We start from the raw sequence: 57,671 nt of genomic DNA, 5'->3' as shown, positions 1-57,671 counted from the left end.
GGTCTTAACGGAGCAGTTTCTACAAAAGAAAAAGTGCCAACTTTTGACATGAATTTAGGCTTTAATCAAGTTGATATTGCACAGACATTTACGCAGTTGGACATGATGAAAAAAATTGCACCAATTGCTGGAATCATTAACGGAAAACTGAATTCAACTATCAAACTGAATGGTAATTTGGACGCAAAAGAATTGACTCCAGATCTTAAATCGATTTCTGGAGATTTAATCGGACAATTACTGTCTACTACAGTAAACTCGAAAAACTCCACTTTACTTACTGCATTAAGTTCGAATGTGAAGTTTGTTGATTTAAATAAAGTGAATCTGAATGACATTAAAGCGGCTTTAACTTTTGATAACGGAAAAGTAAATGTTAAACCTTTTGATATTAAATACCAAGATATTAAAGTAACTGTTGGAGGAACTCATGGTTTTGATCAAACTATGAATTATACTCTAAAATTTGATGTTCCTGCCAAATATTTAGGAACTGAAGCCAATAATTTAATTTCAAAAATGTCCCCTGCTGATGCTGCTAAACTGGATAATATTCCAATCAATGCTTCTTTGACTGGTAATTTTTCAAATCCTAAAATCAGTACAGATATGAAAGCTGCTGTGAGCAATTTAACCACACAATTGGTAAATCAGCAGAAAGAAAAACTGACTCAAAAAGGAACTTCAGCGCTTACCGATTTGATCAACAAAAATACTAAGGCAAAAGATACGACTCAGGCTGCTAAAACTGAAAAAGAGCAGAAAACTCAAGAAGTAACCAAAAAAGCAAGTGATTTATTGAATGGTCTTTTCAAGAAAAAGAATCCATAAAAAGGTGCTGAGATGCTAAGGTTCTAAGGCACTAAGCTTTTCTAAAGCTAAAAAAAACTTAAAACCTCAGCACCTTAGAGCCTTAGCATCTTAAAAAACAAAAAATCCTGTTCATTCGAACAGGATTTTTTGTTTTTATATTGCTTTTGAATAACTATTTAATCTTCCATTATTCAAAATTGTATTTATCGTTTTTATGTATTGTTTTTTCGTGTAGAGATTTACGTCTATACCGATACTGCAATTATCATAAGGTTCGTATTTTTTTAGATTAGAAACAGAAAACAGTCCGATAGTTGGTGTATGTACAGCGCTTGACAAATGCATGATTCCACTATCTGCACCAATAAATAACTCAGCATTTGCAATAACTGATCCTATCTCGCGAATATCTTTGCTATAAAATGTTGGTGCTTTAAATCCGATTTGAGACACATTTTCTACAGGCAGAATTTCAATAATATTATAATCTTTATATTCTGAAATAAGCTGAGAATAAAATTTTTCCCACCACTCTTCTGATAGACATTTTGCTCCTGTTGCGTAAGTAAAAATGCAGATTGTTTTTTTATCGTTATTGGTCAGTTCTTTTAATATTTTTCTGCCTTCTGTAATTTCAGAAGCTGATAATTTGAGATCTATAGGAGCAATTATTTTATTGCTGTTTGTCGGCATTCTCAGTTTTGATAAAAAATTTCGGAAATTATAAACGGGATATTTTGCGATATGTTCAAAATCATTTTTTTGCTCTGCCGACTCCTCGTTGGAATCTCCAAAAAACTTGTATTTTGCATTTGAAAATTGAACTGCCAATCGGCCCGAAGAAGAATTTTGATCTACATTAATGGCTAAATCGTAGTGTGCTCTTTTTAATGAAATCCAAACCTTTGAGTATTCCACTAAGCTTTTAAATGGTTTTTTCGGCAAATGAATTATTTTGTCAACAACGTCATATTTTTCAAAAATAATGGGAGCCAATGTACCTTTTACAAATAAATCAATTTTACAATTTGGAAACATTTCAGACACTTCCTGAACGAGTGGTGTAATCAATAAAAGGTTTCCTAACCTTCCATTTGGTCTACAAATAAGAACTTTTTTGATTTCGCTCTTATCGACCAAAATAAAATCGTCTTGCATATTTGCCTTTCCAACATTCTTTGTGAGGCTCCGCATTATGCTACGTCTGTGCACATTTATTTTGTTTAAAACACTCATTTATGGAATAATTTACGATTACAAAATCTTGATTAATTTAGAAATAGTGGTATTTTCAAATCTACCTTCTTTTATTTTCTAAAAATAAATTCTTCCAATAAGCATTTGTTACAAAATTGTAATCAAATGTATCAATATTCACATGCTATTGTCTTTGGAATTGAGTTAAAATTACAATAAATTATCTTGTATTTAACAAATTACTAGACAGTTACGCAAAAAACATCGACAATTCCCCAGAAACTCTAGACGTCTATTGTGACCACATAACCTTCTGATCCGCGGATATTAAATACCGTTCCATTCTCAAATAATAAATACTGCCCTTTAATTCCAGTTAGTTTTCCGCTAAAAGAAGGGGTTTTATCTAAGTTTAAACTATTCACTTTTGAAGGATAGCTTAAAACTGGATATTGAAGTTCGTAAACGTCATTTTTTTGAGCATAAAAATAATCTTTAACTTCTGCTGGAATTAAACTTTCAATTTTGGCTTTTTCTGCAATAAGGTCAAAATTCTCAACAGAATTCTGCAACATTTTTCTCCAATTGGTTTTATCGGTATAATGATCTTTTAGTGCCACCTCAGTTATTCCAGCCAGATATCGGTTTGGAACCTCAACAATTGCAATAGCTTGAGAAGCGCCTTGATCTATCCAACGAGTTGGAACCTGCGATTTACGGGTTACGCCAACTTTTATTTCGCAAGCTGAAGCCAAATAAACAATGTGAGGCTGCAACTGAGCTTTTGATTCATATTCTAAATCTCTATCTGCAATTCCTAGATGCGCCGTGCTCAATTCTGGTCTCATAATCCAATCTCCAACTGCTGGACTTGAATAGAAGCACTCGTAACAAAAACCTTGTCGGTATATTTTTTTCTTTTTACCGCAATTCAAGCATTGGTAGCCTACAAAATTGATTTCAATTTCTTTATCCAATAATTGATTCACATTTAAGAAACTATCTTCAAAAACCAAATAATATTGAATTGGGCTTCCAAGTTCGGTTTGCATTTTTGTCAGTACGCCTTGATATTGCATTTGTATTTTTATTTATAATTGCTGATTTCGATTTATCAAAAGATTTAAAATTTTTTGTGTTAAAATTCGTTTTATTAGATAGAATCTTTACTTCAAATAGAATTGTTTTTTACAAAAAAATATTATTTTTGATATGAAGACAAAGTTACTATTTGTCTCTCGATATTCAAATTTTAAGTTTTTTGTTTTGCAAAGATTGTAAGATTTAAAAACCTAAAATCCTTTAACTAAAAAACACATCCATGCCTTTATCAATTATCAATTCGTTTGCATCCTGGGTCCTCAAACAAAGGATTCATCAAATAGAACTTTTTTTAAAATACCCAAATGAAGTTCAAGAAGAATTATTGCATAACTTATTGACGGCATCTGAAAATACAGTTATTGGAAAAAAATATGAATTTTCGAGCATTAATTCATATCAGACATTTGCTGAAAGAGTTCCTATTGCAACTTATGAAGAATTACAGCCACTTATTGAACGCACACGTTTGGGAGAGCAAAACGTTTTTTGGGAAAGTCCAATTAAATGGTTTGCCAAATCGAGTGGCACAACAAATGCAAAAAGTAAATTTATTCCTGTAAGCAATGAAGCTCTGGAAGATTGCCATTACAAGGGCAGTAAAGATCTTTTGTGTCTTTATTTAAATAATAATGAAGATTCTGAATTGTTTTTAGGAAAAAGTCTTCGCTTGGGCGGAAGCTCTCAGATTTACGAAAACAACAATACTTTCTTTGGAGATTTATCGGCTATTTTGATTGAAAACATGCCTATTTGGGCCGAATTCAGCAGTACTCCAAGCAGTAAAACTTCGTTAATGAGCGAATGGGAAACGAAAATTGCAGCCATTATCAACGAAACTAAAAATGAAAATGTAACCAGTTTTGCTGGAGTTCCGTCTTGGATGCTGGTTTTAATGAATAAAGTTCTTGAAAACACAGGCAAACAGAGCTTATTAGAACTTTGGCCAAATCTGGAAGTTTATTTTCATGGAGGCGTAAGTTTTTCTCCTTATAGAGAACAGTACAAAAAACTATTGCCAAGCAAGGATTTTAGATATTACGAAATATACAATGCTTCTGAAGGCTTTTTTGCGATTCAGGATTTAAATAATTCAAGCGATTTATTATTAATGCTGGATTACGGAATTTTCTATGAATTTATTCCGATGGATACTTTTGGAACTCCAAACCAAAAAGTGGTTCGTCTGGCAGATGTTGAATTGAATAAAAACTACGCCATTGTTATTACTACAAATTCTGGCTTGTGGCGTTATTTAATTGGCGATACGGTTCGTTTTACTTCTTTAAATCCGTACAGAATTAGAGTTACGGGAAGAACCAAACATCATATTAATGTTTTTGGCGAAGAACTAATGGTTGAAAATACTGATCAAGCTATTGCAAAAGCTTGTCAGGTGACTCAAACTGAAGTTATCGATTATACGGTTGCTCCTATTTTTATGCACGACAAAGAAAAAGGCGCTCATGAGTGGATGATCGAATTCAAGAAAGATCCTGCCGATGTAGGTCTTTTCCAAAAAGTACTAGATGAAACCTTGCAAACCCTAAATTCCGACTACGAGGCGAAACGCTATAACAATATGACATTAAATCCTTTGGTGGTTAATGTTGCCAGAGAGAACTTATTTTATGACTGGCTAAAGGAAAGAGATAAATTGGGCGGTCAGCATAAGATTCCGAGGCTTTCGAATCAGAGAGACTATTTGGAACAATTGAAAGAAATGTGCTAATAACAACTTACAAAATGAAAGACACAAAATTCAGCGAAATGACCACTGAAGAACTGATTAAAAATCAGAAAACATTAAAAACCGTGAATACTATTTTTTGCGTGGTTCTTTTTATGTTATTCATTCTTAATATATTCATTGTTTTTATGAAAGGGTTTAGCGCTATGAATGTTATTCCTGTTGCGTTATTGCCTATTCTTTTCTTGAATCTGAAGAATTTAAAGGAAATTAAAAAGGAGTTGGAATCTAGAAGGCAATAGATTCACTGGTTTTTTAAAATATTTATATAATCATAAATGTCGCTTTCAATTAGTTGATTTTTTTGAATCAAATCAGGGTAAACCCCTTCTTCTTTATAGCGAATCATTTTAATAATTGCTATAAATCGCCAATTATTTGCTTCTTTTATATCATTATCTATTAGACTACTTTCAATTTCTTCTTTACAGTTAATTTCACTATAAATTGTACGATTGATTATTTTTTCTCTCAATCGCTCTTTCTTTTCTTTAGTATCAAAAACTTCATTTGGAATAAGATCGTGTTCAATTATCTTTTCAATTATTTTGTTCGCTTCTGATAAATTCCCTCTCTCTCTTAATATCCTAACTTTTAACATCCATAAATTATGTATGTAATCCCAAACATTATATTTGCCATTAAAACTAACATTAGTTGTTTCATCAATAATTTTTATTGCATTTTCTAAATCTCCAATAATATAAATCCAAAAAGCAAGATCGTTTAAATTTCTGATATCTTTTTCACTATTAAAAGAACATTTTTCTTGTAACTTCTTACAAAGTGATGTTACTATTTTATTTTGATGCTTTAATCTGATATTTTCAAATAATTCTTTCATGCCAATATTTATTTATAACTTCTCTTGTTTAGATAATTTAACAAAAGTAAAAAAGAAAACAGACTCCAATATCCTTTAAATAGCAGAATTATAACAAATTAAGACACTAAGTTAAACTTATTACACACGATAATTCCACTAAACCCGCATGAGGGATAGAAGTGGAAATCCTTTTTATTTTTTCTTTAAAAATAAAAAGATTGCAGCGGATAGCCCGACCCGCCTTTTTCTGGCGGGGCATGCCCAAATAAAAAACCTCAGCTCTTTATTAAAAAAGACTGAGGTTTGTTTTTTTTTATTTTGATTGTCGAGCTACTTGCGGAGATCCCTCGTTCCTCGGGATGACAAAAATTGGGTTGACTCCTTCTACTTCACTCAGGATGACAATTACTACATCATATCGATATATCTATCGTGGTATCCTAATAAGTATAAAACACCGTCAAGACCTAAACTTGAAATTGAAGTTGAAGCACTTTCTTTTACTTTTGGTTTGGCATGGAAAGCGATTCCAAGACCTGCTAAGTTTAGCATTGGCAAATCGTTTGCTCCGTCTCCAACCGCAATAGTTTGGTTAATGTGAATTCCTTCTTTTTCGGCGATTGCTTTTAGATATTCTGCTTTTTTCTGACCGTCTACGATATCGCCGATATATTTACCGGTTAGTTTACCATCTTTTATTTCCAATTGATTGGCATGAACATAGTCAATTCCTAATTCTTTTTGAAGATATTCTCCGAAATAAGTAAATCCTCCTGAAAGAATTGCGGTTTTATAACCATAATATTTTAAAGCTTTCATCAAACGATGTGCGCCTTGCGTGATTGGCAAATTAATCGCAACGTTTTGCAACACTTCTTCGCTTAAACCTTCCAAAAGAGCCATACGCTTTTTGAAACTTTCGTTGAAATCAATTTCACCATTCATAGCCGATTCTGTAATGGCACGAACTTGATCTCCTACCCCATTCAATTCTGCCAATTCATCGATTACTTCAGTTTGAATTAAAGTCGAATCCATATCAAAGCAAACCAAACGGCGGTTTCTTCTGTAAATATTATCTTCCTGGAAAGAGATATCAACGTTGAGCGTTCTGGAAATTTCCATAAAACTAGCTGTCATGGTAATCTTGTCGACAATTTCGCCTGTAACAGACAATTGAATACAAGAACGTGGATATTCTTCTTTTTCTACAATAGAAGTTCTTCCTGTTAATCGGATAATAGAATCAATATTTAAATTCTGATCTGACAATATTTGGGTCACTGCAGACAATTGTGATGCTGCCAGTTTTTCTCCCAAAATATTGATGATATAACGCTGTTTTGATTGTGATTTTACCCAAGTTTCGTAATCTTCGATAGAAATCGGAATAAATTTTACTTTGATTTCCAATTCGTATGCTTTGAACAAAAGATCTTTTAAAACGGGCGCTGAAGAAGAACCTGCAGCAATTTCGAACAAAATTCCTAAGGAAAGTGTATCATGTATATCAGCTTGCCCGATATCTAAAATATTAGCGTCGTACGTTGCTAATACAGCTGTTAAACCTGCTGTAACTCCAATTTTATCGTGTCCAGAAACTTTTAATAAAATAATTTCTTTATCTTCTGCTGCCATTTTTCTTTCTTGATTATGAAGCGACAAAAATCGGCAATCTCTTGTTGATAAAAAAGAATAATCATTGTTTTTTTGAAACAAAAAAGCACATTTCCATGTGCTTTTTCGAGTAATTTAACATTTCTGTTTTATTATTAAAATAACATAACTTTTATGTTATTTCTTGTTCATGTTTTCGTCAAAATTTACCATCCAATTGATTCCAAATTTGTCTTTAAACATTCCGAAATAAGCTCCCCAGAAAGTTTTGTTCATTGGCATTTCTACTTTTCCTCCTGCAGAAAGTCCGTTAAAAATTCTATCTGCCTCTTCTGTGCTTTCTGTATTAATAGAAACGGAAAAGTTTTCTCCAATAGGCAAATCGCCAAATCTTGTCGAACTATCACTTCCCATTAAAATAGTATCTCCAATTGGAAGGGAAACGTGCATTATTCTTTCAGCGTCTGCTTCAGAAACTTGATCACATCCTTCTTCTTTTGGCATGTCTTTAAATTTTCCAATATATGGAAATTCACCTCCAAAAACGGATTTGTAAAATAGAAATGCTTGTTCGCAATTTCCATTAAATAATAAATAAGGATTTACTGTTGCCATGATATTTTTTTTAATTGTTAATTATAAATTTTAAATTATTAGTTGCTCTTCTTTCTTCTATTCTCTTGCTTTTACTTCTCAGACAATTCTTTAATCAATTCCACCGCTTTTGGAAAAGCGTCTTTGAAATAATCAATATGTTTTTCGATTACATCTACCTCAACATGAAGATTTACAGCATCTCCTTTTTGAGTTAGTTTATAAGTTTCCAATGCACCACTCCATTTTTCCGTTTCCGCATTTGGTGGCACTTCTTTAAAATCTTTGATTTCACCAAGATGCTTAAAAGCCATATATTCGTTCGGCATTTTAGTCTCAATAAGACTATTCATTCCTGCTCCGCCAGGACCTAAAAAATAAATTTTATCTCCTTCGTTCCAATTCGATTCTGCATAACTTCCTTCGCAAAAAGCGCTTGTCCACTTTCTGTAAGTTTCATCATCCCATAAGACTTTCCAAATTTTTTCTTTAGAAGCCTTTATCTCAATATTAAACACTAATTTTTCCATCTTAATCTGGTAATTTACTAAAATCCATAAATAAAACATTCCAACGATGACCGTCCAAATCGGTAAAACCGCAACCGTACATCCAGCCCTGACTTTCGGCTGGAGGAGCAAAAACGTTTCCGCCGGCTTCTTTGACTTTTTCAGCTAATTCATCAACTTCTTCCCTACTTTCTGCGTCGATCGAAATCAAGACTTCTGAACTTGATTTCGTATCGGTAATACTGTTTTGAGAAAAACTTGAAAAAAGCATTTCTTCAAAAAGCATTATTACAAAATGTCCTTCACCTACAATCATGCACGTCGAACTTGGCGTATCATGCTGTTCATTAAACGAAAAACCAATTTTCCAGAAAAAGTCTTTCGCTTTTGCCACATCCTTTACAGGAAGATTCAACCATATTTGTTTTGTCATTTTTTGTTTTTTTTTGTTGGGGTTAGATATTTATTTCTTTTTAAACCATATAAGAGATATAAGCAAATTTAAGTTTGTAATCTTTGAACCTTTGTTACTTTGAGCCTGTGAACCTAAAATTAATTAGCTTCAACGTAACTTTTAAAATTATCTAGAATTGCCTGCCAGCCAGCACGCTGCATTTCTTCTGGGTTTTGTGTTTCTGGGTCAAAACTTTCAATTATCTCAACACCGTCTGCTGTTTTTGTAAAAGTAATTTCGACTTTTCTTCCATCTCCCATAACATACGAAAGCGCTTCGTTTGGTTTTACAAGAGTAAATTCACCTCCAAAATCAAAACTCATACTTCCGTCTTTTGCCGCCATAGTCGATTTGAATTTCCCTCCTTCTCTCAAATCAGCTTCTGCGTAAGGTGTGTGCCAATCAGGAGAAGCAAAACTCCATTTTGTAATATGTTCCGGAGTATTCCAAAAGTTCCAAACTTTGTCAAGAGATGCATTCACGGTGTTTTTAATTGTTATCATTTTTATAGTTTTTTAATATTCTTTTGTTTGATCTGTTTCGTATTAATTATTACATATTTTCTGGAATCTGACTTTCATCCATAAAGAAAACTTCCCAATGATGCCCGTCAACATCCAAAAAAGTTCTTTGATACATCCAGCCATAATCATTTGTCTGGTTATAATCTGTTCCACCTGATTTGATGGCTTTTTCCATCATTTCATCAACCTGCTCTCGAGTGTCTACAGAAATAGCAATAATAGCTTCACTAGTTGTTGTTGAATCACAAATTTGTTTTTTGGTAAAGGTTTGATAAAACTCTTCTACCAAAATCATCACAAATATATTTTCATCAATAACCAAACAAGCTCCTTTTTCATTTGTGAATTTTGGATTGGTCGAAAAACCAAGTCCGTTATAAAAAGACACTGCCCTGTTTAAATCTTTTACAGCAAGATTTAAGAAGATTTTTGTTTTCATCTTTATAAAATTACGAATTAATTAAAACAAATTTAATTTTTTAAGATTACTTAAAAATGCCAATAAAAGTCATTTTTAGGGGCATTTAAGACATTTTACTTATTTTTGTAAGATATTGAAACTTCAAAAAACCAAAATATCATGAGCACGAAACTAGGCTTAATCATACCTCACGATTATAAATTACTGAGCATCGCGGCAATATTAGAGGTATTCGAAACTACCAATAAACTTACTCCTGGAACCGAAAAACCATTTGAAATTATGATTTTTCAGTCGCAAGAGCAAAACGATCAAGGAAATTTATTTGGATATAAAAGCAACGCAATTGAAACTTCAGATAGTATTCTAGACTTAATTTTAATTCCCGCTTTTACGACAGATAATATGAGCGAGATGATTAAAAAGAATAAAAGTTTTATTCCGTGGTTGCAAAAACAGCATAAAGCTGGAGCCGAATTAGCCAGTTTTTGCACGGGAGCTTTCTTGTTTGCCGCTTCTGGTTTACTGAATGAAAAATTGGCCACTACACATGTTGATGCCTGCAGCGCATTTACCAAAGCTTTTCCGATGGTAAAATTAAAACCAGAAGAAACTTTGACTGCAGACGGGAGTTTATACACTAGTGGAGGATCTACCTCAACTTTTCACTTACTGATTCTTTTGGTTCAGAAATTCTGCGGTAATGAGATGGCAGTTAAAATTGCCAAAATATTCTCAATCGACCTGAACAGATACAAACAAAGCTATTTCAGCACTTTTAGACCCAACCATTTGCACAATGATTCTTTGGTAGCCATGTTACAGCAAAAAATTGAGAATCAATACCATTCCATCGAAAAACTGGAAGAAATCACAAAAGATATTCCGACAAGTACCAGAAACATGACACGCCGTTTTAAACAAGTGACAGGAATTCCTCCGATAGAATATTTGCAAAATATAAGAGTCGAAAGTTCGAAGAAATACCTAGAGCAAACCCAGCTTTCCATTTCAGAAATCATCGAGAAAACAGGCTATAATGACCCAAAAGCTTTCAGAAAAGTGTTTTATAAAATGGTCGGCATGAAACCTATTGAATATCGCGAAAAATTTAGAGTGCAATAAATGTTTTTTTTATAACTATTTTTCTTATTTTTAGCTTCGGTTTCTAAATTTTAAAAACATGAAAAGAATTTTCGGAATTTTATTAATTACTTTATTTTCAGTTAGCTGTGATTCAAATCCTTTTAAAGAAGAATCTATTGATGGATTTAGCCTTGATGCCTTTGTAGACTTCAGCATTGTTAATTCTAAAAACGAAGATTTATTAAATCCGAACAATCCTGACAGTTATGACCGAAGTAAAATAAAAATACTTTTTTTATTAGACGGAAAATTGGTTCCTCAATATAAAGGAAACTTAGATTACCCAAATTTCTTCACTATTTATCAAAATTCAGATCGATATGTAATTAGGGTTTTCTTAAATTATGATGAGGGAGAAAAATTCCCTGAAACATATATTCAATGGAATGAAAATGAAAAAGACATCGTAAAGGTTGAATATTCTAGAACAAAAAATTCTATTAGCAAAAAAAATGTTTGGTTTAACGATCAAGCAATTACTAGTCCTACTTATTTTACTATTACAAAATAATCCTTTTAGCTAGTTATTGTATTTATGTTTTTATAATCCGCATTAGGTTTTTTATTGGTTTTCAGAAACAGTTGTTTCTTTTTTTTCCTTATTACAAGAAAAAACAAATGCCAGACAAATTATAAAAAACATTCTCATCACATTAACGATCTACTCAAAAGCACAAACGAAAATAGGGTTTAAAAAAAGTATAAAAAAAAAGACCTGTTCAAATAAATGAACAGGTCTTTTTATTGATTTTATTAAAATTCAAAACTTTAACAAAGTTATCTTAACTTTAAGAAGCAATTTCCATACGTTTCAATAAGTTTTTACTTAACGTATGTTCTGCATACTCTTTATCGATTGTCAAACTAATATCGTCTGATGTTGGCAATTCATACATCGCATCTGTCAAGATAGCTTCGCATAAAGAACGTAATCCACGAGCACCTAACTTATATTCTAAAGCTTTATCTACAATAAAATCTAAAGCTTCATCCGTAATTGTAAACTCAACATCATCCATTAAGAATAGTTTCTGATATTGTTTGATCAACGCATTTTTAGGCTGTGTTAAAATGGCACGAAGCGTTGCTTTATCCAAAGGATCCATATGCGTTAAAACTGGTAAACGTCCAATAATCTCAGGAATCAAACCAAAGTCTTTAATGTCTTTTGGAATGATATATTGCAATAAATTGTCTTTGTCGATATTGTCAGTGTTTTTAGAAGTTGAATAACCAACTGCCTGACGGTTTAAACGTTTTGAAATAATACGCTCCACTCCATCAAAAGCTCCACCAGCAATAAATAAGATATTTTGAGTATTTACCTCAACAAATTTTTGGTCTGGGTGTTTACGTCCTCCTTTTGGCGGTACGTTTACAACTGTTCCTTCCAACAATTTTAATAATGCCTGCTGAACACCTTCTCCAGAAACGTCACGAGTTATTGATGGATTATCGCTCTTACGGGCAATTTTATCAATCTCATCAATAAATACGATTCCTCTTTCTGCTTTTGCTACATCATAATCTGCAGCCTGAAGCAAACGAGTCAAAATACTTTCAACGTCTTCTCCAACATAACCTGCTTCGGTCAATACTGTAGCATCAACAATAGCCAAAGGAACATCTAACATTTTAGCAATAGTTTTTGCTACTAATGTTTTTCCAGTTCCCGTCTGACCCACCATAATGATGTTGCTTTTTTCAATCTCCACTTCATCGTCTAATTGCTGTTGCATTAAACGTTTGTAGTGATTATAAACCGCAACCGACATCACTTTTTTAGTCTGATCTTGACCAATAACATATTGATCTAGGAAAGCTCTAATTTCTTTTGGTTTCTTTAAAATTAAGTCCCCAACTAGTTTTGCGCTTCCGCTAGATTTTAATTCTTCTAAAACAATTCCGTGTGCCTGTTCAATACACTTATCACAAATATGTGCATTGATACCAGCTATTAATAAATTAGTTTCTGGCTTCTTTCTTCCACAAAACGAACATTCTAATACTACTTTTGCCATTCTTTATTTAAGTTACTAAGCTGCAAAGATACTAAGTTTCTAAGCTTTTTAATTTAATAAAAACTTAAAAACTTAATCCTTTGCAGCTTAAGTCTTTATTTTTTGTTTCAAGTTTCAAGTTTCAGGTTTCAAGTTGGCACGTTATTTACAGAACTTGAAACCTGAAACTTGAAACAATTTAAACTTTAAAAATTATCCTCTTCTTAATACTTCGTCAATCATTCCGTACTCTTTAGCTTCGTCAGCGATCATCCAATAATCACGCTCACTGTCTTTGTGTACTTTGTCAAAAGGCTGACCTGAATGGTGAGAAATGATGTTGTATAATTCATCTTTTAATTTCAACATCTCACGTAAATTGATTTCCATATCTGTTGCAACACCTTGTGCTCCTCCAGATGGCTGGTGAATCATTACTCTTGAGTGAGGCAATGCAGAACGTTTTCCTGCGGCTCCTGCACACAATAAAACGGCTCCCATAGAAGCTGCCATTCCTGTACAGATTGTTGCCACATCTGGTTTAATGTACTGCATGGTATCATAAATTCCTAAACCTGCATAAACACTTCCTCCTGGCGAGTTTAAGTAAATTTGAATATCTTTTGAAGCGTCAGCGCTTTCTAAAAATAACAACTGAGCCTGAACGATATTAGCAATCTGATCGTCAATACCAGTTCCTAAAAAGATAATTCTATCCATCATTAATCTTGAGAAAACGTCTAATTGAGAAATATTCAACTGACGCTCTTCAATAATATATGGAGTCATGTTTGTTGGCGTCATTGCAGCTACGATTTTATCGTAATACATTGCGTTTACTCCTTGGTGCTTTGTAGCAAATTTTTTGAATTCTTTACCGTAGTTCATATTTTTAGTTTATAAAGTTTGAAAGTCTATAGTCAGAAATTGACTAAAACGAATTAAACAAAGTTCATACCTTTTTACAAGAGATGCCAATTTGTCTTCTTTTTTAAGATGCTAAGATTCTAAGCTACTAAGGTTCTAAGTTTTTTTTCTAAGAAACGTTTACCAACTTGAAACCTGAAACAAAAAAAAGAACGTCAACAGAATAAAAAATTCCATTGACGTTCAAATATAATTATTTTTATCTTTCAGTTTCTGTAATAAAATCTTAATTTTTAAAAAGTATACCTCTTAACTTTCGACTTTAGAACTTTTAACTTTCAGACTAAATTTATTCTCCGTAAGAAGCTGCAATAAATTCTTCGTAAGTAACCTCTTTTGTAGTTGGGTTAGCTTTTTCTTTGAAGATATCTAACATTTTAGCTGCTACAACTTGCTCAGAAAGTCTTTTCACCTCATCTTGGTTAGATAAAACTCTAGCCACGATTCCTTGAACTTCTTCGTCAGTTGGGTTTGTTTGTCCAAATTGAGCCATTTGTTGTCTGATTGCGTTTGATGTAAACTCTTTCAAATCTTCAAATGTAATTTGGATATTGCTTTGAGCTAATGCTTTTCCTTCGATTAATTGGAAACGTAATCCTTTTTCAGATCTTGCGTATTCAACCTCAGCTTCTTCTGCAGTTAATTTTTTCTCACCTACAGTTTGCAACCATTTTTTAAGGAATTCAGCTGGTAAATCGAATTTTGTGTTTTCGATTAAGAAATCCTGAACATCTAATAATAATTTTTGGTCAGCTTGCTGTGCGAATTGAGCCTCAGCATCTTCTTTAATTTTAGCTTTTAAATCTTCTAAAGAAGCTACTTTTCCTTCACCAAAAAGTTTATCAAATAATTCTTGGTTTAATTCAGCTGGCTCAGAACCATTGATAGCGCTGATAGTAAAGTTTACCTCAACATCTAAACCGTGAACACCTTCGTGACCAACTTTTAAGTAATCCATTAATTGGTGATCGTCTTCAAATAAACCTTTTGTGCTTACTGTAACAACATCTCCAACTTTTTTACCTGTGAATTGTTTTTGAGCTTTTTTGCTGAAAGTATCAACAGAGATTGTAGTAGTATTGTTGATTCCGTTTGCTTCATTTGAGAAAGTTCCAGTTAAATCAGATTTAGCATCAGATACTTCTTGTGGAACTGCTTTTCCAAATTGTTTTTGGATACGCTCAACTTGTCCGTCGATTAATTTATCGTCAGCAGTAACGATATATTTTACGATATTGTTTTTAGCTTCAAGATCAATTTCGAAGTTTGGCACTAAACCAATTTCGTATTCAAAAGTTAATTCTTCAGCATCCCAGTTAAAATTTTCGTTTACTTTAGCAAGAGGAGTTCCTAAAAGATTTAATCTTTCAGATTGAATATAACGCTCTAAAGCCAAATCAACTACTTTTTTGATCTCTTCTTGCTTAATAGCTTTTCCGTATTGTTTTTCAACAAGATCTTTAGGCACGGCACCTTTTCTAAATCCTTTTACTTGCGCTAAAGGCATTTTTTCGTTAATTCTTTTTGCTACTTGACCTTTATAATCCATATGAACAACGTTCATAACGATTGTCTCGTTTACAGCGTCTATTGCTACTCTTTTAATATCCATCTTCTTCTTTAATTTACGTAATAAAATTGGGTTGCAAAATTATAAAATTTTTGCAACCCAACCAAGTTTTTAATCTATTGTATTTGAAGCAGTTTTAATCTGCCGATTTGTTTTTATTTATCGTCTCCTAGTATTTTATAAGTAAGAGATTGAAGTATAGACAAAATAATGCTGAATATTAATGCTGTCCAAAATGAATTTACTGCAAAACCGCCTACAATATTAGTGCACAGTAAAATAATTACCGCGTTGATCACCAGTAAAAACAAACCTAGAGTGACAAAAGTAACAGGCAAGGTCAAAATCACTAAAATTGGTTTTATAAAAACGTTCAGCAATCCTAAAACTACTGCTACAATTACAGCTGTACCAAAACTAGCAACATGCACTCCCGTCAGAATATTAGACAATAATAAGACTAAAGCAGCAGTAACAAGGAGTCTAAGTAATAATTTCATAGTTCTTGAGGTTTAAAATTTATTTAAAAGTAATAAAATTTTCATCAAAAACGACTACTCTTTTAAAAACGTAGCAGTCAATTCGAAAAACATCTTTGGATTTTCTGCATGAAGCCAATGTCCAGCATTTGGAATAGTTTCCAGTTTTAAATTTGGAAAATGCTTACGAATTCCATCAACATCTTCGTCTTGAATATAGCCCGAATTTCCTCCACGAATAAATAATGTCGGATTATTAAAAACCAAATTATCTGCCAAAGGTTTTCCAATAGCATCGAGATTATTGTTAAATGCTTCAAGATTAAATCTAAAAGCCAATTGTCCTGGTGCTGCCCAATACAAATTTTTCAGCAGAAATTGTCTTGTTCCAAAATCAGGAACGTATTGGGAGACTATTTCTTCAACATCGTTTCGGCTTGGTTTTATCGAAAAATCGACAGCATTTAATCCTGCCAAAATATCCTGATGGTGCTGTTTGTAAAATCTCGGACCAATATCTGCTACAATCAATTTATCTACAATTTCAGGATGAGTTGTCGCAAAAAGCATTGCCACTTTTCCTCCCATTGAATGCCCAAGAATATCAATTCGTGTAAGGTTGTTTGCTTGACAGTATTCATACACATCTTGAACCATCGCTTCGTAACTCCACTCATCTGAATGAAAACTGCGACCATGGTTTCTTAAATCTAAAATATGAACTTGAAATCCGGCTTCTACATATTGCCCAGCAAGTGTTTTCCAGTTATCTGACATTCCAAGAAATCCGTGCATGATGATAAATGGTTTTCCTTCGCCTTCTATTTTTGAGTATAACATTTATATATAGGTATTAATATCTTTTTTACAAAGGTAAAAAAGATATTAGCAAAAAATATTCAAAAACACAGCTAGAATACATTGTAAGATATTTAACACAAAAATATTTTTACTTTTACGGTTTTCCGTAAGGTAATACGTTTTAAAAGCCCTACTTTCGCACCAAAATCAAGTATTAAAGTCTTGATTTAATAACTTAATTTAAACACCAAATCATGATTAAAAAATTCATTTTGTTATCATTGGTTGCTTCTCAACTTATGGTTTCTTGCTCTAGTGATGACAGCCCAACGACCGATCCAACTCTAGAAGAGCAAATTGCTAATTTAGTAAAGCAGCCTTACTCAAAACTTACTCCAACTGAACAAAAATCAAAATTAGAAGTTGAAGCTAATGAAATGTTGGTTCAGTTAGATAAATCTAAAAGCTCTAGCGCTATTGAAGCAATAGAAAACTTAAACCGTTTATTAGACATTAACACTGTTGATATTTTTAACGGAAAAAATGATAATGAAGTTGAAGATATTTTAAACATCGCTGGTGCTTACGGTATTTACACTTGGAATAACACTAAAAAAATCTGGGATAAAACCGCTTCAACAACTGAACTGAAATTTGTTTTCCCTGCTAAAGAATCTCTAACTACAAACAATGCTGTTTTTTCTTCTAAAGGAGTTTCATCTGATGTAAAAATTAAATACTATGACGGTTACAATGGTACTGAAGAAGTATCTGACAACCTTTTTCTTCCTAGTTCGTCTGACGCAACTTTAACGATAGACAATAAAGAAGCTGCTAAATTTACTCAAACTGCTAAATATTCATCTAAAAACCAGTCTCCAGACGAGTTTGCTTACAAAATGTCTTTAAATGACGGTTATGTTTGGGAAATGAGCGGTTCAAAAGGTACAGCTAACACTTCTAAAGCTACACTTACTTATAACGGAAAAAGCCTAATTTCATTTAATGCTGGAAGCAATTCTGAAATTGACAAACTAATTGATAATGATGAATTAGTTCAGTATAGAGGAAAAGCTAATGGTTTATCTACTTTGATGGACAATTTTGTAATTGTTGCTGATATGGATTTAGCTACTTCTGGTGCAGAGGATGCTGCTTTAGAAAAAAGCTTAGTTTTCCCAGTATACCCTGACAGTTATGATCCTAAATCTGATTTTAAAGCATATTACACCGCTGTAAATGCTTACTACAAAAAGTCTTCTGAAGGAGATGTAGCTAATTTCAACAAAAACTATAAGCTTATTTTAGTTTCTAAAAAGGACGGTACTAAAATCGCCGAAATTGTTGAGCATTCAGAAAAAAGAGAGGCTTCTATCTGGGACACATTCAACTTACCTATGTGGGATGCTAACAACAAATACTGGTATTGGAATGATAAAGGAGAATCATTTACAAGAGAGTCTTATGACGAAGTAACTTACCTAAAATTTAGTGATAACACTGAAGTTGAAATGAGTGCTTATTTCTCTACTGGATTTGAAAAATTACAAACTAAATTTGATGATTTTGTTGCTGCTTTTAACAAGCAATAATTTTAAAATACAATTGAAAAGGCCGATTTGAAAACTCAAATCGGCTTTTCTTTTTTAGGTGGTGTCTTAACAATTAAAGTACTTTGTCCATATCCTGACCAAATTCCTATTCCTCCTTTAATATTCGATTTTAAACTTATATTGGCTGGATAAATTGGATTTTGGCTATTCACAATTTCATTTTGCCAGCTATTCCAAAAATCTAAGGATTCTTTTGTTTGAGTTCTTAATTTTACATGAATTAAATCCCCGTCTGCAAAATAGGGCGTAAATTTAGTTTTAGGAAACAATATTACACCTCTATTTATCTGTACAGAAACAGCTGAAGTTTCAAAATTTTTATCATCTAAATTTCCGTAAAACGAAGGAACAAAAATGGGTTCCTCACCTTCAATTTTAGTTGCAATCTGATAATAATTTTTCTCACCAATTGGATCATCAAATTTTACAAATACATATCCGGTTGTATCTGTAGGATTTCTTTTTATGTATTCTGCACTTTTTAGAGCAACACTTTTAGGAATAGTTGTTACAGCCTCTATTGTTTTATTTAAATATTCAATTTTTAATGAATATTCTTTTCCCGCTTCACCTTTTAATGATGAACCAAAATAAACAAACGGCGGCACTCGATTTTTATCATTCTTAACCCTCAAAACTTCAGAGGTCACTCCATCAGAAATTGTAATTTTTGCAGATCGGATCACATGATTTAAAACGTTTGTCGAATCAATGACATCTGTCACAGGAATACTGCTGGATAATAAAACATTCGCAAAATCACCTTCTTCAATCCACCCTTCAACCACTATTTTCGATTCTAGACTTTTTTCAGTTTTAAAACCATCATTAGAACAGCTTATTAAAATTAAACCTAAAAAAAGAAGCAGATACTTTTTCATATTCTTAAAATTTAAATCTCCAGCTAATAGAAGGCAATATTCTATACAGCACTTTTTCTTTCTGGGTTACTACTACTTTATCTTTATTTTCGTTTACTTCAACATCCAAAACCACATAAATCGGATTAGCAATATTAAAAGTGTTGTAAATTGAAAAATTCAAAGCGCTTTCTTTTTTTGCAGTTCGTATAAAATAATAATTAGCCGCAATATCGGTTCTGATATAATTTGGCATTTGCGCATTATTATAGCCTGAATATTCTTTCACTGGATTATTATTAATGAAATACCATGAAGTTGGCATTGTAAACCTATTCCCTGAACTAAATAATTGAGTAACGCCAAAATTCCATTTAGAATTCAGATCATACATTCCGACAAGAGAAAGATTATGGCGTCTGTCATATTTGGCAAAATAGGTGTTGCCATTATTAAGTTCATCAAAATTTCTATCAGACCAGCTTAAGGTATAACTTAGCCAACCGCTAAACTTTCCATTGCTTTTTTTAAGCATCATTTCAAGTCCGTACGCTTTTCCTTTACCTACATACATATCATTTTTGAATGTTGTGATTTCATTAAACTGGGTAATTCCGTAAGGATACTCCAATAAGTTTTTCATCGAACGATAAAACCCTCCTAAAGAAGAACTCCAATTTCTAGTAATATTTTGATTAGAACCAATAGCAAATTCATTAGATGTTTGAGGTTTGATACCATCTGAACTTGCAATCCAAAAGTCTGTTGGAATCCCAACACTTGATGTTGTTATTAAACTTAAATATTGATACTGCTTATTATAAGATGCATAAAATGAATATTTTTCGTTTGAAACATAATTCAAAACTACACGCGGCTGAAAATGCAGATAAGAATCTGTTCCTGATGTATAATAATTAATTCGCAACCCTAAATCTGCTGTAAGATTTTCTAATATCCTAGGTTTTGCTGTAGTAAAAACTGCGGCTTCATTAGCATTTATAATATCTTGCGAATTATTATTTATGGTTGTAAAATTCTCCACATTTACTTTTTGTGGCTGTAAATTGTGGTAAGCATACTGAAATCCTGATTCAAAAGGAATGTTTTTAAAGGAATATCGAACAGAATTTGTAAATCCAAAATCTTTTACAAAAGACGAAACGTTAAACTGAATTGTCGCTTGCTCCATGCTTAAATCATTAGAATATTGGCTAAAATAAATTGCATTTGACATACTTACTTTAGGAGAAAGCGTTGTAATAAGAGACGGAGATACGGTAAAATTACTCCATTTTAAACTAGTTCGAAGCGCGAGGTTTTCATCTTTAACTTTCAATTCATCTCCACTGACAAAAGCATCGACAACAAATAAATTATTTTTAGAAATTTGAGATAAAAATGTAAAATTCCCATCCGAAAAACCGTATTTCATATCCTGAACATCATTATTTTTTGAACCAGATTTCATAATCGGCCCCACAATTTCATCGATATAAGTTTTTCTTCCAGAAATGTAAAATCCTGTTTTACTGCTAAGCGGAACTGAAACAGTCAATTGTGAAGCCAAAATCCCAACGTTTCCCTGAATGCCAAATTCAGACGGCAGTTTTTTATTGGAATTCAATAATGTTGTTGAGCTTAATCTTCCCCCATATTTTGCATTCGAACTTGACTTATCAAATTCGACATCTTTAATATGATCTGCATTGTAAAAAGGAAAAATCCCTAATAAGTGGGACATTCCATAAATGGGAGTATTATTGTATAATATTGCATTATGCCCAGGATCTCCACCTCTTACATAGAAATAGCCATTTGCATCACCTGAATTCTGAACACCTGGAGTTAACTGTAAAATCTTCAAAATATCTGTTGTGCCTAAAATACTTGGCACCGCAGATAACTCTTTTACATTAAAGGAAAGTTTTCCTCCCGAAAGATTTTTGACAGGATTTTTTTTATCATTCGTAATTACGACTTCTTTTAAAAACGCAATATCTTTTTCTAAAATAATTGATAGTAAAGTATCTTTTTTCAAATCAAATTCAAGATTTTTTGAAAGATAACCCGATTGATTGACTTTTATTTTTATCTGACCCAACGGAATATTTCCAACAAAATTTCCGGAACCATCAGTTGAAGAAACATTTTGAGAATCCTTTGAAGTGAAAAGGATATTCACTCCAACTAAATTTTCGTTTTCAGAAGATTTTACATTTCCCGAAATAATTGCTTTTGATTGTGCAAATACTCCAGAAAAACAAAGGAAACAAAGGAAAGTAATTATTTTCGACACTATATTTTAATAAGAAAAGTGCGAAAATAAACAATTATAAATGTTTTCCTGAGCTAATAAGAGTTTTTATTTTATTAATAATCAGATCTCATTTTCTAGATTAAACTTTTGAATATCACTTTCAATAAGCGCCTTCAAATCTTCTTCTTTTGGCATATAAAGTAAATACTGACTTGCAAAAACACTTTTCTTATCAGCTAGTACAGAATATTTTACAATTGTTTCGTCTTTCTCCGAGCAAAGCAAAATTCCTATTGTTGGCTGGTCGGATTCTCCTTTTTTCAAATCATCATACATTCGCACATACATATCAATTTGACCAATATCTTGATGAGATAAAGTGCCCGTTTTTAAATCAATAATAACAAAACATTTCAAAATATAATTGTAGAATACTAGATCAATATAGAAATCTGAAGTATCTGTAACAATATGCTGCTGCCTTGCCACAAAAGCAAACCCTTTGCCAAACTCTAATAAAAATTGCTGTAAATGATCTATTATAGATGTTTCTATGGTTCGCTCAGAATTCTTCGTATCAGATGACAATCCTAAAAACTCAAAAATATAAGGATCTTTTATTAAGTTTTGTATTGTGTCTGCTTTTGTTTCAACACTTTTATGCTCTAAAACACGCTCAAAAGCCAATGAATTTATTTGTCTTTGAAGTGTTCTGCTGTTCCAATTATTTTCAATGCTTTCGTTTAAATAATAACTTACCTTTTCTTCTGAATTTAACCTTGACAGCAATCGATAATGTGTCCAACTCAATTCGTGACGCAATGCGTCACGAATTGGAAACATTTTATAAAAAGAACGCATATTTCTTAAATTACTATCATCAAACCCTTTACCAAATTCAAATGTTAGCTGATTTGCAAGATTCTTTAAAGTCGATTTTCCATAGTCGGCACGATCTTTTCCTTTTTGTTCATCTTCAATAATTACTCTTCCAATTTCCCAATATGTTTCTAACAAAACAGAATTTGCTATTCTAAAAACACGCTGGCGAGACTGCAGAATAATTTCTTTAATCTCTGAAAACAATAGATTCTGATTTGCAATCATATCAACTACTTAAATTACAACTTAAAAAATCTTACTTTAATTTATTCAAATACATATTTACGGTGTTATCCAAACCTAGATAAAGCGCTTCAGAAATTAAAGCATGACCAATCGAAACCTCTAATAAACCAGGAATATTTTGTTTGAAAAATTTGATATTATCCAAACTCAAATCGTGTCCAGCATTGATTCCTAAACCCAATTCGTTTGCCAACAGTGCAGCTTTTGTGTAAGGTTCAATTCCTTTTTCATTACCTAAACTATATTGGTGCGCAAAAGATTCTGTATACAGTTCAATTCTATCAGTCCCCGTTTTCTTTGCTCCTTCAATCATTTCTAAAATCGGATCAACAAAAATTGAAGTTCTAATTCCATTTCTTTGAAATTCCTGAATAACTTCTGTTAAATATTCTTGATTTTTAATGGTATCCCAACCAGCAGAAGAAGTTATTGCTCCAATTGCATCTGGAACCAAAGTAACTTGATCTGGTTTGCATTCTAAAACCAAATCAATAAAATTATGCTGCGGATTTCCTTCGATATTATATTCTGTTGTAACAACCGCTTTTAAATCGCGTGCATCCTGATAGCGAATATGGCGTTCGTCTGGACGAGGATGAATTGTAATTCCTTGTCCTCCAAATCGCTGAATATCTGTAGCAACTTTTAATAAATCTGGAACATTTCCGCCACGAGCATTTCGAAGCGTTGCTATTTTATTGATATTTACACTTAATTTTGTCATATAAATGGATATTAATTCTAGTAACATTATATTTGTTACGACAAAAATACAAAGTAAAACAGAGCAGTTTTCGGTATTTTTTGATTATTTTGCATCAAATATCTTCAATTGATTTATGACAGAAATTACAAACTATATCACAAACGATTTCAGAGCGATTGACAGTCAGGAAACGATAGCCTCGATTCAGGACTTTTTTGTCGATGTAAATTTTTCTCATTTCCCGATTTTAGAAGATGGTGTTTTTATCGGAAGCATCTCTTCTGATGATGTTGAAACATTTGACATTGAAAAAAAAGCAATTGATTACAAATATACTTTAGAACGTTTTTTTGCCAGAAAATCAATGATCTGGCTCGATGTTCTAGAAGTTTTTGCAAAAAACCACACCAACCTTCTCCCAATTCTGGATGAGAATAATAATTACATAGGGTATTACGAAATGGAAGACATCATGAAGTTCTTTCAGGAAACTCCATTTTTAAAAGAACCTGGTGCGATTATTATTGTGCAAAAAGGTCTTTTGGATTATTCTATGAGCGAGGTGACTCAAATTGTAGAAAGCAATAATGGTAAAGTTTTAGGATGTTTTGTTTCTGAAGCTGATACAGAAAATGTTCAGATTACTGTAAAAATTGGTTTAGGAGCCATTAATGAAATTATCCAAACCTACAGAAGATACGGTTATGAAATTATTTCCGAACATCAGGAAGATACCTATATTAACAGCTTAAAAGAACGATCAGATTATTTAGACAAGTATCTTAATATATAAGTTATGAATGTGCCAATGAGAAAATTAGTTGATTAGATAATTTTCGCATTTCCCAATTATCTAATTGACACATTGACCAATTCTTTAATTTAACAACGAATGAAAATAGCCATTTACGGACAATATTATCAGAACAGTACTGAACCCATTATAAAAGACATTTTCAATTTCTTCAATGCCAACAATGTCGAAATGGTAATTGAAGAAAATTTCTTGAACATGCTTTATGAAAAACAGCTTGTAAAAAAAGAATACACCACTTTTTCTCCAAATACTGCTTTAGACAATAGTTTCGAAATGCTCATTAGCATTGGAGGTGACGGTACAATTTTAAGAGCTGCTGCTTTTGTTCGTAATTCTGGCGTTCCTTTATTGGGAATCAATGCTGGAAGATTAGGCTTTTTAGCTAAAGTTCAGAAAGAAAACATTGATATTTTACTTCAATATGTCATTAGCCAAAATTATACTACTTCTGAAAGAACCTTATTAGGCTTAACTTGCGAGCCATACAATAAAGCTTTTGAAGAACTTAATTTTGCAATGAATGAGGTTACGGTAAGCAGAAAAGATACAACTTCGATGATTACTGTAGAAACGTATTTAAATAATGAATATCTAAATTCTTATTGGGCAGACGGCTTAATCATTTCAACACCAACAGGATCTACTGGATATTCTTTAAGCTGTGGCGGACCAATTTTAACACCAGATGTCAAAAGTTTAGTTATCACGCCAATTGCACCGCATAATTTAACCGCCAGACCGCTTGTTATTCCAGACGATACGGAAATTACTTTACGCGTATCAGGAAGAGAAGATCAGTATTTGGTTTCTTTAGACTCTAGAACTTCTTCTGTAAAAAATGAGTCTATTTTAAAAATAAAAAAAACAGATTACAAAATTAAAATGGTTGAAATACCAGGCGAAACTTTCTTGAAGACTTTAAGAAACAAACTGCTCTGGGGAGAAGATAAAAGAAATTAAACTCTTTTCTGATTCTTCACTATACGATAATACCACATTTTCTCGTTCTGCATGTAGTGAATCATCATTAAATGGCTCAAAATCATAACATAAAATGAAAAAAAAGCACATTTAACTAAAGGAACTTTGATTCGTATCGATAATTATTATATTTGCACGCAATTTTGAATTAAATGAAGAAAATTTTTAATTTATTGTTATGTTTTTTCCCTCTTATTACACTAAATGCTCAGATAAACGAGATTGGTGTTTTTTTTGGCGGAAGTAACTTTGTAGGCGATGTTGGAAAAACAACTTACATCTCCCCAGAAAAACCAGCTTTTGGTATTCTTTACAAATGGAATAGAAGTCCGAGGCACTCATGGAGATTTTCTTATACACAATCAAACATTAGTGGAAATGATTTAAAATCTGATGAGACCGGAAGAAATCAAAGAGGCTATCGTTTTGACAATGACATTAAAGAGCTTTCAGCGGGGCTTGAATTCAATTTTTTCGATTTTAATCTGCATGATTACCATACCAAAGTAAGTCCTTATGTTTTTACAGGTTTAAGCTACTTTGTTTTTGACAACTTATACAGATATACTACAAGCCCAAATGTAATATACACTCAAAAAAATCGCAGTTCAGTAGCGATACCTATTATATTAGGTGTAAAATCAAATATATCGCCACGCTTTATACTTGCTGCTGAAGTTGGAGCACGTTACACCTTTACAGACAATATTGACGGGAGCAACCCTAATACAAGTAATCCAAATATCTTAAAATTTGGAAATTTAAATAATAATGACTGGTATGTTTTCTCAGGTCTTACTTTAACGTATACCTTTGGAAAAAAACCATGCTATTGCGCATACTAAAAATGAATTTAATAGAATCAATAGATCACACAAACTTACCTAAACACCTTGCCATTATCATGGACGGCAACGGACGCTGGGCAAAACAACAAGGCTTTTTACGCGCGTTTGGCCATGAAAATGGAACAAAATCTGTAAAAGAAATCATTAAAACCTCAGCCAAACTTGGAATTGAGTATTTAACCCTATATGCTTTTTCTACAGAAAATTGGAATCGACCAAAATTGGAGGTTCAGGCATTAATGAAAATATTGATCAATTCATTAAAAAAAGAACTTGTTACCCTTCAAGAAAACAATATCAGACTTAATGCAATTGGAAATCTTGATAAATTACCAAAAACAGCCCAAAAAGAACTTTTGGATGTTATGGAAAAAACTAAAAATAATACTCGCTTAACCCTTACCCTCGCTTTAAGTTATGGCTCCAGAGAGGAACTGGTAAATGCTGTAAAAGCAATTAGTGATAAAGTTAAAAATAATATAATTTCAATAGACACTATTGACGATTCAATTATAAATGAGCATCTTTACACGCAAAATTTACCAGACGTAGATTTATTAATACGAACAAGTGGAGAACATAGAATAAGTAATTTTTTGCTGTGGCAAATTGCCTATGCAGAATTATATTTTACTAATGTCTTGTGGCCAGACTTTAAAGACCAAGATTTATATGAGGCTATTATTAGTTATCAAAAAAGAGAACGTAGATTTGGAAAAACCAGTGAACAAATTAAATAATTTTTTAGTGTTGCAAAAAAAAATACAAATAGTCTTTACCCTTTTACTTTTGGGTAGTTTTTCTCAAATTAAAGCACAAGAAAGAGTTCCTTTTGATCAAGGGAAAAAATATATTCTAGCTAAAGTTTCTGTTGTTGGTAAAATAAGCTTCAATGAACAGACCGTTGTTACCTTTTCAGGACTTCAAAAAGGCCAAGAAATTACTGTACCTGGAGAAGAAATAAGCAGCGCAATTAAAAAATTAGGAAAACTGGGACTTTTTGATGAGATCGCTTTCTACATTAATAAGGTAGAGAATGACAGTATCTATTTAGACTTAGATATCGTTGAGCTTCCTAAATTAAATGAGGTTAAAATTGTTGGTGTTAAGAAAAGTAAAGTCGAAGCCCTAATTAAGGATAACAACTTGACAAAGAACAAAATTGTCAATGAGAACTTAATTACAACCACTAAAAATTATATCGAAAACAAATATAAAAAAGAAGGTTTTTATAATACAAAAGTTACTATTACAAACACACCTGATACTATTAATGGGCATCAAGTTAATATGCTTATCAGAATAGACAAAGGAGACAAGGTAAAAATCAGCAGTATTGATTTCACAGGAAACAAGCAACTTACAGATACCCAGTTACGTGCTGCAATGAAAGATACAAAACAGAAGAATTTCATTCGTGTATTTAAAGCTTCTAAATTTATTCCAGAGAAATACAAAACTGATTTAGAAAAAGTAATCGCAGCCTACAAAGAAAAAGGATATCGAGACGCCCGTATTATTTACGATTCTGTACAATATAACAAGCAAAAGAATGCGCTTGCAATTAAAATTAATGTAGAAGAAGGAAATAAATATTACTTCGGAAATATTAAATTCTTAGGTAATACAGTCTATTCAGATCAGCTATTAAGCCGTTATTTAGGAATCAAAAAAGGTGAAACCTACAACGGAGTTTTATTAGAAAAAAGAATTGCTGATAAGTCTAAACCAGATGCAGAAGATATCACCAACTTATACCAAAACAATGGTTATTTGTTCTCGAACATTAATGCTGTAGAGGTAAAAACAGTTAACGATACTATCGATTTTGAGATTAGAGTAACTGAAGGTCCTATCGCTTATTTCAACAAAATCACTGTTGTTGGAAACGACAAAACAAATGACCATGTTATTTACCGTGAGTTAAGAACTAAACCAGGAGAAAAATATAGTAAAGAACAATTAGTTAGAACGATTCGTGAGATTGGACAGTTAGGTTTCTTTGATCCTGAGGCAATCGATCCTAAATTTAAAAATGTAGATGCTGGAGCTGGAACAGTTGATATTGAATATAATGTAGTAGAAAAAGGATCTAGCCAGGTCGAGCTTCAAGGAGGTTATGGCGGTGGAGGTTTCATTGGTACATTGGGGCTTTCGTTTAACAACTTCTCAGCACGTAAATTGTTCGACAAAGAAGCTTATAAGCCTTTACCAATGGGAGATGGACAAAAAGTAGCACTTCGTTTGCAAGGAAGTACCTATTTCCAAACCTATAGTTTATCTTTCTCAGAACCGTGGTTTGGAGGGAAAAAACCTGTACAATTTAGTTCATCTATTTCATACAGTAAGCAATTTCTTAACAATTACATCACCAGAACTGTTGATAAAAGCAAAAGTTTTAATATTTTTACAGTTCAAGTTGGTCTAGCAAAAAGACTAACAGTGCCAGATGACTACTTTGTATTATCACAATCTTTAAGTTATCAGCACTACGACTTGAACAATTATAACACTGGTTTGTTTACTTTTGGTAATGGTGCATCAAGAAACTTAGCTTATACTATTGGACTTTCAAGAAGTAATAAAGGGGTAAACCCAATATTCCCAACTTATGGTTCAGAATTTAGTATTACTGCAAAAGTTACACCTCCATATTCATTATTTAACGGTATTGATTATGGTGATTTGAAAAACCAAAAAGAATATAAAACACAATATACTGGTGAAAGTAGATCAGATGATTATGGTCAGCCTCTTAATAATGGTGATTATTATAAAACTGATAGTTCAGGAAAAATTACAAGTGTAGGATCTGATTATGCAAGCGCCGATACAGATGTAGCAAAAGTCGATCAGAAAAAATACAACTGGTTAGAATATTATAAAGTTAAATTTAAAGGAGACTGGTATACTAAAGTTTATGGAAAACTAGTATTAAGAACTCTTACAGAATTTGGTTTCTTAGGAGCTTATAACCAAGAAAGAGGTGTAATTCCGTTTGAGCGTTTTTATTTAGGTGGTGATGGTATGGCAAACTACTCAATGGACGGTAGAGAGACAATTCAGTTGAGAGGTTATCCAAACAACTCTTTGACTCCTGTAAATGCAAATGGTGATGCAATTGGAGCAACGATTTACAATAAATTCTCTATGGAATTACGTTATCCAATTACATTGAAAGCATCGGCATCTATTTTTGCCTTAACGTTCTTAGAAGCAGGTTCTTCTTATCCAACGTTCAAAGATTACAACCCATTTGATTTAAATCGTTCCGCTGGTGCTGGTTTACGTGTATTCATGCCTGCATTTGGATTATTGGGTATTGACTTTGGTTACGGATTTGACGCTCTTCCAGGACAAACAAAAGCTAATGGTTGGGAAACACACTTTATCATTGGACAACAATTTTAGAGAAATAACGTTTGGTTAAAAATCATCAAATAAAGTTATGTTATGAGAAAACAATTTTTATTTATATTTTTAGCCTTGATTGTAGCAAATACAAGTCAGGCGCAAGGAAAGACTACTCGAATTGGCTACATCGACATGGAATATATTTTAGAAAATGTTTCCGATTATAAAGAAGCTAAATCACAATTAGAGCAAAAAGCTCAAAAGTGGAAACAAGAAGTTGAAGCCAAAAAATTAAATATAAATAATTTGAAAGAAAGCTTAAAAACAGAAAAAGCTTTACTTACAAAGGAATTAATAGAAGAAAGAGAAACAGAAATTAAGTTTCTTGAACAAGAAATGATGGATTATCAACAGAAACAATTTGGTTCTGATGGAAATCTAATGAGACAAAAAGCAGCGTTGGCTAAGCCAATACAAGATCAGGTTTTTACTGCTGTGCAAGATATAGCCGAAGCAAAAAATTATGATTTTGTTTTTGATAAATCATCAGATCTTACCATGCTTTTCAGCAATAAAAGATTTGACATTAGCGATCAGGTCTTAAGAATTTTAAACCGAACTGAAAAACGTGAGCAGCTGACAAAAAAACAGTTGAAAGAGCAAGAGGCTAAAGAGAATATTGAAAATGCAATTGACGAGAATCCAGCAATGGCCGACCGCCAAAAAGCACTTGACGAAAAAAGAGCTGCCAGAGAGAAACTAATTCAGGATAGAAAATTAGAGCAGGACGCTAAGAGAAAAGAATACGAGGATCGAAGAAAAGCACTGCAAGCAGAAAGAGACGCTAAAAAGAATGGCACGGTTTCTGGAACAGTTCCTGCAACAACAGTTCCTGCCGCAGCAACAGCGACAGATGCTGCTAAAACAAGTTCAACAGCTAAAACGGCAGCGCCAGCCACGGGAGCAACACCGACCACTGAGCAGCCTACAATGACAAAAGCAGAGGAAAGACAATTACTTTACGAACAGCGTAAAAAAGAATTGGAAGAAAGAAGAAAGAAAATTTTAGAAGAAAGAGAAGCGGCTAAAAAAGCAAAAGAAGCCGAAACACAAAAAGCAAATACGACCAATAATTAATTAATATTTTAAAAATGATGAAACAAATCAAAACTTTACTAATTGCTGCAATTCTTATTTTAGGAGCAAGTAACACAATGAACGCGCAAGCGAAGGTAGCTCATGTTGATGTAAGCGAGATCATGTCGAAAATGCCTGCTATGCTAGATGCTCAAAATCAACTGCAAAAATTAAGTGGTACATACGATGCTGAATACAAAAAAATGGTTGACGAATATCAAGTGAAAATTAAAAAGTATGAAGCTGAAGCTGCAACTGTAACAGATGCTGTAAACGGTGAGCGTTCTAAAGAAGTTCAAGATATGCAAAAGAGAATTGTTGATTACAGAGACAATGCTCAAAAAGAATTACAACAAAAAGAAACTGATATCGTAAAACCATTAATGGAAAAAGTAAGAGCTTCTATCCAAAAAGTTGGAAAAGCTAAAGGTTTCCAATACGTTTTAGATGGTTCTACTTTATTATTAGCTGATGGTCCAAACATCACTGCTGACGTTAAAAAAGATTTAGGATTCTAAGAAATTAAATCTCATAATTCAAACTGCTCAATTTATATAATTTGAGCAGTTTTTTTTTACAAAAAATTAAACCTAATTTTTGGTATTATTTCAAGATTTCACTTAACTTAGAATATCGAATTTTTATTAAAAAATAGTAAATTTGCTTTATGATAAACAATAATCCTATAGGCGTTTTTGATTCTGGTATTGGTGGAACTTCCATCTGGAGCGCCATTCATGAACTTCTTCCAAACGAAAAAACCATTTATCTGGCTGACAATAAAAATGCGCCGTATGGCCAAAGAAGCAAAGAAGAGATTGTTGCATTAAGCAAAAAAAACGTAGAGTTTTTACTAGAGAATAATTGCAAACTTATAGTTGTTGCTTGCAATACCGCTACAACAAATGCTATAGTCGAACTGCGTGCAGATTATGATATTCCGTTTGTTGGAATTGAGCCCGCTATCAAACCAGCGGCAAATAATTCTAAAACTCAGGTTATCGGAATTCTAGCGACAAAAGGAACGCTTAACAGTGAGTTGTTTAACAAAACTGCCGAGATGTTTCATAATACTAAAATCATTGAGCAGGTTGGACACGGACTTGTACAACTGATTGAAGATGGCAATTTGTACTCACCAGAAATGACACAATTGCTAGAGTCATATCTTCAGCCTATGATTGAAGCTAATATCGATTACTTAGTTTTAGGATGCAGCCACTACCCTTATCTGATTCCTCAAATAAAAAAAATTCTCCCAGATCATATTAAAATAATAGATTCAGGAGAAGCTGTGGCACGCCAAACTAAAAATCTGCTCAAAGAAAAAGTTGGCTTTTCTGAAAGCACAGATACTGAACCTATATTTTATGCTAATTCTAACCCTAAAGTTTTAGAGTCAATATTAGAATATAAATATCCAGTAATAATAAAAGATTTTTAAATTATTATTCAAACTTTCGCTTGACGAACCAAATTCCGTCCAACGATAGGTTGAGTGATATTTTATGGTAATTTTCTTTTATTAAATCATTTGCGATTCTGCCTTTCTGCCCGTAAGAATAAGAAATATTAAGTGACGAAAACGTGTTATCAATTGGCAGATTTAATCCAACAGAAATAGATGCACTATTTACGCGCTGTTTGTCAATTTCCAGATAACCATTATCAAAATTCACACCTGCCGCATACCCCACTCTATCCCAATATCTTCTAACATTCTTATTGGCACTATAAGTTAATCCTAGTGCAAAACGATCTTGATTTACAAATTTTCCATAAAGTTCAGATTGATTAGTGTTTCCCCAGAAGCTTTTTTCGTAATCTAAAGTCACATTCAGATTATTTTTAAATCGCTTGCTGGCTCCAAAACCAATTTCTAAAGGCATATAATAATCGTCGGTATCTGAAGCTTTATCGGTTTCTATAGAAGATACTACCTCATCTGCAATACTCGTTACCGATTGTATTTTGGAAGCATTTATTCTAGTGGGAACTTTGAATGTCGTTCCTATTGTAAATGTAGAATCTATTTTAAATTGAGCTCCTAATGTTGCACGAACACCTCTATAATCTGTTTGCTTATGAATGGTAGTAATAGCATTCGAAATTAAAAAAGCACGGTCATCAACCGTATTTCCAAAAAGTACTGTTCCTGTTGCTCCTACTGTCAATTTTTTTCCAAATCGATACCCATAAGAAAAATCTAAATTATTTAAACCTCCCGAACCTTGTGCTGTAACATAATAATATTCCTGACTGTCTGCGATTGGAAGTTTCAAATTAGAAATTTTAAACACTGAACTAGAATATGGACGAAGTGCTAAACTAAAACCAGAATTTTTAGAAACAGGAAAAGCAAAAGCCAAATGAGAAAACTGAAAATTATTTCGCTTCTCTGTACGATTACTGCTCTGGTAAGTTGTTGCAATAGCTTTCCCTCCGATATCAAAAAGAAAATGATTCTGATACATGAATCCTAAAGAAGCTGGATTCAAATTATTGATAAAAGTATCTGAAGGCAAAGCAATTCCTGAACCGCCAATTGAAGACAGATAACCAAAATCTGAATCATACAAACTTCCTACGCCATAAAGTGAATATGGAGAGCTTGAAATACTTTGAGAAAACGAAGTCAGCCACATTAAAAGGAAGCAGCTCCAAAGAACAATTTTATTTTTCATTTAATAAGAGATGTAATAAATTTTCAGCTGAATTTTATTGTTGACATGTTTTTGATTGCCGAAAACGATTCTATCAACAGATTGTGCAATCCCTGGCAATGTCAAAATAAGTGATGACCTTGAATCAGATTGTTTTAGCATTTCTTTCTGAAGAAAGTTTCCGATCGGAATGGAATACCCTACATTTTCATTAAATTCATCACTGCTTTTGCTCAGCTTTCCATAAACCGAGGAGCCTGCAGCATTTAGAAGTGTTCCACTTATTCTATTTAAATTATCTCCCACATAAACAGTTAGCGAATCTGCTAAAGGATATTTTTCCGAATAAGTATTATTGACCGGTTTAAGAATTAATTCTGCATCTACTATGGCACCATTTGCCGAAATATTCTTAAACTGTTTTATGTTAGGAAAATCGATCCGACAAGCAACTCCAGTTCCAGATTGTATAAATCCCTGATTATTGAGTAATGTGCTGGATAGTGTGCCCGTGGATACCGGTAGATTTTGCAGTATCGTTCCTGTTTTATCGAGCGAAATAGAATTAAACTGCTTAGTGGCATCTAAAATTGAAAAATCGATAATAAGTGGAGTTTCATTGTCTGTTTGATACTTCGAATAATATAATCGAACCTTACTTTCAGAAGCACTAAATCCGATAACATTGGAAGAACTTGAATTTTCTGGAACCAATACAAATCCCTTCAGATATTCTGTAAAGCTGTCAAAATCTGTAACCTCTCTTTTCTTTATTTTTTGAAAAAGAGCCTCACCAAATTCTTTACTCATTTGAATATTAATCGAATCTTTTTCCTTCGGTCTTGGTTTATAAGATATTTTACCCAAACTTTCTGAACTATAAGTCAGCGTTGAATTATTATAGAAATTATTATCATCTTTGTTTGGCTTAACTTTTTGAGTTAATCTATAAATATTGAATGTCTGGACTCTTGTAGTATCTCCGTAATAATATTTGTCGTATTTAAGAATCATAGAAATAGAGTCAAACACATAATTCACCGATTCTGTATCTGAACCTACGCTAGACAAAGCATAATTACTAGTAGAAAGCTGAAAATAGCTATCTGATTTTACTTTTCCGAAAATAGGATCATCGTAATTTCCTATCAGAATTCTTCCTCGGTTAGAAGTTGCCAGTGAATCAAAATTAATTGTCGACATATTGACTGTCACCGTATCAATCATAATCACTTTATTGCTCAAAGCCAAATAATCTGACCCAACAGTAAATTCTCCAGTGTCTGTGTCTGTACCACATGAAAATAAGGTCAGTACAAAAAGCAGTATCAATATAAACTTGTGCATAATCTAATTTTTGAGCAAATATAAATTGCACACTTTGGCGACACACTATAACATATACTATCAAGCTTTTTTAAGCTACAGACTGCACAAAACAGTCTACAACCTAAATTCTATTCTAAAATTTTAATTCGACCGTAAAAACGACGATTTTGTCTATCAAAACACGTCATATATATATCTTCTTTTTTTTAAGGGCATCATCCGTCTAATTTTGAGCCAATAAAATAAATAATGAAAGTAAGGTTTTTAATTTGTTTTCTTTTTTTGATTTCATTTTTAGGTTTAAAAGCTCAGGAAAATTTTAGCGCAGCTATTAATTTCAAAACTGAGCCAACAGAAAAGATAAATTTTAGCGAAACAAACATTGCTATTTTTTATCAGAAAAAACTAGGAACAAAAAGCAAGATAGCGAACACGTTAGAATATTCTAATCTGAAAGTGAATTACGAATTGAATCCCTATAATTTTTATGCCGATCAGGACAAATTCAACCAAGTTCAAAACAAGTTTGAATATTCATCTGAAATAGCAGAAAAGACAAAATGGAAGCTTTCAGTTATTCCAACGGCAAATTTTCAGAGTAAACTGGATTTTTCAGATGTTACTGTTTTAGGAAGTTTAGAAATCAGTCAGCAGATTAGTTCAAAACTGAGTGTAACTGCTGGTGCTGGACGAACATCAATTTTTGGAGCACCTAAGATTACACCGATTGTTGCTTTTGATTATAAAATGAATGAAAAAACCAATTTTAGAATAGGATTCCCAGATTCGAAAATTTCGTATTCCAATAATGATCGAAATAAATTCAGTCTGACAAATAGTTTTAATGGAAACTTTTATCATTTAGACGAAACATCCAGTGCAGATGACAATGCCGAAAAAGCCATTTTATCACAAATGACTTCGGCTTTAGAATACGAAAGAAATGTTGGTGGCAATTGGTTTTTAAATTTTAAAGGCGGTTATGATTTCAACAAAAAATACAATTTAATAGACAGCAATGACCATAAAGCATACGACTATAATACTGGAAATGGCTACGTTTTAGGAATAGGGATCAAATACAAACAATAAATATTAAATACACTATGATTAATCTAAAAAAAGGAATTTTATTCGCAGCGCTTTTTTCAAGCCTCTTTTTTATAAGCTGCAGCAATGACGATGACGACGATGATTTGGTAGGAAACTGGATTAAAAAATCGGCCTTTGATGGCCCTGCAAGATCTAGTGCCACAAGTTTTGTTATTGGAGATTATGCTTATGTAGTTGGCGGCTATACAGGCGATGTTTATTTAAAAGATTTATGGGTTTACAACTCTAATGGAGATTATTGGGAACAGAAAGCTGATTTTGGTGGTATTGGAAGAAGTTCTGCTTCTAGTTTTACACTAAATGACAAAGGATATGTAGGTCTTGGTTATGATGGAACAAACAAACTGAAAGACTTTTACCAATACGATCCTTCTGCAAACAGCTGGACACAAAAAACAGATTTTGCAGGAACAGCTCGTTACGCTGCCGTAGGTTTCCAGGTTGGTGGCAAAGCGTATTTTGGAACAGGTTATGACGGAAATTATTTAAAAGATTTTTATCAGTACGATGATCAGGCCAATACTTGGACTCTTGTAAATGGCTTCAGCGGTAACAAAAGACGTAATGCGACTGTGTTTACAATTGCAGACAAAGCGTATTTGGTAACGGGCGTGAACAACGGCGTTTATCAAGAAGATTTCTGGGAATTTGATCCAGCAACAGATGTTTGGACAAGAAAACGTGATATCGATAAAGATACAGATGATGATTACAGCTACAATGACGATTATGCTATTGTACGTTCTAATGCTTCGAGTTTTTCTATGAATGGCTTAGGATATGTTGTAGGAGGTGAAAATATCAAAACAGTTTGGGAGTATAATCCATCAACTGATTTATGGACAGAAAGAACTCCGATGGAAGGCGCTACAAGAACTGATGCTGTTGGTTTCTCAATCAATAACCGCGGTTTCTATATGCTAGGAAGAGTTGGTTCTACTTACTTTGACGATGCTTGGGAATTCAAGCCATTAGACGAACAAAGCGATGATGATAACTAAAATTAAAAAATTCTTCTGGGCATTACGCCAGAAGAATTTAATTGTTTTTGCACTTCTTTTACTTTTTATTGCCTGCGCAAAAAAAGAAGCTTTAACAACCGCGTCTTTTAAAACAAATTCTGGATGGGGCTATACGATAGCTTACAAAGAAAAAATTGTAATTAAACAGTCTATCATTCCCGTGATAAGTGACACTAAAAGTTTTGATACAGAGAGCGATGCTTTGAAAGTTGCTGCTCTAGTAAAGCAGAAACTCAAACAAAACTTATCTCCAACGGTAACCAAAAATGAACTAATTTTATTAAAAATAAAATTGTAAATGCAGATCGATACCATTAAAAATACAGGCTACAACAAAATACTATTCCATTTTATGATATGGATTTTCTTTATTTTGACTTCTCTAATTCAATTTTACGAAAGTCCATTTAAGCTAGACAACGATTTTTATGCCCAATGGCTTTCTGGAATTTTATTGTTTTATCTGAACTATTTTTATTTGGTTCCAAATTATCTGCTGCAAAAAAAATATTGGCTCTACGGCGCATTTGCTATTGGTCTGATTGCACTATTTATGGCAATACGATTAAATTATTTTGTTCCTGAATTTAGACATTTAAGGCCTGAGAAAATGATGCATTCTGAAACCATTATTCGCGATCCCCATTTTTTACCAAGAGATGGTAAAATGCATCATAGAATAGAAATGAGACAGCCACTTTTTTTTAAAATTGCTCCTTCATTTTTCTATATTCTGATTATTACGATCTCAGCCATTATTAGAACATTGACTGAATTTTATAATAATCAGCAAAATAAACTGATTGCCGAGACTCATCGAACAAATACCGAATTGATTTATTTGCGCAAACAAACCAATCCGCATTTTTTATTTAATTCCTTAAACAGTATTTATTCTCTCGCACACAAAAAATCTGATTTGGTCCCTGATGCCATCGTAACCTTGTCTGAGCTTATGCGGTATATGCTGTATGAGACCGACAACAAAACGGTGGCTTTAGAAAAAGAGGTCAATTATATTCAGAATTATATTGAATTGCAAAAACTGCGATTAAACAATATTGAAGACATTGTAATCAATGTTCATGGTGATACTAAAAACAAGTTTATTGAGCCTTTACTATTGATTTCTTTTGTAGAAAATGCTTTTAAATATGGGACTGATTATAAAGGCGCTGCTCACGTAAAAATCAAGATTCTAATTACAGATCACAATCTTGACTTTTGGATTGAAAATACCATTGAAAATTACGTGAAAGATCCTGAAAATTCAGGAATTGGATTGGTAAATATCCAAAACCGTCTTGATCTTCTATATCCAAACGCACACGAACTTACCATCACACAAGATGATAATTATTACCGAGTTCATTTGAATTTAAAATTAGACGAAATTAAAACCGCAATACACTAAAGAAAACTGATTATGGACAGAAAAAAATTCATCCGAAATGGTATTTTGGGCATTGCTTCATTGGCAAGCGCTTCAAAATTTTTAGAATCTTGTTCTAAAAGTGACAACGATGATACCGAATCAAGCAATTCTGGAGACGGAAGCTGCATGGTTTCTCCTTCAGAAACAAAAGGTCCGTTCCCTATTAAAACGCCGAGTCAATTGGTTTTAGAAAACATCAAATCTGACCGTGTTGGAATTGCGTTATTGATTAATTTAAAAATCGAAAACAAAAAGAATAATTGCGAACCTCTTTCGGGAGTTTTAGTAGATGTTTGGCATTGTGACAAAGACGGAAATTATTCTGAATATGGTGGCACGCAAATGCAGCAAACCGATTACACTTCTGTTCATTTCTTAAGAGGAAGACAGACTTCAAACACTAATGGAGAAGTTTCTTTTATTTCAATTTATCCTGGCTGGTATCAAGGAAGAGCTCCACACGTGCATGTAGAAATTTTATCAAGTACAGGCATTTCATTACTTGTAACTCAGATTGCGTTTCCAGAAACCATTTCGAGTCAGGTTTATTCAAGTACCAATTATGTAGCGCATGGACAGGCAGATACTGCAAATGCAAAAGACAATGTTTTTTCCGATAGTCTAGCCGATGAACTTGCTACACTTACAGGAAACTTAACAGATGGTTATACGCTTACAAAAACGATAACCGTTAACGCATAATGTTGATTTGTAAAAACCAGTATTTTATGAAAATTTTAAAACTTAATTTACTGGTTTCAAACTACTTTTGAATGCAAAATAAATTTTAAAAAACTAATTCAGAAAAGATGAAATGTGTAATTATTGATGACGAACCTTTGGCTGTTGAACTACTACAGGATTTTGTCAAAAAAGTTGATACTTTGGAGCTGATTAGCACTTTCAATAATGCTATTGATGCCGTTTCGTTTATCAATCAGAATAATGTTGATTTGATTTTTCTGGATATTCAGATGCCTCATTTTTCTGGAATTGATTTTTTAAACACTATAGAGAAAAAACCTCTGGTTATTTTTACGACCGCTTATTCTGATTATGCTGTAGAAGGATTTAATCTTGGAGCAGTTGATTATTTAGTAAAACCAATTCCGTTTCATCGCTTTTTAAAAGCTGTAGTTCGCGCTCAGCAAGTTTTACAGCCTGTGTCAACTCAAGCACTTACAGAAAGCAATAATACACCAGAAATCGAACAGGATTTTATGTTTGTTCGCGCTGAATATGAAAATGTAAAATTAAATTTTGCCGATATTCTTTTTATTGAAGGCCTTAAAGATTATGTCAAAATTTACACTACAGATAATAAATTTACACTGACTTTAATTAGCTTAATCAAACTTGAAAATCTGCTTTCAAGCAAAGGTTTTGCAAGAATTCACAGATCGTATATTATCAATATCAAACATGTAAAATCGATTCAGAAAAACAAGGTATTAATAAGCGACAAAAGAATTCCTATCAGCGAAAGCTATAAAAGCACTTTCTTCGAAAAAATCAACCTATAATTTTTTTCAAATTCCAAAAAATGAAAATTCCAAATTCCAAGACTTAACCTTTGGAATTTGGAATTTTCTATTTTGAGATTTCTATTTAGAATTTGGAATTTGGAATTTGGAATTTCAATATTGAAATTTCTATTCTTCGTTTTTGAACCAGCTTGAATACATTACGTAATTATTTGAAATGCGTTCAATTTCTCCAGCAAAATCAGACTGATCTATATCTTTTACTTTTTTGGCAGGAACACCAGCGTAAATACTTCCAGAAGTCACAACCGTATTTTGGGTTACTACAGCTCCGGCAGCAATTATAGCATTGCTTTCTACCACACAATTATCCATTACAATGGCTCCCATTCCGATTAAAACATTATCATGAATTGTACAGCCGTGAACAATTGCATTATGACCAATTGATACATTATTTCCAATAATAGTAGGGTGTTTTTGGTATGTGCAATGAATTACAGCGCCATCTTGAATGTTTACTTTATTTCCAATTTTAATAAAATGAACATCTCCCCTAACAACAGCATTAAACCAAACACTGCAAGATTCTCCAAAAGTAACATCTCCAACAATAGTAGCATTTTCGGCCACATAACAATCCTCTGGAATAAGAGGCGATTTTCCGTTTACAGATTTAATAAGCATAATAATAATTTTAGTTAACTGCAGGACAATTACAGTCGTAACGTTCTTTTCTGCAGAATAAATTAACTCCTAAAGTAATTTGATGAAAGCCGCCTGTATCAAACTTAACATCTCCCATTAGCTGAGTATAAGTATAAGCAAACATAAAGTTCTTGAAATTAACTCCAACAATTGGTGTAAAGTATTGTATTTTTTGAGATGACACACCACTTCCAGAAACATATTGTGCGCCATCAAAACCTCTTCTATAAGATAATGCCGCCCATAGACTTCCAAAATCCATGCTTTTGTAGGCTTTCATATTCAAATCAAGCGTTTTTGCTTTTGTCTGATCAAACAGCTGAAAAAGAATAGAAGGCTCCCAAGTCCAACTGCTATTTTTTCCAAACACATAACCAGCACTAAATAAAAACTTTCTAAGATTATCACTTTCGTAATCTGTATATAGTTCTCTTCTAGTTTCTAACAATCCTTGAACTGTTGCATGCGCATAAAAATCCAAATAATTATATGAAGCTCCAATATCAAGATTAAAATAAGAATCTTTCTGAATCGATCCAAAAACAATCGGATCAAAAGTTCCACCAAATTTTGTTTCGTCCAGTTGGCTTTGTATTAAACCTCCACTAACACCAAAAGACAACTGATTTAAATCCAGTTCATCTCTCGAAAACATAATATGATGTGCATATGTTAGTTTCACACCTTTTTGAGAATGATATCCGTTTTTATCATTAAAAAGAATTATACCAGCTCCAGAACGTTCTCCGACTCTTCCGTTAAAACTTAAAGTCTGCAGGGATGGAGCTTCTTCTTCTCCAAACCATTGTTTTCTGGCTGTTAATCTTATTTTAGCACAGTTGGCCGCACCCGCCATTGAAGGGTGAATTAAGTAATAATTATCAGACAAATAATCAGAATAAACAGGTATTCCCTCCTGAGAATAAGAGTAAAAAGCAGTAATGAGAAAAATTAATAAAACCTTGATTTTTAATTTCATAAAGACAATATTGTTTCAATATAATTTTTACTCTTGCAATTTAACACGATTTATTTGAAAAGAGTCTTAATTATTTCATTAAAAAATCAAATATAGCCATTAGTAGAAAATAACTTTAGTAAATTTGCGAAAAATATATTACCATGACTAAAATCACTATAAAAGAGACTCAAAATCCAACTATTTTAAAGTTTGAGTTTGAGGATTTCATTACTCAGAATCAAAACTTTGAGTTCAAAAATATCGATGAAGCAGGAGCTTCTCCTCTAGCACAGCAATTATTCTATCTGCCATTTGTTAAAACAGTTTATATTTCAGGAAATTTTATCGCTATCGAAAGATATAGCATCGTTGATTGGGATGATGTAAAAGATGCCGTGGCGGAACAAATCAGTGCTTTTGTTGACAAAGGTGGCGTTATCATTAAAATTGATGAAACAAAACCAAAAAAACAACCTATTACGGTATACGGAGAAACAACTCCAAACCCATCTGCATTGAAATTTGTTGTAAGCAGAATGCTTACTCGTAATGCTGTAGAATATAAAAATATCGATCAGACTGCTTCTTCGCCTTTAGCTCAGGAATTATTCAAATTTCCTTATGTGAAAGAAATTTTTATTGATGAAAATTATATTTCAGTAACAAAATATGAAATCAATAATTGGGACGAAATCACTCTAGAATTAAGAACTTTCATTAAACAATTTATAGAAAACGGAGGAACTGTTTTAGATGAAAGTTTAATTGAAACTAAAGCCAAAACTGAAGCTACAAAAGATGAGGCTTTTGATAAATTGGATGTGACTTCTCAGCAAATCATTAACATCTTAGAAGAATATGTAAAACCAGCGGTAGCTGCCGATGGAGGAAACATTGCTTTCGAATCTTATAATGAAGATGACAAAACAGTAAAAGTATTATTGCAAGGTGCTTGCAGTGGATGTCCTTCTTCTACCTTTACCTTAAAAAGCGGTATCGAAAATATGCTAAAAAGCATGCTGAATGATGATGCGATAAAAGTAGAAGCATCAAATGCATAATTCTACAAAACTATTATACAAAGCGTCTCATCGAGACGCTTTTTTTATTATTAATTACTAATTTTCAATTATTTAGCATTAAAAACACAAGTAATTCTATAAAATTAATTAATATTGTATCCTTAACCAATTAATTAAAAACCATGGGAATATCTTCATTTTTTAAAAATTTGTTTGGCTCAACCAAAGAGTCTGTAACTGAATTGGCAAATAATGCCGAAGAGACTTTTGAACAAGCAAAAGAAGCTGCCGCTCCGTATATTGAGAAAGCTGAAGCTTTTGCTGAAGAAACAATCGAAAAAGTAAAAGAAGTTTCAGAACCTATTATTGACCGTGCTTCAGAATATGCTGAAAAAGCAAAAGAAACTGTAAGCGAATATGCAGATAAAGCATCTGAAGCAATAAATGATGTTGTAGATTCTGTTAAAGAAAAAACAGCTTCTCTGGCTTCTGAAGCCCCAAAAACTATTTCTGAAACCGTTGTCGATTCAGGCGAAAAAACTGTTGCCGAAGTAGAAGAATTAGCCGACGACGACACTGAGAAAGCATAAAAGCATTTTTAGGATAATGCAAATATTTTTATATTTGCATTATTAATATACCTTCTCATTTGAGAAGGTTTTTTATTTTAAAATCATGAATCTTAGTCCAGAACAAGTCAGTAAATACATTAGTCGTTTTATTGACATCTTAGTTGATTACTCGCCAAAACTGATTTCCGCATTTTTAATCTTATTTGTTGGTTTGTATGCCATCAGATTGATTAATCGAATTATTAGAAAAATAATGATTCAGCGAAATCTTGATCCTACATTAACCAAATTCTTATCCGACATTTTATTGTGGGCGTTGCGAATATTGTTATTTGTAACCTTTATTTCTAAATTAGGAATAGAAACTTCTTCTTTCGTTGCTATTTTAGGAGCAATGGGTCTTGCGGTTGGTTTATCATTACAAGGATCGCTTTCTAACTTTGCTGGCGGAATGCTAATCATTGTTTTCAAGCCATTTAAAGTAGGAGACACAATAGAAGCACAAGGTGTTGTCGCAACAGTTCTTGAAATTCAGATTTTTGTAACCAAAATGCTTACGGCAAATAATCAGACTGTATTTGTTCCAAATGGTTCTTTGTCTAATGGAAATATCATCAATTACTCAATGCAAGGAGAGAGAAGAGCCGATTTGACTTTTGCTATTTCTTACGATTCAGACATTAAAAAAGCCAAAGAAATTCTTTTAGATGTTTTGAACAAAAACCCTAAGGTATTGAAAAAACCTGCCCCAGAAGTTTTTGTAAAAAATCTGTCAGCAAGTTCTATTGATTTTGCTGTTCGTCCTTGGGCAAAAAATGCTAATTATGGAGCTGTTTTCTCTGAAACTTTAGAGAATTGCAAAATAGCTTTAGATGAAGCTGGAATTTCAGTTCAACCGTATACTATTCAGAAATAATTATTGTTTCTTTGGAGGAGCAATCATAAAATCTTTTAAATAATAAGGTTCAAAATAAGCGACATCTACAGTGTCGCTTATTTGATACTTATCAAAACTGATTTTACTCATCGCTTGCGCAGAAGGATATTTTATGTTTTCTAAAAACTCAAAGTTGTCTTTAGTCAAAACCGTTTTACATTTCTCAGCACAATCGCCAACAAAGTAAAGTTTATCTGTATATTCCTGAAATGAGTTTTCGTCAATGATTTCGGCTTTAATCTCTCTTTCCAGTGTCAAATCATAATTAAAAATGGCGCTATAAACTTCCATTCGGCGAGCATCTAACATTGGTATAATCTTTCCGTCTGTAACTCCTGCTTGTGATGCTAAAGTTTGCATCGTATCAACGGCAATCAGCGGAATATTTAAAGCATAGCATAAACCTTTTGCTGCAGAAACACCAATTCTTAAACCTGTATAAGATCCTGGCCCTTGACTAACAGCAACAGCTTTTAAATCCTGCGCTGATATTCCCGCTTTTTCGATTACTTCTTCAATAAAAACATGAAGTTTTTCGGCGTGTGAATACCCTTCATCTGCCAATTCGCTGCAAACAATGGTCTGACCATCTTTAGCTATAGATACAGAACAATTTTTAGTAGCCGTTTCGATATTGAGAATAAAAGACAAAGTATTAAATTTTAAAATTAATGATTTGATGTCAGGCTGAGCGGAGTCGAAGTCTTTCTTGCTTTAAAGCCTTCGACTCCGCTCAGGATGACAATATGCTTAAATATTTTTTATTTCTTTGGAGCTTCAGCTTTTTTAAGTTTTACCTTATCTCCAGAGTTTAGTTCTTTAGAAACTGTTGTATATGGGCCTGTAATTACAACATCACCAGGTTTCAGTCCAGACATTACTTCGATATTAGTATCGTCCTGAATTCCAGTTTTAATGATTCTAATTTTAGCTTTATCTCCAACTTTCACAAAAACACATTCGAATTTTTTATCGCTTTTTGGAGCTGCCTTTTTATCTTCATTTGGATCTTCAACCGTAAAATCTTTTACAGCCGTAGTATCCGATTTCACTACCACAGAACTAATTGGCACGGCCAAAACATTTGTTTTTGTTGTCGTAATAATATCAACTGTAGCAGTCATTCCAGGTCTAAAAGGAGAATATGTGCTTGGTTTTCCTTCTAATAAATCTTGGTAAGAATCTTTTAAAATACGAACTTTAACTTTAAAATTTGTCACCTGATCTGAAGTTAATGTAGTGCTTGCAGAATTCGAAATACTAGTTACAACTCCTTTAAATTTCTTTTTTAAATAGGCATCAACTTCAACATTTGCTTCGTCTCCTATTTTAATTTTTACAATGTCATTTTCATTCACATCAACTTCAACCTCCATATTATTCAAGTTAGCCACACGCAAAAGTTCTGTTCCTGCCATTTGCTGTGTTCCTAAAACTCTTTCTCCCAATTCTACGTTTAATACAGAAATGGTTCCGTCAGCTGGAGAATAAATTGTGGTACGTCCTAAGTTATCTCGGGCTTCTGTAACAGATGCCGAAGCACTTTGCACATTGTAATAAGCGCTTTGTTTTGTTGCTTTGGCAACTTCAAAAGTAGAAATGGCTTTATCCCAATCTGATTTTGAAATTACTCCTTTATCATACAAAATTTTATTACGCTCATAATTTGCTTTTGCTTCTTTAAAACTGGCGTCAGATTGAGTAAGACTTGCTTTTGTTCCAGCTAAATTTGCAACAGATCTATCTAATCCAGAAGTATATAAATCGGGATTTATCTTTACTAATAAATCCCCTTTTTTTACTACCTGCCCCTCTTTTACATTGAGTGCAATAATTTCACCCGAAACCATAGAGGCAATTTTAACTTCAATTTCGGGTTGGATTTTCCCTGTTGCAGAGACTGTTTCAACAATTGTTGACGCCGTCACTTTTGCAGTTTCTACTTCTTTTCCTTCGTCCTTATTCCCTATTAACCCTGCCTTAGAAAGACCAACCAAAGCCACGATAATAACTACCGCAGCACCTAATAAAGAATAAACTGTTTTTTTCTGCATAATAAATTATTTTGTAATAATTGGAACAATTGGAATTCCGAAATAAAACTCTAATATTTTAATTTTGAACATGTAATCGTATTTTGTTCTGATAACATCAGATTGCGCATTAGTCAATAAGGTTTGTGCTTGTGTGAAATCAAATGAGTTCATTAAACCTACATCATATTTTTCTTTTGCGTAATTGTAAGCCTGCTGTCTTGCTTCTAAAGTTACAGTAGACGATTCGTAAGTATTTAAAGCTCCTCTTGCATCGGTAAATGCCGTATAAACGTTACGTTGCAAATCTAAACTTTTTTGTTCTAAATCTATTTTAGATTTCTCTAAACTTACTTTATTACGCTCTACATTGTTCTTAACTGAGAAACCATTAAAAATTGGAACATTTAACTGCAAACCAAAATTATGACCTTTATTATCACTAAACTGTTGAAAGATAGGATCTGGCCCTACAGTATATGGATTACCAGCTGCATCCAATTTAACTTGATCACTATAACTTGCTCTGGTATTAAATCCATAGAAACCTGAAAGTGTTGGCTGATAAGCTCCTTTAGCAATAGAAACATTTTTCTCAGCGATTTCAAGATTTGTCTGTGCTAATTTTAACTCTGTTCTAGTTTCTTTCGCTTTATTGTAGATTTCAGTTGGAGTTTGAGCTAGAATATTATTTTCATCTGCTACTTTGGTGTCGTCAACTACATCAAAATCTGCGAATTCTTTTAACTGTAAAAGCTGAGCTAAACTCAATTTAGAAATTAATAAATTGTTTTCAGAAACGGCTATGTTTTGTTTATCGGTTGCTACAGTAGCTTTCAAATCGAACAAATCTCCACGCGGAATAGTTCCTGCATTTACCATTTCTTCAGAACGTGCATATCTTTTCTCATCAATTGCCAACTGTTCTTTTTTAACTTTCAAATCTTCTTTGTTAGATAAAATCTGCAAAAATGCACTTGCCACATTTAAAGAAATATCTTCCTGCATTTTTAGCAGCTGATAATGTGAGGCAATAATACTTAATTTTGCCTTTCTCATCGTGTTTTGATTCTGCAGACCTTTGTAGATATCAACTCCTGCATTTAGCCCAATCGAAGAATATTGTGTAGTTTGATTACGCAAAATACCTGTTGTAACATCCTGATTCAAACCGATATTCCAAGAGTGAGAAGCATTTCCATTTACTGATGGAAGATAATTGCCTAAGGCTCCTCTTTTATCTATTTCAGCATTTTTTACGTCTAATTCAGATAGTTTTACTGTGATATTATTTTCGAGTGCATATCTCACACACTCTTCTAATGTCCATTTCTTAGTTTGCGCCTGCCCAGTTAATCCGAAACCGAATAACAATGCTATAACCAGACTATTATATTTATTTATTTTCATATACTTTTAATGAAGGCGCAGTAAACCGAACTACGCAAATTTAACATTTTTAAAACCAAAAAGATCCCTAAGCTTTCAAATTAGCTTATTTTTTTTCTTTGTCTCCTTCGTTAATTAGGCCCTGATTCCAGATTTTAATTTTATCAGTATCATTTACACCGCTTTTAACTTGAACGTAGATTCCGTCGCTTACTCCAAGAACCAAATCTCTTCTTTCAAATTTCTGTGGAGCAGTTTCAACTTCTACATAAGGCTTTTGTGTTTTTTTGTCAAATTGAACTAAAGACTCTTTAATTGCCAAAACCTTCTCTGCTTTTTCTAAAATAATTGAAGCATTAGCACTTAAACCAGCTCTAATAAAAGTATCATCTCTATTAACCATTTGTGCTTTGATTTCAAATTGGATTGCTCCATTTTCTGTAACTCCTTTTGGAGCAATATAATTTAAAACGGCATCAAACTTTTTATTTTCTATCGCACCAATTGTAATCTCAATTGGCATTTTTTCTTTAATTTTTCCAACCTCAGACTCATCGATTTTTCCAATAAAAATCATTCTTCCAACATCGGCAACACTTGCAATTGTAGTTCCTTCGTTGAAGTTATTACTTTCGATAACTTGGTTACCTACTTTTACTGGAACATCTAATACCATTCCGTTAACTGTAGAACGAATTAACGTGTTGGCATAATTCCCCAAAGATGAAGTTGTTCCTGTTTTAACGATATCTAAACCTTGTTTTGCCGCTAAATAGTTTTGTTTTGCCTGATTGTAAGCTAACAATGCAGCGTCATAATCATTTGCAGAAATTACATCTTTCTCAAATAATGTTTTCTGTCTTTTATAGATTTTTTCCTGATTATCTAATGCTATTTTAGCCGTCTGTACTTGATTTTGAGAATTGCTTACATTCGAAACGTTTGCTACAACTCTAATTTTAGCAATCATATCACCAGCTTTGATTTTTTCACCCGCTTTGATGTACACTTCTTCAATAATACCTGAGATATTTGGTTTGATTAGAACCTCTTCATCAGGCTGAATATTACCTGTCGCAATAGTATTTTTTACGATAGTCTTGATTTCTGCTTTTTCCGTTTTAAATACAATCGGCGATTCTTGGTTTTTAGCATACAAATAGTACAGCGCGCCAAAAAAAACAACTGCGATAAATATTAAAATGGTTACGGTTACTCCTTTTTTCATTTGTCTAGGGTTTAATCGATTTATTTTGATTGATAATTTATTCTGTTCTTAAAGCATCTACAGGCTTAACATTGATTGCGGTCTGGGCTGGGATAAATCCAGCAAGCAAACCTGATCCGACCAATATAATTAAAGCCACAAATACAACTCCTAAATCTACGGTTGGATTGGCAAACATAGTATTTTGATCAGGAGGCATCGAGTCTAATGCCATATTTAAAATTGCTATAATTCCTGTAGCAACAGCAATTCCAAGCATACCCGAAATAATAGTTAAAAATATAGACTCAGTTAATATTTGACTTCTAATTGCTCCAGGTGTTGCGCCTAAAGCTCTTCTAATTCCGATTTCTTTTGTGCGTTCTTTAACCACAATCAGCATGATATTCGAAATTCCGATTACGCCCGAAATCAAAACTAATGTTCCTACGAAATAGGCAATTACTTTTAAAATATTAAATAAGCTTTGCACTTTATTAAATTGCTCATACAAATCAAAATTTCCAACCGCTCTCTCATCTGTCGGATTTATAGAATGCAATGATTTTATAATCTCTAAAATTTTAGGCTTTAAATCGGTTATAGAGGTTTCATCTTTTGCCGTAAGTGCCATCCATCCCACTTTGTCTCCATAATTGAAGGCCTGCTGAAAAGTTGTAAACGGAATAAAGATATTCTTTTGTTCCTGTTCTGCATTTCCTCCTTGTTGTTTAGATTTATAAACCCCAACAACCATAAAGTTGATGCTGTTAATTTTAATATAGGTTCCAACAGCTTCCTCTTCTTTACCGTAAAGTTCACTGATTACACCTTTACCAATTACACAGACTTTTCTTCTTTGCTCAATATCCTGCTGGTTTACAAATCTTCCTTTAATGATATCCATCGGCTGTTGTTTAATCAGCTCTGGATAATCTCCGTAAATAGTAAATGCAGAAGTTTTAGTGCCTCTTACAACATTGTTGGTTCCGTTAAAATCACCTAACTGATTTCTTGGTGAAACATATAATAAATCCGGAAGCGCTGCTTTTAAAGCCGTTACATCACTATTTCTAAAATCATAACGTCTTGTCTTTGGCAAACCTTTATAAGCTTTAGACGTAGTTTGACTCCACATAAACATGGTATTAGTCGCAATTCCATCAAAACCTTTTTTGATACCATTTTCCAAACCATTACCCGCAGCAAGTAAAATTACCAAGATAAAAATACCCCAAAAAACACCAAAAGCTGTCAGGATAGTCCTGAAAGGATTGGCGGTTAAGGCCTGTAAAATCTCGTCCCAATTATCTTTTTTAAACATAATTATTCGTCTCTAAGTGCTACAATAGGTTTAATTTTGGCTGCTCTGTAAGCTGGAAAAAATCCTGCCATTGCTCCCGCAAAAACAAGTAATACCAAAGTAGTTAAAGCTACGCTAAAATCTACTTCAGGATTTCTGAAATACTCGCTCTGAACCATCGGACCAACAAATTCCAATAAAGCAAGACTGGCCAATAATCCGACAAAACCTGCAATGGTCGTGATAAAGATCGATTCGTGAAGAATCATCGTGATAATTGAAAAAGGCGAAGCTCCCAACGCTTTTCTAATCCCGATTTCTTTTGTACGTTCTTTTACAATAATAAGCATGATATTACTTACTCCAACTACACCAGCAATAATCGTACATATACCAACCCACCAGAAAAAAAGTCTTATATATAAGTTTAAATCATAAAATTGTTTGGCATCTTTAACTGAGTTATACACTCCTACACCACCATCATCTTCAGGAGCGACAACATTTTTACTCTTTAATAAATCCTTTAAATCCTGGGTAAATTTTTCTGACTGAGCCAATGCTTCATCATAATCTTGCGTCTTTTTTAAGGTAAAAAACAAGTTGCTGATTTTATCACCTCCACCAAACGTCTTCTGAACTGTAGTCAATGGCAAATAAGCACGAGTTTCTTCTCTTTCTCCTCCAGGATCTGTAAAAACACCGACTACTTTAAAGTTGATATTGTTAATCAGAATCTCTTCTCCTATTGCCTCTTTATCTTTAAGCATATCGGTTTTTAGTTTCATTCCGATAACAGCCACTTTGGCGTTACTTTCTAAATCCTTAGCATTGATATAACGTCCCTGAACTATGGTTAAATTTTCAATTCCGCCATAATCTGGATTTACTCCTCTAAACTGATAACTCCCTGATTCTTTACCATAAGCAAAAGACTGTCCCCAATAATTATTTGTTGAAGCTCTTAGATCTAACTTGTCTTCAAATTTCTGCACTGATTGATTGTAATCGCTGTTGCGAAACTGAATCTGTCTTCCAGGATTTAGTCCTTTATATTCTTTCGTAGTTGTTCCAGACCAAACCTCAATAATTCCAGCAGCGTCTCGTTCGAACTGTTTTTCAATTCCGTTCTGAAGACCTTTACCTGCACCAAGCAGGATTACCAAAATAAAGATTCCAGAAGCCACAGAAACTCCTGTTAAGAATGTTCTTAAACGGTTTTTAGAAATGGCTTCAAATATTTCCTGCCAACGTTCAATATTAAACATAAGACGAAGCTCTAACTTGTTCTACTTTTTTATCATCGATAATTAATCCATCTTTCAGGACTACATTTCTTTTGCACATTGCGGCAATATCAGGTTCGTGTGTAACAATTAAAATTGTTTTTCCCTCATCATTAATTCCTTGAATAAGCTCCATAACTTCATAAGAAGTCTTAGTATCCAAAGCTCCCGTTGGCTCATCTGCAAGCAAAACCTTCGGATTTGAAGCTAATGCCCTTGCTATAGCCACACGCTGTTTCTGACCTCCAGAAAGCTCATTTGGTAAGTGGTGAACGTGAGAACCTAAACCTACTTTCTCTAGATATTTCATTGCAATATCATATCGCTCTTTTCTTTTAACTCCCTGATAATACAATGGCATTGCAACATTATCCAGTGCCGTTTTATAATTAATCAAATTAAAAGACTGGAAAACGAATCCTAAGAACTTATTACGATATTTTGAAGCAAGGGTTTCATTTAATTTTTTGATTGGGGTTTTGTCTAAAATATAACTTCCAGAATCGGCTTCATCCAGAATTCCCAAGATGTTAAGAAGTGTTGATTTACCAGAACCAGATGACCCCATGATCGCAACCAATTCTCCTTCTTCTATATTAAAATTTATACCTTTTAATACATGCAATTCAGAACTTCCCATCTTATAGGATTTATGTAAATCTTTAATTTCAATCATGGTATTGTTAAATTTTTTAGACAATAATAACATTTTTATTAAGTAATTTATGATAATAAAAAGTTAATAGTTTTGTTACCTATTAGGTATAAGACTGCATTCTTTAGTTATTGTTACACTTTTTCAATAAAATATGATTGTTTTCGTAATTTTACCTCGTAATAAAAATCATCTTAAATGAAGCTTAGTTCTATTATTTCAATGTTTACAGCACTTGCGGTGTTATCAAGCTGTTCGTCGGCTCAAAAATTAGAAACATTAAAGCCTGAACCAGACGATGCAAGTCCGTTAATTTATGACAGCAATCCTTCTTTTATAAACCTTCCCATTACTATCAAATTAAGCGATATTGAAAATCAGACTAATTCTCTTCTTAACGGATTAATTTACGAAGACAATAATATCGAAGACGATGATATTGAAATGAAAATTTGGAAACAGGCTCCGATCAAAATTCAAAATGATCCGTCGAATCTTGATAAAAGAATTCGAACAATTTTACCGCTTAAAGCGAATATCAAATACCGAATAGGCACAAAAAAACTTGGGGTCGAATTATACGATATTAGAGAATTTAATTTAAACGGAGTTATAACACTTTCCAGCGAAACTGCTTTGACAAATTGGAAACTCACAACAAAAACAGAGTTCAAATCTCTTGATTGGAATGAGAGCCCAACTATGTCAATATTTGGCAAAAACATGCCAATTACTTATTTAATAAATCCTGCCATCTCTATTTTTAAAAGTAAATTGGAAAAGAAAATAGATGAAGCAATTGAAAAATCAATGGATTTTAAACCGAATGTACTTCAAGCTGTAGAAAAAATCTGCACTCCTTTTCAAATGAGTGACACTTATGAAAGCTGGCTTCGAATTGTTCCAGTTGAAATTTACTCTACAAATGCCAAACTTAAAAACGATTCGTTCTTACTTGATATGGGCATGAAATGCAACATGGAAACCATTGTTGGTAAACAGCCTGAATCAAAATACAATGCCAGTAAAATTGTTCTGAAACCCGTGGCCAAAATCCCAAATCAAATTTCTGCCAATATTGCAGCAATTTCAAGCTACGTAGACGCTTCTAAGATTATGACGAAGAATTTTGCCGGTCAGGAATTTGGTTCAGGAAGCAAAAAAGTCACAGTGAAAAATGTTTCTATCTGGCACAAAGATGGCAAAATGGTTATCGCATTAGACGTTTTAGGATCTATAGACGGAACACTTTATTTAAATGGCTTTCCATCATACAATGCTCAGACAAAAGAAATTTATTTTGAAAAGCTAGATTATGTTTTAGATACCAAAAGCAAATTGATGCGTACAGCAAACTGGCTAGCGCAAGGATTTATTCTGAGAAAAATGGAAGAAAGCTGCCGTTATTCAATTCAACCAAATCTCGAAGAAGGCAAAAAGAGTATGGCGGGCTATTTAAAGAATTATTCGCCAATGCCAGGTGTATTTGTAAACGGAAAAATGGAAGATATTCAGTTTGATAAAATACAACTAACCAATCAGGCCATTATAGCTTTCATCAAAATAAACGGAACGGTTAATGTCTCAGTTAACGGACTTAAATAAAAAAAAAGCAGTGTAATTACACTGCTTTTTTCTTTTTAGAATACATTCGATAAATCAAATATCCTATTATTAATACAAGTAAATATGGAATTACCATTAAGTAAACAATTCCATCATTTACCGCTTCTGCTTTTTTAGTATTAGAATCTCCCGATAATGCTGCGCGGCACATAGCACACTGAGCATTGGCAGACATTCCAATTAAAAAAATACAAATCCCAAATACTATAACTTGGAATTTGGATTTTAAAATTTGAATATTATTTTTTTTAGTGTGCATAATATGGCGAAATCATTAAGTAAACTATCACCCCTGTTACCGCAACATATAACCAAAGCGGGAAAGTGATTTTAGCAATTTTTCTATGTCTGTCAAAACGTTTTGCAAGAGCTCTTACATACGTAATCAATACGAGCGGAATAATTGCAATTGACAATAAAATATGTGTTATAAGAATAAAGAAATATACATAACGTAATGCTCCTTCTCCTCCATATTTTGTAGAATCTGAAGTCATATGATATGCAACATACATAACTAAAAACGCAACAGACAATGCAATAGCAGAAGTCATCAATCTTTCATGTAATTTTTGTTTTCCATTCTTTATTGCCAAAACAGCCCAAACTAATACAACAGCTGTAATACCATTTGTAGTTGAATAAATTGGAGGTAAAAATGATAACGGCTCTACATTAACACCAAAATCTTTTAATTTAACCCCAAACAAAATTGCCACAACAACGGGAATTATTATTGAAACCGCAATAATGAATTTGCTAAATTTTTTCTCTAAAGTATTATCTTCCATTTTTATTCTGCTAATAAAATTTTAATGTCTTCTTGAATATCTCTTACTCCCTTTTTATCTAGACCATCATAATAAATATTCGGATTTCCGTATTCATCTTTTCTGCAACGAATGTTTCCATCTTTATCAATTAAGGCAAACAAACCAGAATGTTCAAATCCACCGCTTACTTTATCATTTTCTCCTGCATAAAGATTAAAACCTTTATTTGACAAATCCATAATTACATTTCTGTCTCCAGTCAAGAAATTCCAATTAGAAGATTTTACGCCTAACAACTTTGCATGATCTTTTAAAACTTGCGGAGTATCATGTTTTGGATCGATTGTAATAGAAACTATTCCGAAGTTAGGATTTCCAAAAAACGTCTTTTCAATTTCCAGCATACTCATATTCATCTTTGGACAAATAGATGGACAAGTTGTAAAGAAGAATTCCAAAACATATACTTTCCCTTTGTACGTTTCATTTGAAACCTTTGCATTATCCTGATTTGTCAATTCGAATTTTGGCGCTGGCCCAATCGTCAAAAGTTTAGCTTCTTTTGAAGATTTTACTCCAACATTATCCAAACGATTTCCTTTTACGACGTCGCCGTTTTTAACTCGATCAACAATTTTAGGAATGGCGTAAATCCCAAAAATCAGAATGATAAAAGAGATTCCAATATATGATTTGTTCTTAAACATTATAAATGATTTTAAAGTTGCTTTGTGGCATTATGGTTCTTCTTTAGAGCTGCGCGATATTCATACAAAATAATCTTGAAATCGTCCAACATTTCATTGCTCAACTCAGACGGATGAAAAGTATCGTATCCTTCTTTATATTCTTTTGGATCTTTTCTTCCTCTTAGATTACGCTCTTTATCGATAATATAAACATTAGAAGTTCCAAGGTTCTCATTCAGTTTTTCTTTTAAATGCAATCCATCATAAAACTTCTGAATTTCTTCTTTTGAAGCAAAAACAAAATTCCAATTTTTGACATCTGTAAATGGAGATAAAGCATCAACAATTTTTTGAGCTTCTTTTTCAGTTCCAGTTGGACATAGCACTACAAACTGAAGATCTTCAAAACCATTATAACGTTTGTAGATCTTTTCGTTTAAATTAAAATAATTACCTCTATTTTCTAGAATATTTGTACCAGAAAAACCTAATACAGTAATTTTTTTATCAAGAGAGATTTTTTTTCCGTTTAATGAATTCCAATTTCCAAAGTCGGCTACTTTAGGTGTTATTACAGGAAGTGTTGTAAAACTATTTACACCAGAAGCAAAGAATAAATACGCTACAATTGGCAATACAAAAAGTACAAAGAGAACTATATTTTTTTTCATTGTATTAACGGGAAATTATTGAGGTACAAAAATAAAAAAAGCTCCGCAAATCGGAGCTTCTTTTCGAATTAATATCATGTTAAAAATTCCATTTAATTGTAGAATCTTTAAAAACCCCATAAATATAATGTCCTTCTGTCAACAGAATAAACAATAAATATAAAACTAGGAAGATAACAGGAGAAACTACAGACCATCTAAGGCTGCTTTTTTCACCTTCCATGTGCATAAATGCCCATACAATATAATATGCTTTGAAAATTGTTAAGATATAGAAAATCCAGTTTAATAGATTCAATCCAACAAAATGATTAAATTCTAATACTCCAGGTTTGTAGATACCTAAAATAACTTCTACTGTAGTTACTACTGAAAGCAATCCGAAAACAAACCAGATTCTTTTTGTATTTGATACGTGCTCGTGTGACATAATAATTAAATTCTAAAAATTAAACTAGGTAGAAAACTGTAAATACAAATACCCAAACTAAATCTACAAAGTGCCAGTATAATCCAACTTTCTCTACCATTTCGTAGCTTCTTCTTTTCTCGTAAGTACCTAATAATACATTAAAGAAAATAATGATATTGATAATAACTCCAGAGAATACGTGGAATCCGTGGAAACCTGTAATAAAGAAGAAGAAATCAGCAAATAATTTATTACCGTACTCGTTTCTGATCAAGTTAGCACCTTCTACTACATATTTAGCACTAGCTAAATGTTTTTCAGATTCTTCTCTTGATAAAACAGTTTTTTTCTTTTTATCTGTAAGTTTTTCTGTTCTGATTAAAATTTCAGGGTGAGCTTTGAAACCAGCCTGAACTTCAGCAACTGTGTAAGTTGGAAGAGATTGAGCATCTTCCATAAACCAAGTTGATTTGCTTCTTGCTAAAGCTTCTCTTTGTTCTGGCAATTTAACAGCAAAATCAGCTAAAGCTACTCTTTTACCATCTTTATCCACAAATTGAAGTAAACTACCTCCAACTGTTTCAACTGCACCATATTCTCCTTTAATGAAGTTTTTCCATTCCCAAGCTTGAGAACCAACGAAAATTAAACCTCCAATAATAGTTAAGAACATATAGATTGCAACTTTTGTCTTTTTCAATTGGTGTCCTGCATCAACAGCTAATACCATTGTTACAGAAGAGAAGATCAAAATAAAAGTCATTAAAGCTACATAATACATTGGAGCCGCAACACCATGCATAAATGGGAAGTGAGTGAACACTTCATCAGCCAAAGGCCAAGTTTCAATAAATTTAAATCTAGAAAAACCATAAGCTCCTAGAAATCCAGAGAATGTTAAGGCATCTGATACGATAAAAAACCACATCATCATTTTACCATAACTTGCTCCTAAAGGCTCATTGTGACCGCCTCCCCAAGTTTTTTCGTCGTTGTTTGCAGTAGTAACTGTCGCTCCCATAAAAGATATTCGTTAAAAAGTTCCCAAATTTACGTTTTTTTCTTATTTAAAGAAATATAAAAATAAAAATAAATATACCCATAATAAATCCAAAAAGTGCCAATACATCGCACCTAGCTCTATCCCAAGAGTTTGAGTCGAATTGTATTTTTGTTTAAAATGATTATAAATTATAATTAAAAGTGAAATTAATCCGCCAGCTAAGTGCAACAAGTGTGTAACTGTCACAACATAAAGAAAAGTTGTAGTAATTGAACTACCTTCTCCTGTAAAGTAATACCCTTCTGCAACGATTTGTCCAAATCCTTTGAATTGTAATACTACAAATAAAACTCCTAAAGCTAAAGTTCCAAGAAGTAATCCTGTAACTGCGCTTCTATTATCTTTTTGAATGGCTTTTTTTGCCAAGTAAAAAGTAACACTACAAGCAATAATAACTGCTGTACTCCAATAGAAAGCTGAAGGAAGTTCAAAATTCTTCAACCAGTCTGCTCTTGATTTACTTACTACAAATGCACTTGTTAACCCTGCGAACATCATGGTCATACTAACCATTGCGAAAAGCAGAATCAGTTTTGCCGATTTAGATTTCCTTACTTGTTCTTCATTTGTTTTTAATGTCATTTCCATAACTATCTTAAAAATTTATCTACTATAAATACAATTTGCAAAAGCGAAATATAAGAAACACTCACTAACATTAATGTTCGTGCTGCCTTTGCTGTTCTTAACTTATACAGACGAATTGCATAAAAAAGCATCCAAATCCCTAATAGAAACACTAAAACTGCTGCAATTGGAGAAATAAATAATTGCCCTGTAAAACCTAACACCGGTAATAACGACGCTATTATAAGCCAAATTGTATACAATATTATCTGTAATGCAGTTCCTTTATCTTTTTTACCTGTCGGAAGCATAAAAATT

Annotated in this window: 61 protein-coding genes (2 of these 61 cut by a window edge); 24 read left to right on the top strand and 37 right to left on the bottom strand. The window is 32.8% G+C overall.

What is annotated here, in order from left to right:
* Positions 1 to 831, top strand: partial view of an AsmA-like C-terminal region-containing protein gene (locus PQ463_RS21585; RefSeq protein ID WP_274255427.1) — the 3' end only. 1,773 nt of this gene lie to the left of the window's left edge; the window shows 831 of its 2,604 coding nt (coding positions 1,774-2,604); the start codon falls outside the window, past its left edge; it ends in the stop codon at positions 829 to 831.
* Between the two features lie 135 nt (positions 832 to 966).
* On the opposite strand, the gene PQ463_RS21580 is transcribed toward PQ463_RS21585, so the two are convergent.
* Together PQ463_RS21580 and PQ463_RS21575 are read right to left on the bottom strand one after the other, a co-directional pair.
* Positions 967 to 2,049, bottom strand: a complete 1,083-nt coding sequence (locus PQ463_RS21580; protein ID WP_274255426.1) for a glycosyltransferase family 9 protein — start codon at positions 2,047 to 2,049, stop codon at positions 967 to 969.
* Positions 2,050 to 2,294: 245 nt separating this feature from the next.
* The gene (locus PQ463_RS21575; RefSeq protein ID WP_274255425.1) at positions 2,295 to 3,089 is read right to left on the bottom strand and encodes a DUF2797 domain-containing protein; all 795 of its coding nucleotides are present in this window, start codon (positions 3,087 to 3,089) and stop codon (positions 2,295 to 2,297) included.
* Positions 3,090 to 3,331: 242 nt separating this feature from the next.
* Between PQ463_RS21575 and PQ463_RS21570 the strand changes: the two genes are divergently transcribed.
* On the top strand, positions 3,332 to 4,843 hold the full coding sequence (locus tag PQ463_RS21570; protein ID WP_111364933.1) for a GH3 auxin-responsive promoter family protein: 1,512 nt from the start codon (positions 3,332 to 3,334) through the stop codon (positions 4,841 to 4,843).
* 14 nt (positions 4,844 to 4,857) lie between these two features.
* Complete coding sequence (locus tag PQ463_RS21565; protein ID WP_274255424.1) at positions 4,858 to 5,103, top strand: redox-active disulfide protein 2; 246 nt, start codon at positions 4,858 to 4,860, stop codon at positions 5,101 to 5,103.
* Between the two features lie 2 nt (positions 5,104 to 5,105).
* Here PQ463_RS21565 and PQ463_RS21560 read toward each other — a convergent pair whose 3' ends face one another.
* The 7 genes from PQ463_RS21560 to PQ463_RS21530 form a co-directional block, all read right to left on the bottom strand.
* Positions 5,106 to 5,705 carry a DUF6707 family protein gene (locus PQ463_RS21560; RefSeq protein ID WP_274255423.1) on the bottom strand — a complete coding sequence of 200 codons (600 nt, stop codon included), beginning with the start codon at positions 5,703 to 5,705 and terminating at the stop codon, positions 5,106 to 5,108.
* A 390-nt stretch (positions 5,706 to 6,095) separates the two neighbouring features.
* Positions 6,096 to 7,325 (bottom strand): phosphoserine phosphatase SerB, encoded by a 1,230-nt coding sequence (gene serB, locus PQ463_RS21555; RefSeq protein WP_274255422.1) that lies wholly within the window; start codon positions 7,323 to 7,325, stop codon positions 6,096 to 6,098.
* A 156-nt stretch (positions 7,326 to 7,481) separates the two neighbouring features.
* Complete coding sequence (locus tag PQ463_RS21550; protein WP_111376684.1) at positions 7,482 to 7,919, bottom strand: VOC family protein; 438 nt, start codon at positions 7,917 to 7,919, stop codon at positions 7,482 to 7,484.
* A gap of 71 nt (positions 7,920 to 7,990) precedes the next feature.
* Entirely contained in the window at positions 7,991 to 8,428 is a 438-nt protein-coding gene (locus PQ463_RS21545; protein WP_274255421.1) for an SRPBCC family protein, read from the bottom strand.
* 1 nt (position 8,429) lies between these two features.
* Complete coding sequence (locus PQ463_RS21540; protein ID WP_274255420.1) at positions 8,430 to 8,840, bottom strand: VOC family protein; 411 nt, start codon at positions 8,838 to 8,840, stop codon at positions 8,430 to 8,432.
* A 119-nt stretch (positions 8,841 to 8,959) separates the two neighbouring features.
* A complete protein-coding gene (locus PQ463_RS21535) occupies positions 8,960 to 9,364 on the bottom strand; it encodes an SRPBCC family protein (protein ID WP_111376682.1) in 405 nt (134 codons plus the stop codon).
* Positions 9,365 to 9,413: 49 nt separating this feature from the next.
* Positions 9,414 to 9,824, bottom strand: a complete 411-nt coding sequence (locus tag PQ463_RS21530) for a VOC family protein (protein ID WP_274255419.1) — start codon at positions 9,822 to 9,824, stop codon at positions 9,414 to 9,416.
* Positions 9,825 to 9,965: 141 nt separating this feature from the next.
* On the opposite strand from PQ463_RS21530, the gene PQ463_RS21525 reads away from it, so the two are divergent.
* Both PQ463_RS21525 and PQ463_RS21520 read left to right on the top strand, forming a co-directional pair.
* Positions 9,966 to 10,931: a GlxA family transcriptional regulator gene (locus PQ463_RS21525; protein ID WP_111376680.1), complete on the top strand. Its 966-nt coding sequence runs from the start codon at positions 9,966 to 9,968 to the stop codon at positions 10,929 to 10,931.
* 58 nt (positions 10,932 to 10,989) lie between these two features.
* The gene (locus tag PQ463_RS21520; protein ID WP_274255418.1) at positions 10,990 to 11,463 is read left to right on the top strand and encodes a hypothetical protein; all 474 of its coding nucleotides are present in this window, start codon (positions 10,990 to 10,992) and stop codon (positions 11,461 to 11,463) included.
* Between the two features lie 277 nt (positions 11,464 to 11,740).
* Here PQ463_RS21520 and clpX read toward each other — a convergent pair whose 3' ends face one another.
* The 5 genes from clpX to PQ463_RS21495 all read right to left on the bottom strand — a co-directional run bounded on the left by clpX (position 11,741) and on the right by PQ463_RS21495 (position 16,768).
* A complete protein-coding gene (gene clpX / locus PQ463_RS21515; RefSeq protein WP_008467306.1) occupies positions 11,741 to 12,973 on the bottom strand; it encodes an ATP-dependent Clp protease ATP-binding subunit ClpX in 1,233 nt (410 codons plus the stop codon).
* A 192-nt stretch (positions 12,974 to 13,165) separates the two neighbouring features.
* Positions 13,166 to 13,840, bottom strand: coding sequence for an ATP-dependent Clp endopeptidase proteolytic subunit ClpP (clpP, locus tag PQ463_RS21510; RefSeq protein ID WP_274255417.1), 675 nt, complete (start codon positions 13,838 to 13,840; stop codon positions 13,166 to 13,168).
* A gap of 328 nt (positions 13,841 to 14,168) precedes the next feature.
* Positions 14,169 to 15,491 (bottom strand): trigger factor, encoded by a 1,323-nt coding sequence (locus PQ463_RS21505; RefSeq protein ID WP_274255416.1) that lies wholly within the window; start codon positions 15,489 to 15,491, stop codon positions 14,169 to 14,171.
* A 113-nt stretch (positions 15,492 to 15,604) separates the two neighbouring features.
* Positions 15,605 to 15,949, bottom strand: coding sequence for a phage holin family protein (locus PQ463_RS21500; RefSeq protein WP_111364915.1), 345 nt, complete (start codon positions 15,947 to 15,949; stop codon positions 15,605 to 15,607).
* Positions 15,950 to 16,003: 54 nt separating this feature from the next.
* Positions 16,004 to 16,768 (bottom strand): alpha/beta fold hydrolase, encoded by a 765-nt coding sequence (locus tag PQ463_RS21495; protein WP_274255415.1) that lies wholly within the window; start codon positions 16,766 to 16,768, stop codon positions 16,004 to 16,006.
* Between the two features lie 215 nt (positions 16,769 to 16,983).
* Between PQ463_RS21495 and PQ463_RS21490 the strand changes: the two genes are divergently transcribed.
* Positions 16,984 to 18,321 carry a hypothetical protein gene (locus tag PQ463_RS21490; RefSeq protein ID WP_274255414.1) on the top strand — a complete coding sequence of 446 codons (1,338 nt, stop codon included), beginning with the start codon at positions 16,984 to 16,986 and terminating at the stop codon, positions 18,319 to 18,321.
* Positions 18,322 to 18,356: 35 nt separating this feature from the next.
* On the opposite strand, the gene PQ463_RS21485 is transcribed toward PQ463_RS21490, so the two are convergent.
* The 4 genes from PQ463_RS21485 to PQ463_RS21470 all read right to left on the bottom strand — a co-directional run bounded on the left by PQ463_RS21485 (position 18,357) and on the right by PQ463_RS21470 (position 23,314).
* Entirely contained in the window at positions 18,357 to 19,223 is an 867-nt protein-coding gene (locus PQ463_RS21485; RefSeq protein ID WP_274255413.1) for a DUF4249 domain-containing protein, read from the bottom strand.
* Positions 19,224 to 19,227: 4 nt separating this feature from the next.
* The gene (locus PQ463_RS21480; RefSeq protein ID WP_274255412.1) at positions 19,228 to 21,501 is read right to left on the bottom strand and encodes a TonB-dependent receptor plug domain-containing protein; all 2,274 of its coding nucleotides are present in this window, start codon (positions 21,499 to 21,501) and stop codon (positions 19,228 to 19,230) included.
* An 81-nt stretch (positions 21,502 to 21,582) separates the two neighbouring features.
* A complete protein-coding gene (locus PQ463_RS21475) occupies positions 21,583 to 22,569 on the bottom strand; it encodes a PDDEXK nuclease domain-containing protein (RefSeq protein ID WP_274255411.1) in 987 nt (328 codons plus the stop codon).
* A gap of 31 nt (positions 22,570 to 22,600) precedes the next feature.
* Positions 22,601 to 23,314 (bottom strand): pyridoxine 5'-phosphate synthase, encoded by a 714-nt coding sequence (locus PQ463_RS21470; protein WP_274255410.1) that lies wholly within the window; start codon positions 23,312 to 23,314, stop codon positions 22,601 to 22,603.
* A gap of 115 nt (positions 23,315 to 23,429) precedes the next feature.
* On the opposite strand from PQ463_RS21470, the gene PQ463_RS21465 reads away from it, so the two are divergent.
* The 8 genes from PQ463_RS21465 to murI all read left to right on the top strand — a co-directional run bounded on the left by PQ463_RS21465 (position 23,430) and on the right by murI (position 31,877).
* Positions 23,430 to 24,089, top strand: a complete 660-nt coding sequence (locus tag PQ463_RS21465) for a CBS domain-containing protein (protein WP_111422412.1) — start codon at positions 23,430 to 23,432, stop codon at positions 24,087 to 24,089.
* 99 nt (positions 24,090 to 24,188) lie between these two features.
* Positions 24,189 to 25,073 (top strand): NAD kinase, encoded by an 885-nt coding sequence (locus PQ463_RS21460; protein ID WP_111422414.1) that lies wholly within the window; start codon positions 24,189 to 24,191, stop codon positions 25,071 to 25,073.
* Positions 25,074 to 25,246: 173 nt separating this feature from the next.
* Positions 25,247 to 25,939 (top strand): type IX secretion system protein PorG, encoded by a 693-nt coding sequence (porG, locus tag PQ463_RS21455; RefSeq protein ID WP_274255409.1) that lies wholly within the window; start codon positions 25,247 to 25,249, stop codon positions 25,937 to 25,939.
* Positions 25,940 to 25,941: 2 nt separating this feature from the next.
* Entirely contained in the window at positions 25,942 to 26,682 is a 741-nt protein-coding gene (gene uppS / locus PQ463_RS21450) for an undecaprenyl pyrophosphate synthase (protein ID WP_111364908.1), read from the top strand.
* The gene (gene bamA / locus PQ463_RS21445) at positions 26,615 to 29,353 is read left to right on the top strand and encodes an outer membrane protein assembly factor BamA (RefSeq protein ID WP_274255408.1); all 2,739 of its coding nucleotides are present in this window, start codon (positions 26,615 to 26,617) and stop codon (positions 29,351 to 29,353) included. The genes uppS and bamA overlap by 68 nt, the downstream gene beginning before the upstream one ends.
* A gap of 42 nt (positions 29,354 to 29,395) precedes the next feature.
* Entirely contained in the window at positions 29,396 to 30,433 is a 1,038-nt protein-coding gene (locus PQ463_RS21440; RefSeq protein ID WP_274255407.1) for an OmpH/Skp family outer membrane protein, read from the top strand.
* A gap of 14 nt (positions 30,434 to 30,447) precedes the next feature.
* Complete coding sequence (locus PQ463_RS21435) at positions 30,448 to 30,951, top strand: OmpH/Skp family outer membrane protein (protein WP_170830271.1); 504 nt, start codon at positions 30,448 to 30,450, stop codon at positions 30,949 to 30,951.
* Positions 30,952 to 31,100: 149 nt separating this feature from the next.
* Positions 31,101 to 31,877, top strand: a complete 777-nt coding sequence (murI, locus tag PQ463_RS21430) for a glutamate racemase (protein WP_274255406.1) — start codon at positions 31,101 to 31,103, stop codon at positions 31,875 to 31,877.
* Positions 31,878 to 31,881: 4 nt separating this feature from the next.
* Here the strand turns inward: murI and bamG are convergent, their stop codons facing one another.
* Both bamG and PQ463_RS21420 read right to left on the bottom strand, forming a co-directional pair.
* A complete protein-coding gene (gene bamG / locus PQ463_RS21425) occupies positions 31,882 to 33,117 on the bottom strand; it encodes a BamG family beta-barrel-assembly machinery protein (RefSeq protein ID WP_274255405.1) in 1,236 nt (411 codons plus the stop codon).
* On the bottom strand, positions 33,118 to 34,443 hold the full coding sequence (locus PQ463_RS21420) for a DUF4270 family protein (RefSeq protein ID WP_274255404.1): 1,326 nt from the start codon (positions 34,441 to 34,443) through the stop codon (positions 33,118 to 33,120).
* A 231-nt stretch (positions 34,444 to 34,674) separates the two neighbouring features.
* Here PQ463_RS21420 and PQ463_RS21415 point away from each other — a divergent pair, with 231 nt between their 5' ends.
* From PQ463_RS21415 to PQ463_RS21390, 6 genes are all read left to right on the top strand, one after another.
* Positions 34,675 to 35,517: a DUF6268 family outer membrane beta-barrel protein gene (locus PQ463_RS21415; RefSeq protein ID WP_274255403.1), complete on the top strand. Its 843-nt coding sequence runs from the start codon at positions 34,675 to 34,677 to the stop codon at positions 35,515 to 35,517.
* Positions 35,518 to 35,531: 14 nt separating this feature from the next.
* On the top strand, positions 35,532 to 36,539 hold the full coding sequence (locus tag PQ463_RS21410) for a Kelch repeat-containing protein (protein ID WP_274255401.1): 1,008 nt from the start codon (positions 35,532 to 35,534) through the stop codon (positions 36,537 to 36,539).
* The gene (locus PQ463_RS21405; protein WP_274255400.1) at positions 36,526 to 36,858 is read left to right on the top strand and encodes a DUF4907 domain-containing protein; all 333 of its coding nucleotides are present in this window, start codon (positions 36,526 to 36,528) and stop codon (positions 36,856 to 36,858) included. Before PQ463_RS21410 ends, PQ463_RS21405 begins: the two co-directional genes overlap by 14 nt.
* Positions 36,859 to 37,974: a sensor histidine kinase gene (locus PQ463_RS21400; protein WP_111376660.1), complete on the top strand. Its 1,116-nt coding sequence runs from the start codon at positions 36,859 to 36,861 to the stop codon at positions 37,972 to 37,974.
* A gap of 12 nt (positions 37,975 to 37,986) precedes the next feature.
* Entirely contained in the window at positions 37,987 to 38,697 is a 711-nt protein-coding gene (locus PQ463_RS21395; RefSeq protein ID WP_274255398.1) for a dioxygenase family protein, read from the top strand.
* Between the two features lie 107 nt (positions 38,698 to 38,804).
* Entirely contained in the window at positions 38,805 to 39,518 is a 714-nt protein-coding gene (locus PQ463_RS21390) for a LytR/AlgR family response regulator transcription factor (RefSeq protein WP_274255397.1), read from the top strand.
* Positions 39,519 to 39,647: 129 nt separating this feature from the next.
* Here the strand turns inward: PQ463_RS21390 and PQ463_RS21385 are convergent, their stop codons facing one another.
* Together PQ463_RS21385 and PQ463_RS21380 are read right to left on the bottom strand one after the other, a co-directional pair.
* Positions 39,648 to 40,166, bottom strand: a complete 519-nt coding sequence (locus PQ463_RS21385) for a gamma carbonic anhydrase family protein (RefSeq protein ID WP_129748732.1) — start codon at positions 40,164 to 40,166, stop codon at positions 39,648 to 39,650.
* A gap of 10 nt (positions 40,167 to 40,176) precedes the next feature.
* The gene (locus PQ463_RS21380; RefSeq protein WP_274255396.1) at positions 40,177 to 41,166 is read right to left on the bottom strand and encodes a PorP/SprF family type IX secretion system membrane protein; all 990 of its coding nucleotides are present in this window, start codon (positions 41,164 to 41,166) and stop codon (positions 40,177 to 40,179) included.
* Between the two features lie 143 nt (positions 41,167 to 41,309).
* Between PQ463_RS21380 and PQ463_RS21375 the strand changes: the two genes are divergently transcribed.
* From PQ463_RS21375 to PQ463_RS21365, 3 genes are all read left to right on the top strand, one after another.
* On the top strand, positions 41,310 to 42,209 hold the full coding sequence (locus PQ463_RS21375) for a NifU family protein (RefSeq protein WP_274255395.1): 900 nt from the start codon (positions 41,310 to 41,312) through the stop codon (positions 42,207 to 42,209).
* Between the two features lie 143 nt (positions 42,210 to 42,352).
* Complete coding sequence (locus tag PQ463_RS21370) at positions 42,353 to 42,760, top strand: YtxH domain-containing protein (RefSeq protein WP_274255394.1); 408 nt, start codon at positions 42,353 to 42,355, stop codon at positions 42,758 to 42,760.
* 85 nt (positions 42,761 to 42,845) lie between these two features.
* Positions 42,846 to 43,658, top strand: coding sequence for a mechanosensitive ion channel family protein (locus tag PQ463_RS21365; RefSeq protein WP_274255393.1), 813 nt, complete (start codon positions 42,846 to 42,848; stop codon positions 43,656 to 43,658).
* Here PQ463_RS21365 and tsaB read toward each other — a convergent pair whose 3' ends face one another.
* The 7 genes from tsaB to PQ463_RS21330 form a co-directional block, all read right to left on the bottom strand.
* Positions 43,659 to 44,330, bottom strand: coding sequence for a tRNA (adenosine(37)-N6)-threonylcarbamoyltransferase complex dimerization subunit type 1 TsaB (gene tsaB, locus PQ463_RS21360; RefSeq protein ID WP_274255392.1), 672 nt, complete (start codon positions 44,328 to 44,330; stop codon positions 43,659 to 43,661). It abuts the gene before it with no gap.
* A 110-nt stretch (positions 44,331 to 44,440) separates the two neighbouring features.
* On the bottom strand, positions 44,441 to 45,733 hold the full coding sequence (locus tag PQ463_RS21355) for an efflux RND transporter periplasmic adaptor subunit (RefSeq protein WP_111376651.1): 1,293 nt from the start codon (positions 45,731 to 45,733) through the stop codon (positions 44,441 to 44,443).
* A 6-nt stretch (positions 45,734 to 45,739) separates the two neighbouring features.
* Positions 45,740 to 47,122 carry a TolC family protein gene (locus PQ463_RS21350; protein WP_274255391.1) on the bottom strand — a complete coding sequence of 461 codons (1,383 nt, stop codon included), beginning with the start codon at positions 47,120 to 47,122 and terminating at the stop codon, positions 45,740 to 45,742.
* Positions 47,123 to 47,207: 85 nt separating this feature from the next.
* The gene (locus tag PQ463_RS21345; protein ID WP_111422459.1) at positions 47,208 to 48,329 is read right to left on the bottom strand and encodes an efflux RND transporter periplasmic adaptor subunit; all 1,122 of its coding nucleotides are present in this window, start codon (positions 48,327 to 48,329) and stop codon (positions 47,208 to 47,210) included.
* 37 nt (positions 48,330 to 48,366) lie between these two features.
* Positions 48,367 to 49,632, bottom strand: a complete 1,266-nt coding sequence (locus PQ463_RS21340) for an ABC transporter permease (protein WP_111422460.1) — start codon at positions 49,630 to 49,632, stop codon at positions 48,367 to 48,369.
* Between the two features lie 2 nt (positions 49,633 to 49,634).
* Positions 49,635 to 50,879 carry an ABC transporter permease gene (locus PQ463_RS21335; protein WP_111376647.1) on the bottom strand — a complete coding sequence of 415 codons (1,245 nt, stop codon included), beginning with the start codon at positions 50,877 to 50,879 and terminating at the stop codon, positions 49,635 to 49,637.
* On the bottom strand, positions 50,872 to 51,573 hold the full coding sequence (locus PQ463_RS21330; protein ID WP_111376646.1) for an ABC transporter ATP-binding protein: 702 nt from the start codon (positions 51,571 to 51,573) through the stop codon (positions 50,872 to 50,874). Before PQ463_RS21330 ends, PQ463_RS21335 begins: the two co-directional genes overlap by 8 nt.
* 177 nt (positions 51,574 to 51,750) lie before the next feature.
* Between PQ463_RS21330 and PQ463_RS21325 the strand changes: the two genes are divergently transcribed.
* Positions 51,751 to 53,157: a DUF4403 family protein gene (locus tag PQ463_RS21325; RefSeq protein ID WP_274255389.1), complete on the top strand. Its 1,407-nt coding sequence runs from the start codon at positions 51,751 to 51,753 to the stop codon at positions 53,155 to 53,157.
* 16 nt (positions 53,158 to 53,173) lie between these two features.
* Here PQ463_RS21325 and PQ463_RS21320 read toward each other — a convergent pair whose 3' ends face one another.
* The 8 genes from PQ463_RS21320 to cyoE form a co-directional block, all read right to left on the bottom strand.
* The gene (locus PQ463_RS21320) at positions 53,174 to 53,437 is read right to left on the bottom strand and encodes a CAMCR motif-containing small membrane protein (protein WP_274255388.1); all 264 of its coding nucleotides are present in this window, start codon (positions 53,435 to 53,437) and stop codon (positions 53,174 to 53,176) included.
* Positions 53,427 to 53,969, bottom strand: a complete 543-nt coding sequence (locus PQ463_RS21315; protein WP_274255387.1) for a DUF420 domain-containing protein — start codon at positions 53,967 to 53,969, stop codon at positions 53,427 to 53,429. The genes PQ463_RS21320 and PQ463_RS21315 overlap by 11 nt, the downstream gene beginning before the upstream one ends.
* 2 nt (positions 53,970 to 53,971) lie before the next feature.
* Positions 53,972 to 54,658, bottom strand: coding sequence for an SCO family protein (locus PQ463_RS21310; protein ID WP_274255386.1), 687 nt, complete (start codon positions 54,656 to 54,658; stop codon positions 53,972 to 53,974).
* 11 nt (positions 54,659 to 54,669) lie between these two features.
* On the bottom strand, positions 54,670 to 55,311 hold the full coding sequence (locus PQ463_RS21305) for a hypothetical protein (protein ID WP_274255385.1): 642 nt from the start codon (positions 55,309 to 55,311) through the stop codon (positions 54,670 to 54,672).
* A gap of 79 nt (positions 55,312 to 55,390) precedes the next feature.
* Positions 55,391 to 55,741 carry a cytochrome C oxidase subunit IV family protein gene (locus PQ463_RS21300; protein WP_111364867.1) on the bottom strand — a complete coding sequence of 117 codons (351 nt, stop codon included), beginning with the start codon at positions 55,739 to 55,741 and terminating at the stop codon, positions 55,391 to 55,393.
* A gap of 19 nt (positions 55,742 to 55,760) precedes the next feature.
* The gene (locus tag PQ463_RS21295; RefSeq protein ID WP_274255384.1) at positions 55,761 to 56,744 is read right to left on the bottom strand and encodes a cytochrome c oxidase subunit 3; all 984 of its coding nucleotides are present in this window, start codon (positions 56,742 to 56,744) and stop codon (positions 55,761 to 55,763) included.
* Positions 56,745 to 56,786: 42 nt separating this feature from the next.
* The gene (locus PQ463_RS21290) at positions 56,787 to 57,374 is read right to left on the bottom strand and encodes a cytochrome c oxidase subunit 3 (RefSeq protein WP_260672523.1); all 588 of its coding nucleotides are present in this window, start codon (positions 57,372 to 57,374) and stop codon (positions 56,787 to 56,789) included.
* Between the two features lie 2 nt (positions 57,375 to 57,376).
* Positions 57,377 to 57,671, bottom strand: partial view of a heme o synthase gene (cyoE, locus tag PQ463_RS21285; RefSeq protein WP_274255383.1) — the 3' portion only. The gene runs 608 nt beyond the window's last position; 295 of the gene's 903 nt are visible here — the last part of the coding sequence; its start codon lies off the right edge, out of view — the gene reads right to left on this strand; the stop codon is at positions 57,377 to 57,379.

It is taken from the genome of Flavobacterium sp. KACC 22763 (assembly GCF_028736155.1).
Lineage (GTDB): Bacteria > Bacteroidota > Bacteroidia > Flavobacteriales > Flavobacteriaceae > Flavobacterium.
The sequence above is the reverse complement of the archived record's forward strand: the minus strand, read 5'-3'. Positions and strand labels throughout refer to the sequence as shown.

Bases quoted from the DNA above. Each gene is read 5' to 3' on its own strand.
- PQ463_RS21295 (WP_274255384.1), bottom strand. From the start codon at position 56,744: ATGGGAGCGACAGTTACTACTGCAAACAACGACGAAAAAACTTGGGGA.
- PQ463_RS21565 (WP_274255424.1), top strand. From the start codon at position 4,858: ATGAAAGACACAAAATTCAGCGAAATGACCACTGAAGAACTGATTAAA.
- PQ463_RS21535 (WP_111376682.1), bottom strand. From the start codon at position 9,364: ATGATAACAATTAAAAACACCGTGAATGCATCTCTTGACAAAGTTTGG.
- PQ463_RS21485 (WP_274255413.1), bottom strand. From the start codon at position 19,223: ATGAAAAAGTATCTGCTTCTTTTTTTAGGTTTAATTTTAATAAGCTGT.
- PQ463_RS21435 (WP_170830271.1), top strand. From the start codon at position 30,448: ATGATGAAACAAATCAAAACTTTACTAATTGCTGCAATTCTTATTTTA.
- PQ463_RS21575 (WP_274255425.1), bottom strand. From the start codon at position 3,089: ATGCAATATCAAGGCGTACTGACAAAAATGCAAACCGAACTTGGAAGC.
- serB (WP_274255422.1), bottom strand. From the start codon at position 7,325: ATGGCAGCAGAAGATAAAGAAATTATTTTATTAAAAGTTTCTGGACAC.
- PQ463_RS21525 (WP_111376680.1), top strand. From the start codon at position 9,966: ATGAGCACGAAACTAGGCTTAATCATACCTCACGATTATAAATTACTG.
- bamG (WP_274255405.1), bottom strand. From the start codon at position 33,117: ATGAAAAATAAAATTGTTCTTTGGAGCTGCTTCCTTTTAATGTGGCTG.
- PQ463_RS21355 (WP_111376651.1), bottom strand. From the start codon at position 45,733: ATGCAGAAAAAAACAGTTTATTCTTTATTAGGTGCTGCGGTAGTTATT.
- PQ463_RS21415 (WP_274255403.1), top strand. From the start codon at position 34,675: ATGAAAGTAAGGTTTTTAATTTGTTTTCTTTTTTTGATTTCATTTTTA.
- PQ463_RS21500 (WP_111364915.1), bottom strand. From the start codon at position 15,949: ATGAAATTATTACTTAGACTCCTTGTTACTGCTGCTTTAGTCTTATTA.
- PQ463_RS21475 (WP_274255411.1), bottom strand. From the start codon at position 22,569: ATGATTGCAAATCAGAATCTATTGTTTTCAGAGATTAAAGAAATTATT.
- uppS (WP_111364908.1), top strand. From the start codon at position 25,942: ATGAATTTAATAGAATCAATAGATCACACAAACTTACCTAAACACCTT.
- PQ463_RS21300 (WP_111364867.1), bottom strand. From the start codon at position 55,741: ATGTCACACGAGCACGTATCAAATACAAAAAGAATCTGGTTTGTTTTC.
- PQ463_RS21410 (WP_274255401.1), top strand. From the start codon at position 35,532: ATGATTAATCTAAAAAAAGGAATTTTATTCGCAGCGCTTTTTTCAAGC.
- PQ463_RS21385 (WP_129748732.1), bottom strand. From the start codon at position 40,166: ATGCTTATTAAATCTGTAAACGGAAAATCGCCTCTTATTCCAGAGGAT.
- PQ463_RS21545 (WP_274255421.1), bottom strand. From the start codon at position 8,428: ATGGAAAAATTAGTGTTTAATATTGAGATAAAGGCTTCTAAAGAAAAA.
- PQ463_RS21505 (WP_274255416.1), bottom strand. From the start codon at position 15,491: ATGGATATTAAAAGAGTAGCAATAGACGCTGTAAACGAGACAATCGTT.
- PQ463_RS21365 (WP_274255393.1), top strand. From the start codon at position 42,846: ATGAATCTTAGTCCAGAACAAGTCAGTAAATACATTAGTCGTTTTATT.
- PQ463_RS21490 (WP_274255414.1), top strand. From the start codon at position 16,984: ATGATTAAAAAATTCATTTTGTTATCATTGGTTGCTTCTCAACTTATG.
- PQ463_RS21390 (WP_274255397.1), top strand. From the start codon at position 38,805: ATGAAATGTGTAATTATTGATGACGAACCTTTGGCTGTTGAACTACTA.
- PQ463_RS21570 (WP_111364933.1), top strand. From the start codon at position 3,332: ATGCCTTTATCAATTATCAATTCGTTTGCATCCTGGGTCCTCAAACAA.
- PQ463_RS21315 (WP_274255387.1), bottom strand. From the start codon at position 53,969: ATGGAAGATAATACTTTAGAGAAAAAATTTAGCAAATTCATTATTGCG.
- PQ463_RS21405 (WP_274255400.1), top strand. From the start codon at position 36,526: ATGATGATAACTAAAATTAAAAAATTCTTCTGGGCATTACGCCAGAAG.
- clpP (WP_274255417.1), bottom strand. From the start codon at position 13,840: ATGAACTACGGTAAAGAATTCAAAAAATTTGCTACAAAGCACCAAGGA.
- PQ463_RS21345 (WP_111422459.1), bottom strand. From the start codon at position 48,329: ATGAAAAAAGGAGTAACCGTAACCATTTTAATATTTATCGCAGTTGTT.
- PQ463_RS21420 (WP_274255404.1), bottom strand. From the start codon at position 34,443: ATGCACAAGTTTATATTGATACTGCTTTTTGTACTGACCTTATTTTCA.
- PQ463_RS21540 (WP_274255420.1), bottom strand. From the start codon at position 8,840: ATGACAAAACAAATATGGTTGAATCTTCCTGTAAAGGATGTGGCAAAA.
- PQ463_RS21320 (WP_274255388.1), bottom strand. From the start codon at position 53,437: ATGCACACTAAAAAAAATAATATTCAAATTTTAAAATCCAAATTCCAA.
- PQ463_RS21495 (WP_274255415.1), bottom strand. From the start codon at position 16,768: ATGTTATACTCAAAAATAGAAGGCGAAGGAAAACCATTTATCATCATG.
- bamA (WP_274255408.1), top strand. From the start codon at position 26,615: ATGAGGCTATTATTAGTTATCAAAAAAGAGAACGTAGATTTGGAAAAA.
- PQ463_RS21375 (WP_274255395.1), top strand. From the start codon at position 41,310: ATGACTAAAATCACTATAAAAGAGACTCAAAATCCAACTATTTTAAAG.
- PQ463_RS21440 (WP_274255407.1), top strand. From the start codon at position 29,396: ATGAGAAAACAATTTTTATTTATATTTTTAGCCTTGATTGTAGCAAAT.
- PQ463_RS21330 (WP_111376646.1), bottom strand. From the start codon at position 51,573: ATGATTGAAATTAAAGATTTACATAAATCCTATAAGATGGGAAGTTCT.
- PQ463_RS21325 (WP_274255389.1), top strand. From the start codon at position 51,751: ATGAAGCTTAGTTCTATTATTTCAATGTTTACAGCACTTGCGGTGTTA.
- PQ463_RS21335 (WP_111376647.1), bottom strand. From the start codon at position 50,879: ATGTTTAATATTGAACGTTGGCAGGAAATATTTGAAGCCATTTCTAAA.
- PQ463_RS21550 (WP_111376684.1), bottom strand. From the start codon at position 7,919: ATGGCAACAGTAAATCCTTATTTATTATTTAATGGAAATTGCGAACAA.
- porG (WP_274255409.1), top strand. From the start codon at position 25,247: ATGAAGAAAATTTTTAATTTATTGTTATGTTTTTTCCCTCTTATTACA.
- PQ463_RS21380 (WP_274255396.1), bottom strand. From the start codon at position 41,166: ATGAAATTAAAAATCAAGGTTTTATTAATTTTTCTCATTACTGCTTTT.
- PQ463_RS21370 (WP_274255394.1), top strand. From the start codon at position 42,353: ATGGGAATATCTTCATTTTTTAAAAATTTGTTTGGCTCAACCAAAGAG.
- clpX (WP_008467306.1), bottom strand. From the start codon at position 12,973: ATGGCAAAAGTAGTATTAGAATGTTCGTTTTGTGGAAGAAAGAAGCCA.
- murI (WP_274255406.1), top strand. From the start codon at position 31,101: ATGATAAACAATAATCCTATAGGCGTTTTTGATTCTGGTATTGGTGGA.
- PQ463_RS21460 (WP_111422414.1), top strand. From the start codon at position 24,189: ATGAAAATAGCCATTTACGGACAATATTATCAGAACAGTACTGAACCC.
- PQ463_RS21470 (WP_274255410.1), bottom strand. From the start codon at position 23,314: ATGACAAAATTAAGTGTAAATATCAATAAAATAGCAACGCTTCGAAAT.
- PQ463_RS21580 (WP_274255426.1), bottom strand. From the start codon at position 2,049: ATGAGTGTTTTAAACAAAATAAATGTGCACAGACGTAGCATAATGCGG.
- PQ463_RS21560 (WP_274255423.1), bottom strand. From the start codon at position 5,705: ATGAAAGAATTATTTGAAAATATCAGATTAAAGCATCAAAATAAAATA.
- PQ463_RS21350 (WP_274255391.1), bottom strand. From the start codon at position 47,122: ATGAAAATAAATAAATATAATAGTCTGGTTATAGCATTGTTATTCGGT.
- PQ463_RS21340 (WP_111422460.1), bottom strand. From the start codon at position 49,632: ATGTTTAAAAAAGATAATTGGGACGAGATTTTACAGGCCTTAACCGCC.
- PQ463_RS21465 (WP_111422412.1), top strand. From the start codon at position 23,430: ATGACAGAAATTACAAACTATATCACAAACGATTTCAGAGCGATTGAC.
- PQ463_RS21310 (WP_274255386.1), bottom strand. From the start codon at position 54,658: ATGTTTAAGAACAAATCATATATTGGAATCTCTTTTATCATTCTGATT.
- PQ463_RS21400 (WP_111376660.1), top strand. From the start codon at position 36,859: ATGCAGATCGATACCATTAAAAATACAGGCTACAACAAAATACTATTC.
- PQ463_RS21290 (WP_260672523.1), bottom strand. From the start codon at position 57,374: ATGGAAATGACATTAAAAACAAATGAAGAACAAGTAAGGAAATCTAAA.
- PQ463_RS21305 (WP_274255385.1), bottom strand. From the start codon at position 55,311: ATGAAAAAAAATATAGTTCTCTTTGTACTTTTTGTATTGCCAATTGTA.
- PQ463_RS21395 (WP_274255398.1), top strand. From the start codon at position 37,987: ATGGACAGAAAAAAATTCATCCGAAATGGTATTTTGGGCATTGCTTCA.
- PQ463_RS21520 (WP_274255418.1), top strand. From the start codon at position 10,990: ATGAAAAGAATTTTCGGAATTTTATTAATTACTTTATTTTCAGTTAGC.
- PQ463_RS21530 (WP_274255419.1), bottom strand. From the start codon at position 9,824: ATGAAAACAAAAATCTTCTTAAATCTTGCTGTAAAAGATTTAAACAGG.